58 protein-coding genes (2 of these 58 only partly in view) are annotated in these 55,408 nt (G+C 64.6%); 37 read left to right on the top strand and 21 right to left on the bottom strand.

The window, feature by feature from the left end; genetic code table 11:
* The 8 genes in view from ABD687_RS11010 to ABD687_RS10975 are tightly spaced (at most 36 nt apart) and all read right to left on the bottom strand, a layout consistent with a single transcriptional unit that may run on beyond the window.
* On the bottom strand, positions 1–956 hold the 5' portion of the coding sequence (locus tag ABD687_RS11010; protein ID WP_310291231.1) for a cryptochrome/photolyase family protein. The gene continues 460 nt to the left of window position 1, outside the view; 956 of the gene's 1,416 nt are visible here — the first part of the coding sequence; the start codon lies at positions 954–956; its stop codon lies off the left edge, out of view.
* Between the two features lie 36 nt (positions 957–992).
* Positions 993–1,850, bottom strand: coding sequence for a prenyltransferase (locus ABD687_RS11005; RefSeq protein ID WP_302266408.1), 858 nt, complete (start codon positions 1,848–1,850; stop codon positions 993–995).
* Entirely contained in the window at positions 1,850–2,248 is a 399-nt protein-coding gene (locus ABD687_RS11000; protein WP_310291234.1) for a lycopene cyclase domain-containing protein, read from the bottom strand. The genes ABD687_RS11005 and ABD687_RS11000 overlap by 1 nt, the downstream gene beginning before the upstream one ends.
* Entirely contained in the window at positions 2,245–2,616 is a 372-nt protein-coding gene (locus ABD687_RS10995; RefSeq protein WP_302264251.1) for a lycopene cyclase domain-containing protein, read from the bottom strand. Before ABD687_RS10995 ends, ABD687_RS11000 begins: the two co-directional genes overlap by 4 nt.
* Positions 2,613–4,259: a phytoene desaturase family protein gene (gene crtI / locus ABD687_RS10990; protein WP_344760988.1), complete on the bottom strand. Its 1,647-nt coding sequence runs from the start codon at positions 4,257–4,259 to the stop codon at positions 2,613–2,615. Before crtI ends, ABD687_RS10995 begins: the two co-directional genes overlap by 4 nt.
* 11 nt (positions 4,260–4,270) lie before the next feature.
* Positions 4,271–5,215 carry a phytoene/squalene synthase family protein gene (locus tag ABD687_RS10985; protein WP_310291240.1) on the bottom strand — a complete coding sequence of 315 codons (945 nt, stop codon included), beginning with the start codon at positions 5,213–5,215 and terminating at the stop codon, positions 4,271–4,273.
* A gap of 3 nt (positions 5,216–5,218) precedes the next feature.
* On the bottom strand, positions 5,219–6,337 hold the full coding sequence (locus tag ABD687_RS10980) for a polyprenyl synthetase family protein (protein WP_310291245.1): 1,119 nt from the start codon (positions 6,335–6,337) through the stop codon (positions 5,219–5,221).
* A complete protein-coding gene (locus ABD687_RS10975) occupies positions 6,334–6,834 on the bottom strand; it encodes a MarR family winged helix-turn-helix transcriptional regulator (protein WP_302264255.1) in 501 nt (166 codons plus the stop codon). Before ABD687_RS10975 ends, ABD687_RS10980 begins: the two co-directional genes overlap by 4 nt.
* 121 nt (positions 6,835–6,955) lie before the next feature.
* Here ABD687_RS10975 and ABD687_RS10970 point away from each other — a divergent pair, with 121 nt between their 5' ends.
* Together ABD687_RS10970 and ABD687_RS10965 are read left to right on the top strand one after the other, a co-directional pair.
* The gene (locus ABD687_RS10970; RefSeq protein ID WP_302264256.1) at positions 6,956–7,774 is read left to right on the top strand and encodes a tryptophan-rich sensory protein; all 819 of its coding nucleotides are present in this window, start codon (positions 6,956–6,958) and stop codon (positions 7,772–7,774) included.
* Positions 7,771–9,243, top strand: coding sequence for an SDR family oxidoreductase (locus ABD687_RS10965; RefSeq protein ID WP_310291248.1), 1,473 nt, complete (start codon positions 7,771–7,773; stop codon positions 9,241–9,243). Before ABD687_RS10970 ends, ABD687_RS10965 begins: the two co-directional genes overlap by 4 nt.
* On the opposite strand, the gene ABD687_RS10960 is transcribed toward ABD687_RS10965, so the two are convergent.
* Entirely contained in the window at positions 9,240–9,806 is a 567-nt protein-coding gene (locus ABD687_RS10960; protein WP_310291251.1) for a MarR family winged helix-turn-helix transcriptional regulator, read from the bottom strand. The genes ABD687_RS10965 and ABD687_RS10960 overlap by 4 nt on opposite strands.
* Positions 9,807–10,135: 329 nt before the next feature.
* Between ABD687_RS10960 and rlmN the strand changes: the two genes are divergently transcribed.
* The 12 genes from rlmN (at position 10,136) to ABD687_RS10900 (ending at position 19,926) form a co-directional block, all read left to right on the top strand.
* Entirely contained in the window at positions 10,136–11,341 is a 1,206-nt protein-coding gene (gene rlmN, locus ABD687_RS10955; protein WP_264268917.1) for a dual-specificity RNA methyltransferase RlmN, read from the top strand.
* A gap of 53 nt (positions 11,342–11,394) precedes the next feature.
* Positions 11,395–11,862, top strand: coding sequence for a carboxymuconolactone decarboxylase family protein (locus ABD687_RS10950; RefSeq protein ID WP_372342867.1), 468 nt, complete (start codon positions 11,395–11,397; stop codon positions 11,860–11,862).
* A 7-nt stretch (positions 11,863–11,869) separates the two neighbouring features.
* A complete protein-coding gene (locus tag ABD687_RS10945; RefSeq protein ID WP_310291255.1) occupies positions 11,870–12,691 on the top strand; it encodes an oxygenase MpaB family protein in 822 nt (273 codons plus the stop codon).
* A 243-nt stretch (positions 12,692–12,934) separates the two neighbouring features.
* Positions 12,935–13,510 carry a SipW-dependent-type signal peptide-containing protein gene (locus ABD687_RS10940; protein WP_310291256.1) on the top strand — a complete coding sequence of 192 codons (576 nt, stop codon included), beginning with the start codon at positions 12,935–12,937 and terminating at the stop codon, positions 13,508–13,510.
* 12 nt (positions 13,511–13,522) lie between these two features.
* Positions 13,523–14,125: a SipW-dependent-type signal peptide-containing protein gene (locus ABD687_RS10935; protein ID WP_310291259.1), complete on the top strand. Its 603-nt coding sequence runs from the start codon at positions 13,523–13,525 to the stop codon at positions 14,123–14,125.
* An 11-nt stretch (positions 14,126–14,136) separates the two neighbouring features.
* Positions 14,137–15,333 carry a signal peptidase I gene (locus tag ABD687_RS10930; RefSeq protein WP_310291261.1) on the top strand — a complete coding sequence of 399 codons (1,197 nt, stop codon included), beginning with the start codon at positions 14,137–14,139 and terminating at the stop codon, positions 15,331–15,333.
* Positions 15,330–15,902, top strand: a complete 573-nt coding sequence (locus ABD687_RS10925) for a hypothetical protein (protein WP_310291262.1) — start codon at positions 15,330–15,332, stop codon at positions 15,900–15,902. Before ABD687_RS10930 ends, ABD687_RS10925 begins: the two co-directional genes overlap by 4 nt.
* A gap of 351 nt (positions 15,903–16,253) precedes the next feature.
* Positions 16,254–16,619 (top strand): thioredoxin, encoded by a 366-nt coding sequence (gene trxA, locus ABD687_RS10920; protein WP_264271873.1) that lies wholly within the window; start codon positions 16,254–16,256, stop codon positions 16,617–16,619.
* Positions 16,620–16,716: 97 nt separating this feature from the next.
* A complete protein-coding gene (locus ABD687_RS10915; RefSeq protein ID WP_310291266.1) occupies positions 16,717–17,190 on the top strand; it encodes a helix-turn-helix domain-containing protein in 474 nt (157 codons plus the stop codon).
* An 11-nt stretch (positions 17,191–17,201) separates the two neighbouring features.
* A complete protein-coding gene (locus ABD687_RS10910; protein WP_310291268.1) occupies positions 17,202–18,041 on the top strand; it encodes an IS3 family transposase in 840 nt (279 codons plus the stop codon).
* A 133-nt stretch (positions 18,042–18,174) separates the two neighbouring features.
* On the top strand, positions 18,175–19,371 hold the full coding sequence (locus tag ABD687_RS10905) for a pyridoxal phosphate-dependent aminotransferase (protein ID WP_264269652.1): 1,197 nt from the start codon (positions 18,175–18,177) through the stop codon (positions 19,369–19,371).
* Between the two features lie 144 nt (positions 19,372–19,515).
* Complete coding sequence (locus ABD687_RS10900; protein WP_264269645.1) at positions 19,516–19,926, top strand: DUF2695 domain-containing protein; 411 nt, start codon at positions 19,516–19,518, stop codon at positions 19,924–19,926.
* A gap of 74 nt (positions 19,927–20,000) precedes the next feature.
* Here the strand turns inward: ABD687_RS10900 and ABD687_RS10895 are convergent, their stop codons facing one another.
* Both ABD687_RS10895 and ABD687_RS10890 read right to left on the bottom strand, forming a co-directional pair.
* The gene (locus ABD687_RS10895) at positions 20,001–20,438 is read right to left on the bottom strand and encodes an acyl-CoA thioesterase (protein WP_264269644.1); all 438 of its coding nucleotides are present in this window, start codon (positions 20,436–20,438) and stop codon (positions 20,001–20,003) included.
* A 98-nt stretch (positions 20,439–20,536) separates the two neighbouring features.
* A complete protein-coding gene (locus tag ABD687_RS10890; RefSeq protein ID WP_264269643.1) occupies positions 20,537–21,052 on the bottom strand; it encodes a MarR family winged helix-turn-helix transcriptional regulator in 516 nt (171 codons plus the stop codon).
* A 91-nt stretch (positions 21,053–21,143) separates the two neighbouring features.
* Here ABD687_RS10890 and ABD687_RS10885 point away from each other — a divergent pair, with 91 nt between their 5' ends.
* Both ABD687_RS10885 and ABD687_RS10880 read left to right on the top strand, forming a co-directional pair.
* Positions 21,144–21,815, top strand: coding sequence for an NADPH-dependent F420 reductase (locus ABD687_RS10885; protein WP_310291271.1), 672 nt, complete (start codon positions 21,144–21,146; stop codon positions 21,813–21,815).
* Positions 21,816–21,853: 38 nt separating this feature from the next.
* On the top strand, positions 21,854–22,897 hold the full coding sequence (locus tag ABD687_RS10880) for an LLM class flavin-dependent oxidoreductase (RefSeq protein ID WP_310291274.1): 1,044 nt from the start codon (positions 21,854–21,856) through the stop codon (positions 22,895–22,897).
* Positions 22,898–23,351: 454 nt separating this feature from the next.
* Here ABD687_RS10880 and ABD687_RS10875 read toward each other — a convergent pair whose 3' ends face one another.
* Together ABD687_RS10875 and ABD687_RS10870 are read right to left on the bottom strand one after the other, a co-directional pair.
* Positions 23,352–24,248, bottom strand: coding sequence for a hypothetical protein (locus tag ABD687_RS10875; RefSeq protein WP_310291277.1), 897 nt, complete (start codon positions 24,246–24,248; stop codon positions 23,352–23,354).
* 215 nt (positions 24,249–24,463) lie between these two features.
* Entirely contained in the window at positions 24,464–25,009 is a 546-nt protein-coding gene (locus ABD687_RS10870) for a YceI family protein (protein WP_264269638.1), read from the bottom strand.
* Between the two features lie 490 nt (positions 25,010–25,499).
* Between ABD687_RS10870 and ABD687_RS10865 the strand changes: the two genes are divergently transcribed.
* The 3 genes from ABD687_RS10865 to ABD687_RS10855 all read left to right on the top strand — a co-directional run bounded on the left by ABD687_RS10865 (position 25,500) and on the right by ABD687_RS10855 (position 28,860).
* On the top strand, positions 25,500–25,775 hold the full coding sequence (locus ABD687_RS10865; RefSeq protein WP_264269637.1) for a hypothetical protein: 276 nt from the start codon (positions 25,500–25,502) through the stop codon (positions 25,773–25,775).
* Between the two features lie 165 nt (positions 25,776–25,940).
* Positions 25,941–27,038 (top strand): pyridoxal-phosphate-dependent aminotransferase family protein, encoded by a 1,098-nt coding sequence (locus ABD687_RS10860; protein WP_310291282.1) that lies wholly within the window; start codon positions 25,941–25,943, stop codon positions 27,036–27,038.
* 367 nt (positions 27,039–27,405) lie between these two features.
* Entirely contained in the window at positions 27,406–28,860 is a 1,455-nt protein-coding gene (locus tag ABD687_RS10855; RefSeq protein ID WP_310291285.1) for an APC family permease, read from the top strand.
* Between the two features lie 67 nt (positions 28,861–28,927).
* Here the strand turns inward: ABD687_RS10855 and ABD687_RS10850 are convergent, their stop codons facing one another.
* Entirely contained in the window at positions 28,928–30,217 is a 1,290-nt protein-coding gene (locus ABD687_RS10850; RefSeq protein ID WP_310291287.1) for a benzoate/H(+) symporter BenE family transporter, read from the bottom strand.
* A gap of 168 nt (positions 30,218–30,385) precedes the next feature.
* Between ABD687_RS10850 and ABD687_RS10845 the strand changes: the two genes are divergently transcribed.
* The 16 genes from ABD687_RS10845 to ABD687_RS10770 all read left to right on the top strand — a co-directional run bounded on the left by ABD687_RS10845 (position 30,386) and on the right by ABD687_RS10770 (position 43,498).
* On the top strand, positions 30,386–31,156 hold the full coding sequence (locus ABD687_RS10845; RefSeq protein ID WP_302264283.1) for an SDR family oxidoreductase: 771 nt from the start codon (positions 30,386–30,388) through the stop codon (positions 31,154–31,156).
* Between the two features lie 53 nt (positions 31,157–31,209).
* On the top strand, positions 31,210–32,127 hold the full coding sequence (locus ABD687_RS10840) for a helix-turn-helix transcriptional regulator (protein ID WP_310291290.1): 918 nt from the start codon (positions 31,210–31,212) through the stop codon (positions 32,125–32,127).
* A 210-nt stretch (positions 32,128–32,337) separates the two neighbouring features.
* Positions 32,338–32,688, top strand: a complete 351-nt coding sequence (locus ABD687_RS10835) for an ArsR/SmtB family transcription factor (RefSeq protein WP_310291292.1) — start codon at positions 32,338–32,340, stop codon at positions 32,686–32,688.
* The gene (locus ABD687_RS10830) at positions 32,685–33,182 is read left to right on the top strand and encodes an SRPBCC family protein (protein WP_310291294.1); all 498 of its coding nucleotides are present in this window, start codon (positions 32,685–32,687) and stop codon (positions 33,180–33,182) included. Before ABD687_RS10835 ends, ABD687_RS10830 begins: the two co-directional genes overlap by 4 nt.
* A gap of 159 nt (positions 33,183–33,341) precedes the next feature.
* A complete protein-coding gene (locus ABD687_RS10825; RefSeq protein ID WP_310291296.1) occupies positions 33,342–33,818 on the top strand; it encodes a DUF2975 domain-containing protein in 477 nt (158 codons plus the stop codon).
* Positions 33,818–34,054, top strand: a complete 237-nt coding sequence (locus ABD687_RS10820; RefSeq protein ID WP_302264289.1) for a helix-turn-helix domain-containing protein — start codon at positions 33,818–33,820, stop codon at positions 34,052–34,054. The genes ABD687_RS10825 and ABD687_RS10820 overlap by 1 nt, the downstream gene beginning before the upstream one ends.
* A 104-nt stretch (positions 34,055–34,158) precedes the next feature.
* Positions 34,159–35,349: a LolA family protein gene (locus tag ABD687_RS10815; RefSeq protein WP_310291301.1), complete on the top strand. Its 1,191-nt coding sequence runs from the start codon at positions 34,159–34,161 to the stop codon at positions 35,347–35,349.
* Positions 35,346–36,317, top strand: coding sequence for an ABC transporter ATP-binding protein (locus ABD687_RS10810; RefSeq protein WP_310291303.1), 972 nt, complete (start codon positions 35,346–35,348; stop codon positions 36,315–36,317). Before ABD687_RS10815 ends, ABD687_RS10810 begins: the two co-directional genes overlap by 4 nt.
* Positions 36,307–37,122 carry an ABC transporter permease gene (locus tag ABD687_RS10805; protein WP_264269610.1) on the top strand — a complete coding sequence of 272 codons (816 nt, stop codon included), beginning with the start codon at positions 36,307–36,309 and terminating at the stop codon, positions 37,120–37,122. Before ABD687_RS10810 ends, ABD687_RS10805 begins: the two co-directional genes overlap by 11 nt.
* Positions 37,123–37,160: 38 nt before the next feature.
* On the top strand, positions 37,161–38,096 hold the full coding sequence (locus tag ABD687_RS10800; RefSeq protein ID WP_310291305.1) for a hypothetical protein: 936 nt from the start codon (positions 37,161–37,163) through the stop codon (positions 38,094–38,096).
* Positions 38,097–38,432: 336 nt separating this feature from the next.
* Complete coding sequence (locus tag ABD687_RS10795; RefSeq protein ID WP_310291307.1) at positions 38,433–39,158, top strand: excalibur calcium-binding domain-containing protein; 726 nt, start codon at positions 38,433–38,435, stop codon at positions 39,156–39,158.
* Between the two features lie 88 nt (positions 39,159–39,246).
* The gene (locus ABD687_RS10790) at positions 39,247–40,092 is read left to right on the top strand and encodes an HNH endonuclease family protein (protein WP_310291309.1); all 846 of its coding nucleotides are present in this window, start codon (positions 39,247–39,249) and stop codon (positions 40,090–40,092) included.
* Positions 40,093–40,549: 457 nt separating this feature from the next.
* Entirely contained in the window at positions 40,550–41,512 is a 963-nt protein-coding gene (locus ABD687_RS10785; RefSeq protein WP_377700297.1) for an iron-containing redox enzyme family protein, read from the top strand.
* Entirely contained in the window at positions 41,509–41,952 is a 444-nt protein-coding gene (locus tag ABD687_RS10780; RefSeq protein WP_264269605.1) for a CDGSH iron-sulfur domain-containing protein, read from the top strand. Before ABD687_RS10785 ends, ABD687_RS10780 begins: the two co-directional genes overlap by 4 nt.
* Positions 41,953–42,156: 204 nt before the next feature.
* Positions 42,157–43,239, top strand: a complete 1,083-nt coding sequence (locus tag ABD687_RS10775) for a carboxylate-amine ligase (RefSeq protein ID WP_264269604.1) — start codon at positions 42,157–42,159, stop codon at positions 43,237–43,239.
* A gap of 91 nt (positions 43,240–43,330) precedes the next feature.
* On the top strand, positions 43,331–43,498 hold the full coding sequence (locus tag ABD687_RS10770) for a hypothetical protein (protein ID WP_302264304.1): 168 nt from the start codon (positions 43,331–43,333) through the stop codon (positions 43,496–43,498).
* Positions 43,499–43,703: 205 nt separating this feature from the next.
* Here ABD687_RS10770 and ABD687_RS10765 read toward each other — a convergent pair whose 3' ends face one another.
* The 4 genes from ABD687_RS10765 to ABD687_RS10750 form a co-directional block, all read right to left on the bottom strand.
* The gene (locus ABD687_RS10765; RefSeq protein WP_310291315.1) at positions 43,704–45,257 is read right to left on the bottom strand and encodes a GMC family oxidoreductase; all 1,554 of its coding nucleotides are present in this window, start codon (positions 45,255–45,257) and stop codon (positions 43,704–43,706) included.
* Positions 45,258–45,275: 18 nt separating this feature from the next.
* Positions 45,276–46,703 carry an aldehyde dehydrogenase family protein gene (locus ABD687_RS10760; RefSeq protein ID WP_310291318.1) on the bottom strand — a complete coding sequence of 476 codons (1,428 nt, stop codon included), beginning with the start codon at positions 46,701–46,703 and terminating at the stop codon, positions 45,276–45,278.
* A 94-nt stretch (positions 46,704–46,797) separates the two neighbouring features.
* Positions 46,798–47,739, bottom strand: coding sequence for an AraC-like ligand-binding domain-containing protein (locus ABD687_RS10755; protein ID WP_310293458.1), 942 nt, complete (start codon positions 47,737–47,739; stop codon positions 46,798–46,800).
* A 93-nt stretch (positions 47,740–47,832) separates the two neighbouring features.
* The gene (locus ABD687_RS10750) at positions 47,833–48,975 is read right to left on the bottom strand and encodes an ROK family transcriptional regulator (protein ID WP_310291322.1); all 1,143 of its coding nucleotides are present in this window, start codon (positions 48,973–48,975) and stop codon (positions 47,833–47,835) included.
* Positions 48,976–49,182: 207 nt separating this feature from the next.
* On the opposite strand from ABD687_RS10750, the gene ABD687_RS10745 reads away from it, so the two are divergent.
* Complete coding sequence (locus ABD687_RS10745; protein ID WP_310291324.1) at positions 49,183–50,613, top strand: sugar porter family MFS transporter; 1,431 nt, start codon at positions 49,183–49,185, stop codon at positions 50,611–50,613.
* A 123-nt stretch (positions 50,614–50,736) separates the two neighbouring features.
* On the opposite strand, the gene ABD687_RS10740 is transcribed toward ABD687_RS10745, so the two are convergent.
* From ABD687_RS10740 to ABD687_RS10730, 3 genes are read right to left on the bottom strand one after another with little or no spacing between them, the layout of a single operon-like run.
* On the bottom strand, positions 50,737–51,750 hold the full coding sequence (locus tag ABD687_RS10740) for a TAXI family TRAP transporter solute-binding subunit (RefSeq protein ID WP_310291327.1): 1,014 nt from the start codon (positions 51,748–51,750) through the stop codon (positions 50,737–50,739).
* Positions 51,747–53,180 carry a sensor histidine kinase gene (locus ABD687_RS10735; protein ID WP_310291330.1) on the bottom strand — a complete coding sequence of 478 codons (1,434 nt, stop codon included), beginning with the start codon at positions 53,178–53,180 and terminating at the stop codon, positions 51,747–51,749. Before ABD687_RS10735 ends, ABD687_RS10740 begins: the two co-directional genes overlap by 4 nt.
* Positions 53,177–53,845: a response regulator transcription factor gene (locus tag ABD687_RS10730; RefSeq protein WP_310291333.1), complete on the bottom strand. Its 669-nt coding sequence runs from the start codon at positions 53,843–53,845 to the stop codon at positions 53,177–53,179. The genes ABD687_RS10735 and ABD687_RS10730 overlap by 4 nt, the downstream gene beginning before the upstream one ends.
* 262 nt (positions 53,846–54,107) lie before the next feature.
* Here ABD687_RS10730 and ABD687_RS10725 point away from each other — a divergent pair, with 262 nt between their 5' ends.
* Positions 54,108–55,408, top strand: the 5' portion of a protein-coding gene (locus ABD687_RS10725; RefSeq protein WP_310291336.1) for an MFS transporter. Its footprint extends 160 nt past the window's final position; 1,301 of the gene's 1,461 nt are visible here — the first part of the coding sequence; the start codon lies at positions 54,108–54,110; the stop codon falls past the right edge of the window.

Below are 55,408 nucleotides of genomic sequence, written 5' to 3'. Positions count from 1 at the left end.
CTGTTTACGCTGGAGCCGGGCCAGGCCCAGTCAAACGCGTCGAACTCGCTGCGCAGGTTGCGGGTAGCCAAATCCGGGTAGTGGTAGAGCAGGTTCCAGCAAAAGTCGCGCCACACCAGTTGACGCATCAAGGCCCGCGTGCCCTCGGCTCGCTCGGGATGGACGCGCAACATGCGGCTGAGGGTCTCCCAGACCTCGACGGGACCCAGATGCCCCCAACGCAGGGCCGCCGACAAACGCGAGGTGCCGTCGGTGTCGGGCCTGTCGCGGGACGTGGCGTAGTCGCCGGCGATTTCCTCCAACACCACGCCCAGGCGGTCCCGGGCCGCGGCCTCGCCCGGAACCCAGGCGGCGGCCAGTCCGTGCGACCAGTCGGGAGCCGAGGGCAACAGGCCCCAGTCATCCAATTTTTCCGAGGTCAATTCGGTGGTCACGGGTTCCTGCGCTTCGGGCCTGTCCAGCACCGGGCGCATCGGCAGCCGCTGCAGCGCGTTGAAGAAGGGCGTGAAGACCTTGAAGTTCCTTGAATCCTGGGTCAGCACGGTCCACGGTTCGTGCAAGAGCGTTCCGGCATGGCTGTGGGCCTCAAGCCCGGCGTCGGTCGCCAACTTCTTGGCCGCTGCGTCGACGGCGCGTTCGGCTCCGCCGTAGCGACGGTTCCAATGCATCGTGGAGATGCCGTCGGCGGCGAGGAGCCCCCGAAGGACCTCGGCCGCGGCACCGCGGCGCAAAAGCAATGGCACGCCGAGTCCTGCCAATGATTCACGAAGCTCGTTTAATGCGTGATGCAGCCACCACTTGGCAGCGCCGCCCAACGGACGCACGCCGGGGGACTGCTCGTCAAGGATGAACAGGGCGGTTGTCGGCCCCGAAGCCATGGCGGCACAGAGCGCCGGATTGTCGGCCACGCGCAGGTCGTCGCGGAACCACACGATGGTGGATGATGCCTGGTTCATGTTCGTGCTCTTTCGTGCGGACGGTGGTTTTTGGGACTAGCGGGACAGGGCGTACCAAATCAGCAGCATGGTGACGAGGAACCCCGTGGCATAGTTCAGCCAGAGGAAGCGCACCCATCCGGCATGGGCGCGGGCGGAATCCTCGTCGTCCAGCCGGGCATGGGGCAGCACATTGGCCAGGTAGGGCAGGGCCAGCAGGCCCGCCAACGGGCCCGGCCAGTCGGTGAACAGGAGCAATGCGCCGGCGGCGAGGTAGGCTGCGGCGGCGAACCTGACGGTCCGTTTCGCCCCCAGCACCGTGCCGATGGAACCCAGCGATGCTGCGCGGTCGGGGACGATATCCTGCACCGCGCCGAACGCGTGTGAGGCCACGCCCCAGAGAAAGAACGCCAGCAGGATCGCCACGAGCGCCGCGTCGAAACCGGCCCCCGCCAAGGCCAGTCCGTAGAGCGCGGGGGAGACGAAGTGGGTGCTGGAGGTCAGCGAGTCCAGGAAGGGACGCTCCTTGAAGCGCAGGTGCGGAGCGCTATAGGCGTAGAGCGCCGCCATCGATACCAACAGCACCAGGTTCGCCTGCCAGGAACCAACGATTCCCAGCACCACCAGGAATGGCAGGCAGGCAACCGCGCAGGCCGCTAGGATCCCGCGGTGCCGGCTGCGGTCCACCACCGCGCCTTCGGCCCCGCCCTTGCGGGGATTCAACAGGTCCGATTCGTAGTCGAAGACATCGTTGATCCCGTACATGGCCAGGTTGTAGGGAACGAGGAAGAAGAATGTTCCGACCACCCAGATCCAGTCGATTCTCCCGGCTGCCAACAGGTATGCCGCGGCAAAGGGGTAGGCGGTGTTGACCCAGGAAACGGGGCGGGAAGTCATGAGCAGTTCGCGCAGCATCATGGTGTTTCCTTCCCGGTCCGGATCACTGGCGCCGGGCCCGATGGGGCCTGGGCAATACCGCTTCCCTTCACCGAAGCTCCGATTCCCATAGGTGTCTTGCCCCCTGCGATCCACCACAGGGCAGGGACGAAGAACACCGCGCAGACCGGGTAGCTGAAGTCCTCCACCGGGGCCAGCCCGATGCGGAGGCCCAGCAACGTTTGGCTCCCGTAGCCAAAAAGCCCGGAGCCGATCATCACGTTGTCGAACACCGCGGTCAGCACCCAGAGCACGAGCAGGGCGAGCCCCATCGGCGGAAGCACCGTGCGCAAGCTGATCCGGCGCAGGCGCACCGCCAAGAGGAAGAGCAACAGCGAACCGAGCATGAAGCACAAGGACAGCAGGGCGAAGTTCATGCTGTCTCCTTCGAATCCGGTAGTGGCGTGGCGGTGGAATGGCGGTCGGTGCCGGCGGCTTTCCGCCGTGCCCGCCAGGCCATGGCGCCGGTGAACAGGACCATCGTGTTGTAGCAGAGGAACAGCAGGAAGAAGGCTTCCTCCAGCGGCAACTGCTCGCCCAGCATCACCCCGGTCATAAGCGCCGAATCACGGTGCAGGAAGATCCCCAGGTCGATGGCGATGACGTCCCAGAGCAGGAACATCGCGGTTCCACCGGCCAGCGCGAGCAGCGCGGGAAGCGGTTGGGCAAAGACGAACAGCCGGTACCTGGCATCCAGCACCGCCATGCAGGCAATGAGTGCCAGCAGGATGAGCAGGTAGGTCATGGTGTCGCCGCCCGGGTGGGTTCGGTCTTGGGCTGTGTCCCTGGCGACAGCCGGCAAGGGACCATGGGTCCCTTGTCCTTGATCCCGTTGACTGCCTTCGCGATAATTTCGGCACTGATCAGGCACATCGGAACTCCGATGCCCGGGCGCACCGAGCTGCCGGCATAGTGCAGGCCGCGAATCTTCGAGCTGTGGTTCGAGGGCCGGAAGAAGGCCGACTGGCTCAGCGTGTGGGCCAGCCCCAGGGCACCGCCCTGCCAGGCATTGACGTTTTCCTCGAAGTCGCCGGGGCCAAGGCTTTGGCGCACCACGACCCTCTCGCGCAGGTCAGCAATGCCCGCCCAAGCGGCCAACTGGTCCAGCGCGGCATCCGCAACCGCCTCCACCGGCGGTGATCCGGTTCCGTCCGGGCCGCCCTTGCCCCACGCGGGCAGGGCGGGGGAAGGCACGAGGATGAACAGGTTTTCATGTCCGTCCGGTGCCACGGAGGGATCCGTGGCGCTGGGCATGCAGACATACAGGCTGGTTTCCTCCGATAGGTCCTCTCCACGGTGGATGCGCCCGAAATTGTCGTCCCAGTCGGTGGTGAACAACAGGTTGTGGTGGCTGAGCTTGGGGAGCTTGCCCCGGATGCCCAGACAGAGCAGTACGGCACTGGGCCCGGGATCGCGCCGCTTCCAACTGGCTTCGGAGGAGGAGCGAAGTCTCGCCGGGAGCAATTCGGTCTCCAGGTGGTGCAGGTCTGCGGCACCCACCACCACGTCGGCTTTCAGGCGTTGCTCCGGACCCGTTATGTGGCCGGGGTCGCCCGCCTCGACCCAGCGCACCGCCTCGACCCGGGGTGTGCCCGCGGCGGTGTCAGCGTCGATGCCCGTGACCCGGGCGCCGGTGATGATCGTGACGCCGGCGGCCCGGCAGAGTCCTGCCATCACGTCGACCAGGTGTGCAAAGCCGCCCATCGGGTATTTCACGCCTTGGGTCAGGTCCAGGTGGCTCATCAGGTGGTAGAGCGCCGGGGTGCGCTTGGGGCTCGAGCCCAGGAACACCGCGGGGTAACCCAGGATCTGGCGCAGGCGCGGATCGCTGAAGCGGCTGGCCACGAGGGAATCCAGGGAGCCGGCCAGCAGCGGTGCAAGCCGTGGCAGCAGCGCCACCACCCGCGGGTCCAGGAAGCTGGCAGGAGAGGAGAAATCCGCATAGAGAAAATGCTTCAGCGCCAGGTCGTAGCTCTCGGCGGACTGTTCCAGGTATTTATCCAGCGCGGCACCGGCACCAGGCTGGAGGGATTCGAAGGCTTCGCGGGCCCCGGAGCCGGATGGCATGTCCAATGGGGTGTAGTCGCCCTGGAACCAGGTCCGGTAGCCGATCCCGAGGTCCACGAGATCCAGCTCGGTGTCCGTGGAAGTGCCCATGAGCTCAAACCAGTGCTCGATGACTTCGGGCATCAGGTACCAGGAGGGGCCGGTGTCAAAGCTGAAGCCCTCGCGTTGCAGGCGTCCGGCGCGGCCACCGAGCACCGTCTGTTTCTCCAGCAGCGTGACCCGGTGGCCGGAGGCGGCCAGCAGTCCCGCGGTGGCCAAACCGGAGAAACCGCCGCCGATGACGACCACCTCTTGTGCGGCAGTGTGGGCAAGGTTCTTCATGGGTTTCGCTTTCATGCCGCATTCACCGTGGCTGACTTGGGACGCCGGCCCATGGTGGTGCGCAGCGCGATGTATGCCTTGCGGCGGGCGGGAACGGAGATCCGTCGGGTCATGAGCTCGGCGGCGTCGGTGTGTTCGAGGCGGCGGTTCAGTTCGCTGAACAACCCGTGGGCCATGGACACTGCCTGTGCGGCTCGCGGCGCCAGGTGGGGGATGCCGCGGGCCGCGGCGTCCAGGTCCGCCCGGATCTCGTGGACCAATGCGTTCTTGTGCGCGTCGGTGAATGCCGCCGGGTCCAAACCCGGGAAGTAGCTGCGTCCCAGTGAGGAGGTGTCCTCCGCCAGGTCGCGCAGGAAGTTGACCTTCTGGAAGGCTGCGCCCAGTCGTCGGGCGGCGGCCTCGGTTTCCGCCTCGTGTCCGGTGGGGGCGTGGGGCATGGAACGGAAGACCCGCAGGCACATCAATCCCACGACCTCCGCCGACCCGTAGATGTAGCCCTGAAGAGTCGTGGCGTCGTGGGTGGACACCTCCAGGTCGCTGCGCATTGAGGCGAAGAACGGGCGGGTCAGCGCGGTGTCGATGCCTTGGGAACGGGCGGTGCAGGCGAAGGCGTGCACGATCATGTTGGTGCTGTAGCCGCTGGCCAGCGCCGCCTCGGTTTCCTCCTCGAGCCGTTGCAGAGCGGCAGCGACGGCAGGCGCGTCCAGCCCGGCCTCGCGGGCGACCCCGTCGACGACCTCGTCGGCCAGGCGCACCAGGGCATAGATATTGGAGATGTGTTCGCGCGCGGGGCGCCCCAGCATGCGGCAGGCCAGCGAGAACGAGGTGGAGTATCGGGCGATGACGACCCGGGCGCTGCTGCTGGCCGTGGCCGAGTAGCGTTGCAGGGCGGTGGGCCGGCCGCTTGCGTGGCCGGCGGCCGGTGCCCCGGTTTTGACTGCGGTGTCGTGTTTCACGGACTAGGCCCCCCGGTTCAGGATCAGGCCGGCGAAGCCCTCGAGCTCGGTGGATACATGGGCAGGCAGCCCCAAGGCGCGTGAGGCGGAGGTGGCACTGGCGCACAGGTCCTGGGCCAATTGCCGGGCAAAGCGCTCGGCGCCGGTCGATTCCAGCGCGGAGCGCATGGCCTGCACGTCCGTTCCCCGGTCACGGAAGCGCTGCAGGTCCTCGGTGAACCCGGGAGTGGAGGCAGCCATGGCGGTGAGGATGGTGCTTTTGCCCTCGCGCAGGTCGGACTCGATGGATTTTCCGGTTCGTGCCGGATCCCCGAAAGTCCCCAGCACGTCGTCGATGAGTTGGTAGGCAACGCCCAGCTGGCTGCCGATGTTGGCCAGGGCGGCGGCCCCGGTGGCATCTGCGCCTGCCAGCAGGGCACCGGTGTGCAGCGGCACCTGGAAGGAATAGGCGGCGGTCTTCAGTTTTTCCATGCGCAACACCTCCTGCACCTGGGCGGGCGCTGGATCCAGGGAAAAGAGCAGGTCTTCCAGCTCCCCGGCACCCGCGTGGTGGATTGCCTGGTGGAAGGAGTTCTCGATGATGGCTGCCTGGGGCAGTGAATCGGCGGCCCGCAGGGCGAGCTTGATGGCCGCGGCAAGCAACAGGTCGCCGGCGATGATGGCTGCCGCGTGGCCCGCATGCTCGGCGTTCTCCGCCGACTTGCCGCGCGCCAGCGCATCGTCGCGGTACAGCGCCGAGAGGGTGGGGCGCCCGCGCCGGGTGAAGTCGCGGTCGATCACGTCATCGTGCATCAGGAGCGACCCATGGAGCAGTTCGAAGGCGCAGCCCAGCAGAACGACGCGTTCGGAAACTTCGCCGAATTCAGCGTTGTCCACCGAGGCTGGAGCGAATGCCTCGTGGCCCAGCATGACCAGGCGCGGCCGGGTGAGCTTGCCACCTTCCAGTGCCTGTCCAATGCGGGACCACAGCATTTGGGTGGCCTTGGAGTATTCCCCGGACGCGCGCCGATGTTCCTCGATGACAGAGGACAACAGCTGGCGGACCCGCGACTGGAGCACTTCCGTTTTCCCGGGTGCGGCGGACCCGCAAGTCTGCGCGGGACTTTGGGTTGGCAGGCTCATGATCGTTCGTTCCGTTTCTGGGTGGTGGCGGGAGGGGCCAGGGTGTCGATCTGGGTGTGCATGGCCGTGAGGATGCCCTCGAGGTACCTCACCACGGCGCGTTGTTCATCGGGGTCCAGCTCCTGGATGCCAAGTTCCGCATCGTTGAACAGCGGACGCAGTGCGGTCATGGTCAGGTTCACTGCCCGGGTGCTTGGATGGACGCGGATACTGCGTCGGTCAGTGGGATGGGCCGCCCGCGACACGTAGCCGCGATCGCTCATCCGGTCGATGAGCGCTGTGGTCGCCGCGCTGGAAATATTTAGTTTTCCGGCCAGTTCACCCGGAGTCATGGGGCGGTCAAGCATCAGATGCTGCAGGGCCTGGAAGTCGGTCTCGTTGATGCCAAGATGGCGACACACCGCGTGTTCAAGGACATCATTGAGCATGAGGACCTCGTGCAACAGCTTCGATGCCGCGTGCGGACCGGACGTCTCGCCCGTGGAAACCTTGATCATCTATACCTCGAACGGTTGATTACTAGCTTAGCTATATACATCATGGGTTAACAAGTTAGTGTTTGTCGAGTAGGACTGACGCATTCAGTGAAAATTTCCCCCGAGCCAAGGAGATCTCCCCATGCATTCCCCACCAAAGGCCTCCTGGACCATCCGGATAGTCTGTGCCGCAGCGGTTTTTGCCGCGATCGCCGGCGCCTTCATCGGCAGCGGAGCGATGGGCGGCACCCCAATTGCCGAGGCTGCGGACGGCAGCCTGGGCGCAGATTCGACCTTGCTGGCTCCCGGCACCGGCGCCTTTTCCATCTGGAGCCTCGTGTATCTGGGTCTGGTCGTCTACGCGATCTGGCAACTGACGCCCCGCGCCGCACGGAGCGACACCCAGCGGCGGATCCGTCCGTTGGCGGCAGGCTCCGCGGTCCTCAACGCCCTGTGGATCGGCGTGGTGCAAGTTGGCTGGTTGGGTGCAAGCGTCGTGGTGATGCTGCTCCTGCTCGCGGTTCTGGCGAGGATCTTCATGCTGATGCGGCCGCACATCGAACATCCCGCCGAACGCTGGATCATGGCACTGACCTTCGGCCCGTACCTGGGCTGGGTCAGCGTGGCGACGGTGGCAAACATCGCCGCGTGGCTGGCGGCCCGGGGCGTGGGTGACGGAGCTGAATGGGCCACGCCCCTGGCCTGCGTTCTGGCGGTGGTCGCGGCCTTGATCGGTGCCATGACCGTGGTGTATTCCGGTGGCAGAATCGCGGCGGCCCTCGCCATGGTGTGGGGTATTGCCTGGATCGGGGTGGGGCGCGGCGACGGCGGCCTGGAATCCATGCCCGTCTCCGTCACGGCGTATTCTGCGGCTACGGCCCTGCTGCTCTTCGCCCTCGTCGCTGCGGCAAGGCGCCGGGTTTATCCGGCCGCGACGTCCGCATCCGAGGTCGCGGCATGAGCGTCATCGCCGTCACCGGAGCCACCGGCTACATTGGCGGGCGGTTGGTCCCGTTGCTGCTGGAGCAGGGACACAGCGTGCGGGTGCTCACCCGTCGAAGCAACGCCCTGCGCGATGTTCCCTGGGGGACACGGGTGCAGATTGTGGAGGGGGATCTCACCGATCCGGATGCCGCCGCGGAACTGTGTGAGGGAGCCGAGGTCCTCTACTACCTGGTCCACTCCATGGGCGGCACCAGCAATTTCGCCCCCGTTGAGGAACGTTGTGCCAACACGATTGTGGAAGCGGCACGGGCCGCGGGCATCGGGCGTCTGGTCTATCTCTCGGGTTTGCATCCCGAGGGCGAGCTGAGTCGCCACCTGGCCTCCCGGGTCAAGGTCGGGCGCATTCTGGAATCCAGCGGCATTCCCACCATTACGTTGCAGGCGGGGCTGATCATCGGCTCCGGGTCCGCAAGCTTTGAGATGGTCCGCCACCTTACTGACGTGCTTCCCGTGATGCCTGCCCCGCGCTGGGTGCTGAACCGGGTGCAGCCCATCGCCGTGCGCGATGCCCTGCACTACCTCAGTCAATGCGCACTTCTTCCCTCGGAGGTGTCCGGCACCTACGACATCGGCGGACCCGAGGCACACAGCTACGGGGACATGATGCGCCTCTATGCCGATGCCGCGGGCATCCGCCGCCCGGTCATCCTGGCGCTCCCGGTGCTGACCCCGTGGCTGGCGGCCCAGTGGGTCAACCTGGTCACCCCGATCCCGCGCGCGCTGGCCATTCCGCTGGTCGAGTCCCTGCAACACGACTGCGTGATGCGAAACCGCGACATCGATGCGGTCATCGACCGCCCTGCAGAGGGGCTGACCGGGTACCGGAGCTCCGTTGAATTGGCACTGGCCAAGATGCGTGATGACACGGTGGAAACGACATGGGCCACCGCCCATGCCCTGGAGGCACCCGCCGAGCCGCTGCCCTCGGATCCGCAATGGGCCGGGCACACCGTCTTCACCGATGTTCGGGAGCGAGATACCAGTGCGAGTCCCGCTGCGTTGTTCCGGGTCATCGCGTCGCTGGGCGGGGAAACCGGCTACTACTCGCTGCCCGGTGCCTGGGCGCTGCGCGGGATCCTGGACAAGCTCGCCGGGGGAGTGGGCCTGCGCCGCGGGCGGCGCAACCGCACCTCCCTCGCGTTGGGGGACGCGGTGGACTGGTGGCGCGTGGAGGAGCTGGTGCCGGATCGCCTGCTGCGCCTGCGCGCGGAAATGCGGGTCCCCGGGCGGGCCTGGCTGGAGCTCTCGGTGGAACCGACCGAAACTGGAAGCCACTACCGACAGCGTGCGGTGTTCTTCCCCGAGGGCCTGGCGGGCCGGCTGTACTGGCTGGCGATCGTGCCCTTCCACGGGGTGATCTTCTCCTCCATGGCCCGTCGCATCACCACTGCCGCCGAGGCGCTCGAGGCCACGGACGCGGCCTAGCCTTGGGAGGGCTTGCGCTCGCCGACCGATCCGATGCTGTCCTCAAGGTCCATGGCCGTTTCGGCGAGGAAACGGATGACCACCTCGCGTTCGGCGGGGCTCAGCCGCGCGGCCGCGCCGAAGCGCGCGGCGTGGTGCCGACCGACCTGCTGGCGGGCGGCAAGGTGGGTCTCGGGGGTCACGGTGATGCACAGGGACCGGCGGTCGGTGGGGTGTGCCGCGCGCACCACGTGTCCCGCCTTCTCCAGCCGGTCCACCATCTTGGTCACCGAAGCGGTGGTGATCCCTAGGTGCTTGGCAAGCATGCCCGGAGTCGCCGCGGTGTCGGTGTTCTTGGCCGAGATCAGGAACCTGATGGCCCGCATGTCAGTCTCGTTCAGGTTCATGTAGCTTTGCGAGGCACGGGAGATCTTGCGTTCAACGGCCCGCAACCTGCCCATTTCGGCCATGATCCGATCGATCTGCTTCAGCGTTTCCTCGCTGAGCTTCGACCTGTCGATCAATTCGCTGCGCGGGTCGCTCGAGGCAAGGTTGAAGATCGTGGGAAGTTCCTCGCGGTCCACTGGATTCCACTCCCTTCCCTTGCGCAGGCTGATAAGTTCGACGTCCCCATGATACGACCCGGTCAGGCCACGGCCGGTATCGCCCGGGTTCTGCGACCGGGAAACCTCGCACGGCCGTCCTGCTCGCCCCCCTGTTCGCCGCGGGTCCCGCGCGGCGGCCCCGGGTGGTGCCCAATCTCACCGCCCACACTCTGGACATGCATGGGAGAATGGAAACGATGACTTCCCCCGAAAAAACCCCAGTGACCGTGCCTGCCACTACTGCGCCCGCCGCAGAGGACGCCGCGGCCCGTCGCGCCGCCCAGGCCGCGGCCCAGGGTGCCCAGCAAATGCGCATCTCCGAATCCCGTGCCAAGGCCGAGGGCCGCGCACAGGTGCGCCCCACCGCCGAGGGGTGGAAGCAGGCCATGGGCGAGGACGGCCGCCCGCAGCTCCAGTTCACCGCCAAGGCCCGCGTCAGCCAGCCGCCGATGCACCTTGCCGACCTCACGCTGGCCGAACGAGCCGCCAAGCTCAAGGAGATCGGCCTGCCGGCCTTCCGCGCCAAGCAGCTCTCGGTGCACTACTTCCAGCACTACACCACCGATCCCGAGCTGATGAGCGACCTTCCCAAGGACCGCCGCGCCGAGATCGCCGAGGTCATGTTCCCGAAGCTGCTGACCGAGGTGAAGCGACTGGCCACCGACGATGGCCGGACCATCAAGTTCCTGTGGCGCCTCTTCGATGGCTCGCTGGTCGAGTCGGTGCTGATGCGCTACTCCAATCGCATCACCCTGTGCATCTCCTCGCAGTGCGGCTGCGGCATGAACTGCCCGTTCTGCGCCACCGGCCAGGCCGGTCTGACCCGCAACATGTCCACCGCCGAAATCCTGGACCAGATCGTCCAGGCCAACCGCGTGATTGCCGAGGGCGGACTGGGCGGCCAGAAGCACCCCGAGGAGCGCGTGGGCAACATCGTGTTCATGGGCATGGGCGAACCCCTGGCCAACTACAAGCGCGTCATGAACGCCGTGCACCGCATGGTGGCCGAGGCCCCCGAGGGCCTGGGCATGAGCGCCCGCGGCATTACGGTCTCAACCGTGGGCCTGGTCCCGGCCATCAACAAGCTTGCCGAAGAGGGCGTCCCGGTCACCTTCGCGCTGTCGCTGCACGCGCCGGATGACGAACTGCGCGATGAGATGATCCCGGTGAATTCGAAGTGGAAGGTCGACGAGGCCCTGGATGCCGCGTTCAACTACTACGTGAAGACCGGTCGTCGCGTCTCCATCGAGTACGCGCTGATCAAGGACATGAACGACCACGGCTGGCGCGCGGACCTGTTGGCCCGAAAGCTCAACGCCCGCGGCCGCGGCTGGGTCCACGTGAACCCGATCCCGCTGAACCCGACCCCGGGATCGGTCTGGACCTCCTCGGAGCCGGACGTCACCGCCGAGTTCATCGACCGCCTGGAGTCCGCCGGCGTGCCCACCACGCTGCGCGACACCCGCGGCAAGGAAATCGACGGCGCGTGCGGCCAGCTCGCCGCGGCTGAGTAGGCTGTAACCACCACGTTGGGGCGCGATGCGCCATTGATGAGATGAGTCGACAAGTGTCACTGGCAGCACCGTTTTTCCTGGACAAGTCCGACACCGCCAGCTGGAAGGCCCTGAACGGCCTTTCGCTCAAGGTCAAGGAAGCCGCGGATGCCGCCGGGCTGGGCACACGCCTCATCGAGCTGCTCAATGTGCGCATTTCCCAGATCAACGGCTGCTCGTACTGCCTGGACATGCACGGCCGGATGGCCCTGGAAGCAGGCGAGACCTCCCAGCGACTGGCGGTGCTCTCCACCTGGCGTGAGACCGAGTTGTTCGACGACCTGGAGTCGGCCGCGCTCTCGGTCGCCGAGGCCGCCACCTCCCTGCCTGACTCGGAAGCACGGATTGCCGAGCTGGCAGCCTCGCGCCTGGTACTCGACGACGCGCAGTTCTCCGCCGTCCAGTGGGCAGCCATTGCCATGAATGCCTTCAACCGCGTCTCCATCCTGTCCCAGCACCCGGTGCGCCCGAGCAAGAAGTAGCGGGGCCATGGCAGCGGGCACGACCGATTCCCGGGGCGCGGAGACGCGACCCGAATCCGTGCTCTCGCGCTTCGCCCCGGAAGCCGTCTACCTGCTGGGCGGGGGACGCGCCATCCTGCTGCAGCTCGCGATGCCCGGGGTTGGCCACGGTGTGGCCAGGCATTCGAATTTTGCCGTCAATCCGTTGGGCCGCCTCAACGGCACCTTGACGTATATCTATGCTCTGAGCAACGGTACCGACGAGCAACGGGCCAAGGTCCGGTCGATAGTTCACGAGGCTCATGCCCCGGTCAAGGCGCCGGCCGCCCAGGATGGATCGCACCCTGCCTACTCTGCGCGTGACCCGAAGCTGCAATTGTGGGTTGCCGCCACGCTCTATGACTCGGCTATGCAGATCCAGCGTGCGGTGTTCCCGCCGCTCGACGATGACACAGCCGAGGCCCTGTACCGCGATTATGCGCAGCTGGGAACCGAACTGGGGATGCCCGCTCACCTCTGGCCTGCGACCCGGGCTGACTTCGCGGAGTACTGGGCCGAGACGCTTGGGCAATTAAGGGTCGATGCGCCGGTACGTGCGGTCGCACATGAACTCCTGGCCGCCAAGCAGGCACCGCCGTGGATCCGTGCTGCGATGCCACTGGTCCGGCTGATGACCATCGGGCTGCTGCCCGAGCCGGTGCGCACCATGTTTGGCTTCTCATTTGGCCCACGCCAACAGCGCCGAATGGACCTGGTGCTATGCTCCGCACGCATATCGACGCGAATCCTGCCTCGGGTCTTTCGGCACTTTCCGATGCATTTTTACCTCCGTCGTCTGGATAGGCGATAACTACCCGCAAATTATCGTGAATAAGGAACCCGCGACTAGCCGCTTGACTAGTCTGTTAGCGACAACTGGATAGGGTTCCCCGGTAAATGGCCACGACTTGGCAAAAAACCTATTATCGTGCTCATTAGAGACGTTTTCCTGTTAGATTCTTAGGTAGTTGATACATCAACTAATGGCGTTCGCGTAGTACCGATTCAGCTGGGGCTGACGGTCGCGCCGGAGAATATTAGCAAGGGGGAGCTCATGTCTCAGAAGGAAAAGAACCGCAAGATCCGGGCGATATTGGCCGGTGGAATGGTCCTTGGGGTCGGTGCAGCGGTGACGCTTGCCGCCTGGAGCGATTCCGAGTTTGCGGAAGGCATTTTCGGCACTGGTGCGTTCGATCTAGAAGGTAGCGCTACCGGAATCGGATATAGCAGCCACACGGAAGGCAATGCCGTCGACTTGTCCTTCCCGCTTGACGCCTCAGAGATTTCGGCAGACCAGACGATTCAAGCACCGTTTGCCGTTCGGTTGAGCGAAGCAACAACCGAGAATGCGAACGTGACAATGGCCGCGGAATTTGTGGGAAGCATTAATGGGCTGAGCTACGAGGTTTACAAGACGGAGAGTTTTGGCTGCGTTGGTCTGACTACTCCCTTTGCATCGGGGGCATTCGATGGAATTCCCACCAGCGAAGTACAAGCGTTTACTCTCGACCAAGGCACCACTTCTGCGGGCCCCGAGCAAAACCTTTGCTTCGTTGTAAAAGCAGATGCCAGCCTGCAACAGGGCGCGAATTCAACGGTCATTTGGCAATTTGAAGCCAGACAGCAGTAGTAGGACTAGTTCATGACTACGATGCGGGCCAACACATGGCGCAAAATCGCCGCTGTGCTGGCAGGCGGCCTGGTGCTCGGCGTCGGCACCACGGCAACGCTTGCCGCATGGACCGATGAAGAAAACGCCACCGAAACCTTCAAAGCCGGCACCTTCTCGATCGTCGGCAGCACGAACGGAGCCGATTTCAGCGACCACCCCACTTCACCCGGTGCCGCCCTTGATTTCACGGTCACTCCGACTGCCTTGGTCCCCGGAACGACGTCGTACGCGTTGTATTCGGTGAAAACGGCAGCAGGGAGCGTATCCGGCTCCGTGCAGCTGACCGCGGATCCGGACAACGATACCGGGCTCGGAAAGTACCTGCACTACGGTGTCAGAACCCTCACGGATCCGATCTGCGATGCTGATACCTTTACGGATGCCACTTCGGTCGACATTGTCGGCTCAGGGAGTGAACTAACGGTTGGATCCAACCAGAAGCTCGATTTGGAACCCAACGGGGCCTCCGCCATCAACTACTGTTTCGCCGTCAGCTTGCCCACGACCGCACTCAACGAAGCCCAAGGCACCACGCTCACCGGACGCTGGGTCTTTGCGGCGACGGCCGAATAGCAGGGTTGGCCATGGATAGACGCATGCGGGGAGCGGGGAAGATCCTGGGCGATGCCGTGTTGAGCCTGGCGGCGTTCGGCGGATTCGTCTGTGTGCTGCTGGTCATTGCCGCCTTCGCGTTCAACGTTTCCTTGATCATGTTCAAGACCGGATCCATGAGCCCTACGATTCCGGCTGGTTCTCTGTCTTTGGTACAGGAGATCCCGGCGACCGAAATCAAAGTCGGGGATGTCGTGACAGTGGACCGGCCGGCGGCCCTGCCCATCACTCACCGGGTGACTTCCGTGGCCGACGGCCCGTCACATGCCGAGCGGATCATCACCATGAAGGGCGATGCTAATGAGGCCGAGGATCCGTTCCCATACACCGTGGACACCGTTCGGATTGTTCTCGCCTCCGCACCCAATCTGGCATACGGCATCGTCTGGCTTTCGAATCCATGGGTGATGGCGGTTCTCACTCTGGGCGCATCTGGGTTGGTCACTTGGGCGTTCTGGCCGCGGGATCTGCCGAGCCAAGACTCCGATGAGCAGGAAGACCCACTGCCCCTGCCGGAGCAATCAAGCAGCGGATCTCAGTCCGGGCTGGGAATGCTCGTCACACCATTGGCTCTTGGTCTCGCGTTGGGGAGCCCTGTCCAGGCAGTGGCAGAGGAGGTCATAACGAGCGACCACCTGACATTGACAAGCATCGGCAACCGCGAAGCAATGTCTCAACTCGCTCCCGGTGAACCCGTGCAATGGCAGGTGGGCGTTACCGCTGCGGAGTCGGAGCCCGGCGAAGTCCGGGTCGAACTTGTAGGCAACGGGAACCCCGGTCTAAGGCTGCATTCCACCATTCGGTCCTGTGACCGGCGATGGGTGGAGGGAACCTGCGCCGGTGAAACGTACCAGCTACTGGTCCCGGGTCCTGTTGCCGTCGACGGAACGATTCGCAGGCTGATATCCATGCCAGTGGCCGAGGAGCGATGGCTGCTCTTTGATCTCTGGCTGCCCGAGGACCCCGTCCCCGCAGCCGGAGGATCCGTTCAATTGGAGGTGCATGCCTCCGGTTCGGGCGATGAAATCGCGGTCTCACCCGGGCCGGTCGGCCCCCTTGCCGCGACCGGAAGCAATCCACTCCTGCCGCTGTTCGCCGCCTTCGGGTCCGTCGCTCTAGGCCTCGCGCTGGCCGGAGTGGCTAGAGCGCGACGAAGGCGGAGTCGGTGAATCCTGCTGTGTCCCTGAACCGAAATGCACGGCGCCAACGCCCAAACCGCCTGCGCCTTTGTGCAGCCATCGTTATGTGTGCCGGACTCCTGCTTTCATCGGTCTCGCCAGCGGCAACGACGGCTGCTTGGAAGAATGCCGAACACTCGTCGGCCGACTTCTCAGCGCTAGTGGTGCCGGCGCCGATCATCGACAGCTGCACGGCAGAGATTGGCATCGCCGGCGTGAATCTCAAACCCCGCATCACTCTCATCTGGCACTATCCGTCGACCGAATACGCGCTCAACGATGCTCAATATTGGTATGGAGATGTTCCTGCGATCGGATCCCTACCTGTTCTGGGCCCCTTGCTCTACGGGGAGGAGGTTTCGACAACGGGGACGGATCCCGGTCCCTACACGAGCACCTTTGAGGGCGGGCTGCTGACCGACCTCCTCGGGGGAACTACCGACGTCGGAGTATCTGCGACTCACGAGTCAGGCTGGTCTTCCAAGGTATCCACTGCTCGTGCGACCTTCCCCTTGCTGTTGCTGGGTGAGAAAGAGTGCGACTTCACTAACGCATCCTGACATCAATCCGGCCCCTTGGATGTCGAATGTGATCCAGCGAAACGCGTGCTTGCCATTGCTTATGCAATGGTGACGGAACGAGACTGCTTTCGTACGAGCTGGCCTGCTAGGCGCAGTTGCAGCGATCAGCAACGGCGACGTCGCCGAGCGCATCCTCGATGTGCTCGCCGCATCCAGCCCAAGTCGGCTTGGCGCAGCTGTCGCAGGTGACCTTCTTGCACATGGGGTGACTCCTTTGGAAGATTTTTGAACGAACTCTCTAGGAATATTACCGTTGAGCGTGTGGTTGACCTATTTGCGGATACGCTCGTGATCCGCGGCAATCAAACCTCCCGAAGGGATGAAGCACGTATGGCTTCCGTTGAACTAAACTCCGCAAATTTTGAATCCACCATTACCGAACCAGGCACCGTATTCGTGGACTTCTGGGCCGCATGGTGCGGCCCGTGCCGCAACTTCGCACCCGTGTTTGAGGCAGCCAGCGAGAAGTACCCGGACATCACCTTCGGCAAGATCGACACCGAGGCCGAGCAGCAGCTGGCAGCTGCCGCGAACATCACCTCGATCCCCACGCTGATGGCGTTCCGTGACGGAATCCTCGTCTTCTCGCAGCCCGGCGCATTGCCGGCAGAGGCGCTGGAAGACTTGATCGGACAGGTCCAGGGACTAGACATGGATGCCATCAAGAAGGACATCGCTGCTGGATCCCAGGCATAAGACACCTGCTCGTTAGCGATTAGAAGGCCCCGCAACCTGAACTGCTCCCCGAAAGTTGGACTGAATAATTCAGATCCTTACTTTCGGGGAGTTTTTCATGCGTCAAAATAGTTCATTGACCGCCGAGCAGCGGCTGGCTGCCGTCGATCTTTTCGAGCAGGGAATCGGGCATAAGGCGGTATCCTCAAGACTGAACGCCGGTGAACACGCCGTTCGTGGGCTCGAGAAACGGTTCAGGATTTGGGGTAGGGCAGCGTTGGAAAGCAAACCGACCAATCAGGTGTATTCCTTCGAGTTCAAGCTCGCGGTCGTCCGCCAGTTCCTCGACGGCGAGGCGACGCTGATGGAGCTTGCCCAACGACACCGGCTCAGCTCCCCGAACCTTCTCAGGACCTGGGTCAGGACCTACCGGGAACAGGGCGAGGACGGGCTGCGTCCCAAGACCGCTTCCGGCGCCGAAGCGGGTGGACCCACCGAACTCGAGAAGCTGCGCCGCGAGAACCAGCGGCTGCAGGCGGAGAATGCATACCTAAAAAAAGTTCGGGCCTTGAGGAACCAACCACCGCGCTGAAAATCAGCGCGGTGATCGCCCTCAAGGCCTCCCACCCCTTGCCCCTGCTCCTGGCCGCTGCCGGGCTTCCCCGCTCCACGTTCTTCCACCGCCAGGCCGCGCTCAAGGCACCGGACCGGCACGCGGAGCTCCGCGCACGGATCCACGAGATCTTCACCAAGGCCATGGGCCGGTACGGGCACCGCCGCATCCACGCCGAATTGCTCGGCGGCGGGTGGCAGGTGGCGAAGAAGACCGTGCTGAAGCTGATGCGCGCCGAGGGCCTGGTCTGCAAGGTCCGCAGCAAGCGAAGGTATGCCTCCTACAAGGGCACTGTCGGCAAGGTCGCCGAAAACCTGCTGAAGCGCCAGTTCGACACCGAGGCACCGAACCTGAAGTGGGTGACCGACGTGACCGAATTCAAGATTGCCGACAGGAAGGTCTATCTTTCGCCGGTGCTGGACCTGTTCGACCGCTCGATCGTTTCCTACTCGGTGTCGCAGTCCCCGACCGTGGCCTTCGCCAACCAATCGCTTAGCGAGGCCATCGGGACCCTGGCCGCGGGCGAGGCGCCGATGGTGCACTCGGACCAGGGATTCCAGTACCAGCACGCCAGCTGGCAGAGGCTGCTGGCCGACGCCGGCATGACCCAATCCATGTCGCGCAAGGACAACTGCCTGGACAACGCCGTGATGGAAAACTTCTTCGGGCACCTGAAGGAAGAGATGTTCCACCACCACGAACACACCAGCGTCGAGGCGTTCACCGCCGAGCTCGACGACTACATCCACTGGTACAACTATGACCGCATCTCGTTAACGCTCGAGTGCCTGAGCCCGATGAAATACCGGGCCCAGGCACTGGCTGCGTAGACTTTTACTTACCGAGTCCAACTTTCGGGGACCAGTTCAACCGGTGGGGCCTTCGCGCGTCTGCCCACCGGCATGTGACAGGCTTGGTGAAGTCGTCAATGCGGCACAAGGTACCGGAGGAAAAGTGCAGAGCATGTTAAAGGTCGCGGACCGGGCGAAGGTTCCGGCGTTTGAGGTCATGAACATCCTGGATCGGGTCGCCCAGTTGCGTGCCACGGGCCGGAATGTCATTTCCCTGTGCGCGGGCGAGCCCAGCGACGGTGCCCCCTCCGAGGTTTCACGGCGGGCGGCCGAGATCCATGCCGCGGGCACGCCGTTTACCTACACGCCCGCGCTGGGCATCCGGGAACTGCGGGAAGCCATCGCTGGACACTACAAGCGTTGGTACAACATGGAGGTTTCGGCGGACAACGTCGCTGTAACCACCGGGAGTTCCGGCGCGTTCATGCTGACCTTCCTAACCGCCTTCAATGCCGGAGACAAGGTGGCATTGGCGCGGCCCGGATATCCGGCCTACGCCAATATCCTGCGCACTCTGGGAATCGATGTTATTGAGCTGGATGCCGGACAGGAATCCCGCTACCAGCCCACCGTGCAGCTGCTGGAAGCAGCCTGGCGGGAACACGGACGGCTCGACGGACTGATGCTGGCCTCCCCGGCAAACCCCACCGGCACCATGGTCTCCGGCAGTGAGCTCGAGGAGCTCGCAGGGTGGTGCAAGGAACGCGGCGTCAGGCTGATCAGCGACGAGATCTACCACGGCATCGACTACCCGGAACCGGGGTCGGAAGTCCGCCGTTCGGTCAGTGCCTGGGAATTGGACACCGACACCGTGGTGATCTCCAGCTTCTCCAAATACTGGGGCATGACCGGCTGGCGCTTGGGTTGGGCACTGGTTCCCGACGACATGCTGTCCACCGTGGACGCGCTGGCCGGCAACGTGGCGCTGTGCCCGCCGGCCCCAGCGCAATATGCCGCGCTGGCCGCATTCACCGAGGACTCCTACGCCGAGGCCGAAGCGCGGGTTGCCGAATTCGCGCGGACCCGCGCCGCGGTGCTGGGCTCCATGGGTCGCCTTGGCTGGGGCGAGAGCGCGCCTGCCGACGGCGCCTTCTACTTGTATGCGGATCTGGGCGACCAGCTCGGCCCCCATGTAAATGCCGCCGCCTACTGTGCCGCACTACTCGAAGCTGAGGGCGTGGCCATTGTTCCCGGCAACGACTTCGACCACGTCAACGGACAGCACCATGTTCGCCTCAGTTTTGCCGCCGGATTCGATGCGGTGACCGAGGCCATCGAACGGATCGTGCGGTTCCAGGGCAACATCTGATTTCCCGCACGGTAAGAAAGCCTCCCCACACAGCTACGAGCGCCGGGCGGTTAACTTTACCTGCCCACAGTCCCGACGCCTTGAAGGGCCGGACGTCGGGTATTGATCGCATGCTGAAGACTCCACCGATTCAAGGAGTTCGCCATGGACCAATACACCGTCTCGGAACTTGAGGATGCGCTCAAGGTCGTTAAGTTGCTGCTGCCGCCACGCTACGAATGCTTGGCTTGTTACGTCAACCGGATGCTCGAGCATGGGTGTAGCGGGTTGAAGTGGTGCACCACCTACCGTGATCTGCGTGCACCGCGGGCAACCTCGTTGGAGCGGAAATTCCCCGAACTCGGAGGCTATTGCGATTGCGAGGTCATGGCCAACGTGTTCAGGATCAACGACGAGCTCTGGACTCGCGGCGAAGACGGAGAACTCGACGAAAGCTATGTTCCGCCATGCCACAAGGTCCGGCTGGGAACCATTCGGCCATGTGAATTGTGGCTGATGCGCAGCGGTGTCCAGTGGGGCGGGGGAGTCTTTCGCCCCGTGAAGGATGCGTCGTAACCGGGAATTCAGGTGGGTTCCGCAAAACCCGCCGGAGCACGCCCGATTTCGGGGCAATCAACCGGACGCTGCGGCTACAGCTCCTCGGGCTGTTTGATCTTCAGGTGCTCGCCGGGAATGCGGTCGCGGTCGTAGGTGATCTCCGAGTAGCCGTGCGGGGCTGGGATACCGTCCGGGCCCATGTTCACGAACACGATCTTCTCTATGGTCAAGATGGACTGCCGGGTGATCATGTTGCGGACCTCGGCGCGCATGGTCAGTGAGGTGCGGCCGAAGTGGGTGGCGGTCAGGCCCATCTCGATGAGGTCGCCCTGTTGCGCCGAGGAAACGAAATTGATCTCCGACATGTACTTCGTAACGGCGAATCCGTTTCCGAGCTGGACGATCGCGTAGATCGCGGCTTCCTCGTCGATCCAGCGCAGCAGGCTTCCTCCAAAGAGCGTGCCATTGGCGTTGAGGTCTTCGGGGCGGACCCATTTGCGGGTGTGGAAGGTGATGTCGCCAGTATTCATGTCACGAGTCTATGGTGTTGGCGACTGTTGGATCACAGTTGGTGACCGGAACCGTTCGCCCGGGGCAGGTCGGAGGTCCGTGCCCGCCGGCTCGGTGGCTAGCCCAGGTGGTCCATGGCCTCGCAGGGATTGGCGCCGGGCTGCGCTCGATGGATCGCCATGGAGAGCTTGGAAACCAGGTGCGCGAGCTGCTCGCTTTCACCGGCGTCAAGTTCGGTGAGCAGGGTCTGTTCGGCAGCGGCTACGCGTGCCTCCATCCTTTTCAGCAATGCCTCGCCCTGGTTCGTGGCAACGATCTTCCGCGCTCGTCGATCCGTGGGAGCAGGCACGCGTTCAACCAGGCCGGCAGTCACGAGGTCGTCGATGAGGTAGGTCAACACCGTGCGGTCGATGCCCAGGTGAGCACCCAAAGCCTGCTGGTTTGCGGGGTCATGGTGAACCACGGTGGAAAGCATCTGGAAGCCGCGCACCGAACATGGCATCTCCGCGACAGCCTCTGCGAAGTGCGTTTGGTGTCCGCGCAGGATCATTCCCAGGTGCCAAGCGAGATCGCCGGGAAGGAATCCCGGCAACGACTTGTCGAAGACGAGGGGCGGGTGCGAAGTGGAAGCCATGACATCCATCATACCGGAGATTGCGGTGTTGCGCAGATGATCTGTTCGGAATATAGTCTGTATTACAACATAAATTTTCGGAAGGCAGGACATGGATATCGGCGCACAAGAAAACGTGGCTTCCCGGGGGACGATCGGCATCCTGGGTGCCGGGCGCGTAGGTACGGCTATTGCCCGGTTGGCGGTTGCCGCCGGTTACCGCGTCAAGGTCGCGACTTCGAAGCCAGCAGCCGACAACGCGCTGATCATCGAAATCGTCACCCCTGGCGCGGTGGCCGTCGACGCGGCCGAGGCCGCGGCCTCGGACCTCGTGGTGGTCGCCATCCCGCTACACAAGTACAAGTCCCTGAATGCGGAAGCCCTTGGCGGCAGGATCGTCATCGATGCCATGAACTACTGGGCTGCCACCGACGGCGACATTGCCGATTTCGAGAACACACACCTGTCCTCCAGCGAGGTCGTGTCCGCATACCTGGCCGGGTCTCGGGTAGTGAAGACCTTCAACCACATCGGTTACCACGAGATGGAACCGGATGCCGCCGCGCCGGGGACGCAGAACCGCCGCGCACTGGTGGTCGCCGGGGACGACGAGAGCGCCAAGGCACTGGTGTCCACGTTCATCGACACCTTGGGCTTCGACTCCCTTGATGCCGGCGAACTCGCGGCGGGCAGATCCTTTGAACCCGGCACCGAGATCTTCAACGGCCGCTTCAACGCCGCCGAACTGGCGCAGGAGCTGCAGCGCAGCCTTGCCGCCGCTTGAACCGCCACACGCTTACCCAACGAATGAGGATTGACCACATGGAAATCGGTGCCTACAGCTTCGGCGACACCCAGCGCAATATCGACGGATCACTGCGATCAACCGGAGAATCCATCCAAAACCTGTTCGCGGCGATCAAGCACGCGGATGAGGCAGGCCTGGACTACTTCGGCGTGGGTGAACACCACACCACCAGCATGCCTGCGTCCTCGCCCGGCACCCTGATCGCCGCCGCGGCGGCCACCACGGACCGGATCAAATTGGGAAGTGCAGCGAGCATCATCAGCACCGACGACCCTGTGCGCGTCTTCCAGCAATTCGCCACGGCCGATGCCATCTCCGGGGGAGGACGCATCGAAATCACCGCCGGACGCGGCTCCTCCGTGGAGACGTTCCCGCTCTTTGGCTACGACCTGGGCGAGTACGACGAGCTCTACGCCGAAAAACTGGACCTGCTCATGGCAATCAACAACGCCGACACCCAGAACGTCACCTGGTCCGGCACGAAGCGTCCGGCGATTGCGGACCTGGCAGTGGTGCCTCGTCCGCTCGGTGGCAAGCTCCCGGTGTGGGTGGCCACCGGCGGCAATGCAAGTTCCTCCGCCCGGGCCGGGCAGATGGGCCTGCCGGTGTCCTACGGCATCATTGGCGGGGAGCCACACCGCTTCGCCCCGCTGGCCGAGCTGTACCGGCGCGCCGGGGCCCAGGCCGGGCATTCGGAGGACTCGCTCAAGGTCTCGGTGGCGGCGCTGGGTCTGGTGGCCCCGACCAAGAAGGAAGCGCTCGAGCGCTTCTACCCGGGTTGGTACAACCTCAACGTGGAAATGGGTGAACTGCGTGGCTGGCCGGCGCCGGACAAGCGCGCCTACGACGCGCAGGCCGAGGCCCCGGGCGCCTACTACGTTGGTTCGCCTGACGAGGTGGCCGAGCGCATCGTCCATCTGCATGGCTACATGGGACATATGCGCCACTTCCTCCAAATGGATATCGGAGGCCTCCCGCAGGAACACCTGCTGGAGTCGATCACGTTGCTGGCCACCGAGGTCAAGCCGCGCGTGCAGCGACTGCTGGCCCAAAAGTAGCTTCACAGCAACCTGTCCAGGCGTGGTTTCACAGTTGGGACCCAGCTGGGTGGACCCAGTCAGGTCGACCCAAGTGAGGGTAGAGCCGGGGAACCACTCTTTGTTTGGATAAGTCCTGTGGTTGTGAACCAAACGGGTATATCGGCTTTGAAAGCGTGGGGTGGAATTTTGGGGGAAAGCCGAACTGCTGATGGTGAAGCGGTTCTTCCCGGCGCCTTCAAGCGTTTGCATACTCGTTGGGTTCCGTACCACCTGCGTTTTTGGCGGGGGGATCGGGGCGCATCGAACACTTCGGCACCAGTACTCTGGGCCGGACCTTTCAGGGTAGGACCTGGGAGGATGTCGATGTGGACCGTTGCCGATAACGACCAATGTCGCAGCTGGAGTGGGGGCGCCGGGCTGCTTGGGGCAGCCGGCCTCCGCTCCTAAATCTCCCGGTCGGGCAAATCCGAACCTACGGCTTTCGCCTCTGGCCCATGGCGGTCTCCGCTGCTTGCTCGATGGTAAGCCCATCGCCGGGATCGACCAAGGCCAGAAAGAGCGAAAGTGCTGCGGTTCCCAGCAGCGAAGTCCGCTTCTCATGATCGAGCAGTCGTTCTCCCACCCCGGAAATCAAGCGCAGCCCAAGACCCTCCGCCATGGCCTGCAGCAAGATGTTGAAGTCTTCCATGGTCACGTTTGGCCTGAACGTGAGCCCATAGTGTTCAAATACGTTGGTGTAGAGCGTGATCCACACCTGTGAAAGATTCGTATACATGCGAGCCAGGGCTTGCGCGGATGCGGTATCCGCCTGTGCCGTGGCCACTGCCAACAGTTGGAACCGGAAGGCCGGCAGCTCCAGCACGAGCTTGAGGTCTTCATAGGCGACTCGATGGACCGCACTGGGGAAATTATCATCCGAGGTCAGAAGGTCCTTGGCGTGTTGCGAGAGCGCGACCTGAAGGCTCCAGTGCTTGTCGGCCAGGGCATAGGAAACGAAGTCGGCCAGAAAATCTCCGTGTGTGCTCCAGCGGTGGCGCATCATGTTCTCACTGAGGGGGTAGTCGTCGCCGCAATTCTGCCTGGCCTTGGCCAGGACTTTGCGGCGGGACAGATACGACATGACCGGACGAGCGTCCTCCTCGTCGGTATCAAGCAGCTGTTCGGAGAGCGCCGGGCTGAACAGTTCGGTGGTGAGGTCCAACGCAGCATCAAGAAAGGCTCGGGTCTCGCGGCCGTTGGCCAGGCGTTTGCGGGTCATCGCGGTGCGGCCGGAAATGTTCGTGACGATCTTGGATTCGTAGAGATCCTGATCGGAACCCGGGTGTACCTCGGCGAGTGGATGCAGCTCGTCCTTCTTTGGTGTCACCATTAGTTGCGTCCCCTATGCGAGTTTAGTGAAATGCAGATCCCCCGTTTCCAAGGTACCGCACTGCTCCCGTGTAGAGGAGGGCTGGTGAGGTGCGCATTCAGCGCGGGCGGGCTTAATGCGCAGGCGAATCGCAGGCAAGACCCGGATGCCAGCATTAACGGGCTCGGGGTGCCCTCCACCACGGTGGACGGCACCCCGACTGGGGCCGAAAGGGCCTAGTTCTGTCCCGCGAGCACGAATGCGGAGTCGATGTTGATGGTGACCTTGTCGCCAACCAGTACGCCGCCGGCTTCGAGGGCAGCATTCCAGGTAATGCCAAACTCCTTGCGGGAGATCTGGGTGGTGGCCGAGAAGCCGGCGCGGGTGGCACCGAACGGATCAACCGCAACGCCGCCAAATTCAACCTTGAAGGTCACCGGCTTGGTGGTGTCCTTGATCGTCAATTCACCCAGGAGTTCGAACTCTTCCGGGGAGCCTGCAACGCCGGTGGACACGAAGGTCATTTCCGGGAACTGCTCGACGTTGAAGAAATCCGCGCCCTTGACGTGGGCATCGCGGTTGTTGTCGTTCGAGTCGAAGGACTCGGTCTTGACGATGGCCTCGACCTTCGAGGAGGAAACCGATTCGCCTACGGTCAGGGTGCCGGTGACATCGGTGAATGCGCCGCGGACCTTGGAGATACCCGCGTGGCGGACGGTGAAGCCAACTTCGCTGTGCGAGGTGTCGAGGGTCCAGGTGCCGGGGGTGATTTCAATGCTCATGGGAGAACTCCTTCGTGTTGGAAGCCGGTCGGGTCAACCGGTTTGCATGCTTATGCATATAAATATGCCACAACTATGTTGACGTGTCAACCACTTTTACTTGAGCTGCAACACTACTTAACCTGCCATCGTTTTCCCCCGGCTTTGCGGAGTTGCCATTAATGCCGGATGAACGTTTGGCGGGGGCAATGACTGCGGGCGGCCAGTGCGTGACGGCGGAAGGCAGGTCGGCGGGCCGGGGCCATCCGCCGGGACCCCGTGAAGCGACGCCCGAATAGCGCGGGATTTTCCTCGGTGGCCACGGCCGATTCGACCTCCCGCCCCGGACTTTCGTATCGCGGACATGGCGCTCGCCCATGTTGCGCGGGGTTTCGCGCCTGAGTTTCGCGATTCTGCTTCGCCCTCATATGGAGGCTAGGCTGGCCATGAGAAGAAGGTGGTGATACGCGTCACGAAGATGTGGGGGCGGAGACCAAATGGAAGGCAGGATATGAACGACGTTATCGCAGAGGCACTGAACGTACTCAGTATTACGGATCCCGAAGACGCGAGCCCAGAGGCCCGCGGACGCCGGGCACATGCCCGGGTCCTGGCCATGATCGAGGTGGCACGTGAGAGCAGCAAGAGCCGCAGGGAACAGCGGATCGCGAACTTGTTGCTATTGGCGCAGCTGGACAAGAAGGACGCATCCGAGGCATTGCGGGAAGCCCGTCGGTTGATGTCGCTTGACGACGTTTCGACAGACAGGGCACTAAAGGCAGCGTAATTGCGGGGACTTGGGTGCGTTTTCCCTGCGGCACTGGTGCCCGAGCAGAAGCGGAGCATCGTGAACTCGCCTCCGTGCCGGGTACCGGACATGACTTCATGAAACTGCGCGAGGAATAGGCTGGCTCTGCGCACGCCAGAGTTTGCCATGAGAAAGAGAGACCACATGACACATATCGTTCCGGTTCGCCACCTCTTCGGCCCCGGCCCATGCAACCCGTACCCCGAAGCCACCGCCGCACTTGGACTGCCGCTGTTGGGTCATCTTGATCCGTTGTTCATTGCCCGGATGGATCGCACGGCCGAGGGGCTGCGCACCCTGTGGGGAACCAAGAACACGCGCACGCTGCCATTGAGCGCGACCGGTTCGGCGGGCATGGAAGCCGCCTTCGTCAATACGGTGAAAGCCGGGGACGTGGCGGTCGTCGCGGTCAACGGCCTCTTTGGCGAACGCATGTGCGAGGTCGCCTCGCGCGCCGGGGCCGAAGTGGTGCGCGTGGACCACGAATACGGAACCCCGGTCGACGCCCAGCGCGTGGCCGACGCGCACCCGAACCCCACGGTCATTGCCGCAGTGCACGCCGAAACCAGCACTGGCGTCGTTTCGGACATCGCGGCACTCGGCGCCATCAAGAAGGACGCGTTGCTGATCGTTGATGCCGTCACCTCGATCGGCGGCATGCCGGTGCTCGCCGATGAATGGGGGATCGATGTCGGTTACGCCGGAACGCAAAAGTGCATCGGTGTGGCCCCGGGTCTCGCACCGTTCACGATCTCTGACCGTGCCTTCGATCGCCGCGTTGAAAAGCCGCAATCCTGGTATCTGGATCTTGGCCTGCTTGGCGGATACGCCACGGGGGGCTCCGGAGGGGGACGCACCTACCACCACACCGCGCCGGTGGGAATGGTGGCATCGCTGGAAGCGGGCATCGACCGCATCCTGGCCGAAGGGCTGGACGCTGTCACCGTACGCCACCAGGCTGCCGGAAAAGCGCTGCAGGACGGCCTGGAGGAAATGGGCCTGAAGCTGTTCGCCGCAGAAGGACACCGCCTGCCCCAGCTGACCACGGTGTACGTTCCCGAGGGAATGGATTCGGCCAAGGTCCGCGCTTACCTGCTGGAACGCTTCAACATCGAGATTGGCGGGGGCGTGGGCAAGTACGCGAGCACCGTGTGGCGCATCGGGCTGATGGGCCCAAATGCGAACCCGACTTCGGTTGCGCTGATTCTCTCGGCGCTGAAGGAAGCCATCGCCAAGGCCTAACGACGCCTCGCGAAGCCGGTCAAGACCGGCGGAACCGCCCGCTCCGCCGATCCGGGGCGGGCCGTTCTGTCTCCGGCAACCGTCAGGCCCGCCCTGCGCCTTCGAGGATTCGGCCGCGCCCGGGACGCATGGGAGTAACGTCCCGCCGTCATGGTTCCAAGGCGGTGGGCAACTTCGTGTCGAAAAACGACCCCCCGTGCGTGCCTGAAGACGCTTCGTGACGGCCCGCAGCGTCCCGCGGTATCGAGACTGGGGTCATCGTTGGACTTTGAAGGAAATAGGCGGACATGTGGTCGCTGGGAGCCGCAAGGTGATCCTAGCGTGGTTCCGATTCCCAATTCGTGAACGTCCGTTCGGAGAACACAGCATGTCCCAGCAACAGATTCTCGTTTCCCCGCCGGCGCCCGCTGCCGGCGCCGATACCTCGCCGCCAAGGACGCGGTTGCGCGGAAACCTCGGCGTTGCCTCCATCGTTTTCATCGTGGTTGCCGCTGCCTCGCCGCTGGGAGTCATCGGCGGCCCGGTTCCACTGGGAATCGCCTTCGGCAACGGTGCGGGCTTCCCGTTCTCATTTGTCATCGCCACCGTCGTGCTGCTGCTCTTTTCCGTGGGGTTCACCCAGATGACCCGCTACGTGCCAACCGCCGGTGCCTTTTATTCATACGTCAGCAAGGGGCTGGGCCGCGGGTTCGGCTTGGGTGCGGCCTTCGTCGCGCTGCTGGCGTACCTGGCACTCGAGGCAGGGGTCTTCGGGCTCTTCGGCCCCGGACTGGCCGAACTCGTGCAATCCTACGGTGGGCCCGACCTGCCGTGGTGGGTGTGGGCGGCGGTCGGCTTCGTCGCCGTGACGGCGCTGGGCTACAGGAATATCGCGCTCTCCGGGAAGCTCTTGGCGGTGTTGCTCATTGCAGAAGTTGCCATCGTGCTCGTGCTTGACGCGGTCGTCATCTTCTCCGGAGGCGGCCCGGAAGGCTTTGCCACCGGCCTTGTCACGCCTTCCGAAATTGTCTCGGGTGCACCTGGCATGGGAATCCTCTTCGCCATACTCAGCTTCGTCGGCTTCGAGGCCACTGCGGTCTTCCGCGACGAGGCCAAGGATCCGGATAGGACCATTCCCCGGGCTACCTACATTTCGCTGATTTCCATCGGCGTCTTCTATACGGTCTCCAGCTGGGTGCTGATCAGCGCCAACGGCGAGAGCGGCATCGTCGCCAACGCCACGGATAATCCCGGCACCATTTTGCAGACCACCACCCAGGCCTACCTGGGTGCGGCCGGCGGCCACATCGTCCAGCTGTTGTTTGTGACCAGCCTGTTCGCCTGCATCCTCTCCTTCCACAACATTGCTTCCCGGTACCTGTTCCAGCTCGGTGCCCGCGGCGTGCTGTCCGCGCGCCTGGGCAAAGCCCATCCGGTCTTGGGAGCTCCCTCAGCCGCCTCGGTGGCTGCCTCGGCAGCCGTGGCCGTGCTCATTGTCGCCGCGGCGGCGTTGCGGTTGGATCCGATCGGCCAGTTCTACACATGGCTTGGCGGAATTTCCTCGGTGGGGATCGTCCTACTGCTGACGCTGACCTCGATTGCCGTCCTGGTCTTTTTTGCGCGGCGGGAACGCGGCGGCTCGCTGTGGTCCCGCCGCGTCGCCCCCGCGCTGGGGCTGGCAGGACTTCTGGCCTTCTTCGCCATCATCCTGCTGAACCTGCCGGCCTTGGTCGGCGAGAGCAGCTATGGGCCGTTCTCCTGCGGCGTGCTGGTTCTACTGGCTGCGGCGCTGGTGGCGGGTCCCGCTGTTGCCCGGCGTCGACGAACCGTCGTTCTGGACTAGACCGTCCCCTCCCGGTCAGCGCCGCTTCGTGCACGGCCGGCGGAACCGGCCGCGGCGACGGGCCGGCTCACGGGACCTGCGTGGAGGCGGCATGGTCGGGCCGCTCCAACAGTCGGGATACGGCGTAACCGATGACGATGCCCCAGAACGCTGCGTGGATGTTGAACAGGTCCAGGCCCGAGATCGTGACGACGAAGGTCACCAGTGCACCGAGGGTGAACTTTGTGGAGAATGCGCTGACGAAGGCCTGCTGGAGGGCCTTGAGCATGGCAATGCCGCCCAGGGCCAGAACGAAGGCCTCCGGGGTGGCGAGCATGTAGCGGGTCAGGGTCGGGGCCAGCAGTGCACAGACAAGTGACAACAGGCCGTAAACCACGGCACCGGTGTACTGCCGGTGCTTTTCCCCCGAAGAAGTCAGCAGGGCGTTGGTTGGACCGGTCACGCAGGCGGAGACGGCGCCGAACCCGGCGTTGAGCAAGGAGAAGGCGCCGGAGGCGATGGCGAAGGCATTGACCGGCGGGTGGTGGCCCGCCGCACGCAGCACGACCACGCCTTGACCGTTCTGGACGATCAGCACGGTGATCGCCAGCGGCACCACCAGTTCAAGTTGCGAGGCCCAGGTGAAAACAGGTGCGGTGAACACCGGGGTGGCGAAGATCGGTCCGGCCGCGGAGTCCAGGGCAAACTGCCCGCTGGCCGCCACCGCGATGATGCCGACCACCAGGGTGCCCAACACCGGCGGGAGGTACCTGCCTAGGACGGGCACTGCGGACAGGACGAGGAACGCGAGCACCATGGGCCCGGCCACCACCGGGTTGGCCTGGGAAGAAGCGACGATGTCGGTGCCGAAGCGCAGGAACACCGCCGCCACCATGGCCATGACGATGGGCATGGGAATGGCAGCCATGATCCGCCGCACCAGGCCGGTGGACCCGAGCGCCAGGATGAGCAGGCCGGAGACGAAGAAGGTCCCCACCACTTCCGGGAACGAAAGATGCGCCAGGGACGGGCCCAACAGCACGGTTCCGGGGATTGACCAGGCGAATCCGAGTGGCTGGCGATAGAGCATGGACATCACCAGCGTTGCCAGGCCCGCGGAGAGGAAGATGCCAAAGACCCAGGATGCCAATTCGGCCTGGCTCAGGCCACCGGCGGCACCCACGGCAAGGGTTACCGCGATGGGCCCGGACGCGGAGAAAACCAGCCCGATCACCCCGTTGCTCGCATAGTGCGGGGCGATGTCGCGCAGGAAATCGCGCACCCCGGCGGGCTTGAGCGCCGGGCGTTCGAACAGCGGTGAACGGCCGGGAGCCATGGCGGGGTCCAATGTGCTCTTCTCGGGGATCGGGCTGGGCATGGTTGCTCCTGGCTTGACGATGATGATGCTCCTACAAGTCCATCACGCCTGCCGGCACATGGGGGGCCACGGTCGGGGCCCACTTTATCCGGGGTATGGCATACCCCGGATAAAGTGGGCCCGGCTGGAGCCCCTGGCCTGGGGCCGGGGGCTGGTGAAATGGAACCCATGAACACCATAGCGAATCAGTCCACCAAGTTCAGCGGCCGCCGTGCCGTCGTCACCGGCGCGAGCTCCGGCATCGGTGCAGCCACCGCCCGCCATCTGGTGGCCGCAGGGTTCTCGGTGCTGGCCGTAGCCCGCCGCCGGGACCGCCTCGAGGCCCTGGCGGCGGAGATCGGCTGCGATGTGTTGGCCGCCGACATTACTTCCGATGACGACGTGGCGCGCATCGTGGAAGCCGCCGGAGATGTCCAGGTGCTGGTCAACAACGCCGGCGGTGCGCGCGGCACCGAGACCGTCGCCGACGCGGACCTGGAAAAGTGGTCCTGGATGTACGAGGTCAACGTGCTGGGCACCCTCAGGCTGACCAAGGCACTGCTGCCGGCACTGCGGGCGTCGGGACGCGGCGACATCGTGGTCGTTTCCTCGGTGGCGGGCCAGGACACCTATGAGGGCGGCGGCGGTTACGCCGCCGCGAAACACGCGGAGCGGGTCATCGCCCGGACCCTGCGGCTGGAACTGAACGGCGAACCGATCCGGGTCATCGAGATCGTGCCGGGATTGGTGCACACCGAGGAGTTTTCCCTGCGCCGTCTCGGCGGGAACCAGTCGGCAGCCGATGCCGTATATGCCGGGGTCTCCGAGCCGCTCTCGGCCGACGATGTCGCCGAATGCATCGCCTGGACCCTGAATCGACCCCACCACGTGAACATCGATGAACTGGTCGTCAAGCCGCTGGCCCAAGCGGCAATCCACAAGTTGCACCGCACGCCGTAATGCCCCGCATCCCTGGAAGTGGGATCATGGACAGTGGCGAAAGGAGCCCGGAGATGACAGCTGGCACCGAGCTCGGTGAGTTCCTCAAGGTCCGCCGCGCCCTGGTCTCACCTGCTGGTGACGGAGGTCCGAGACGACGCGTACCGGGACTGCGGCGGGAGGAAGTCGCCGCGCTGGCCAAGGTCAGCACCGACTACTACACCCGCCTGGAACAAGGGCGGCACAAGCGTCCGTCCGAGGCCGTGTTGGATGCCTTGGCCCATGCCCTGCAGCTCGATGACCTGGCAACCCGTCACCTGTTCGATCTTGCCCGTGCCGTGGCATCCCCGCGCCGTACCGAGTCGCAGAGCGCCGTCCAGCACGTGCGCCCTTCCTTGCATCTGCTGCTGGCCTCCTTCACCGAGCACCCGGCATTCATCCGCGGGCGACGCACCGAAGTGCTGGCCATGAACCCGTTGGCCGCCTTTCTGCTGGCGAACTTTCCCGCAAAGCCGGTACGCCAACGCAGCCTCATCCGTTGGACCTTCCTGGAGGAGGAAGCAAGAACCCGCTACGTGGACTGGGAGAAGACAGCCTCCTCGATGGTGGGTACGTTGCGTCTGGATGCCGGTCGCCACCCGGACGATCCGCTCCTGGCCCAGCTCGTGGGGGAACTGGCGGTGAACAGTGCCGAGTTCCGCACATGGTGGGCCGACCATCGCGTGGTCGAGCGCCGTGACGGGATCAAGCGGCTCAACCACCCCTTGGTGGGCCGCCTCGACATCCGTTACGAGGCCCTGACGGTCACCGGGGAGCCGGACCAGACGATGTTCATCTACACCACGGATCCCGGTTCCGAATCGGAATCCAAGCTGCGCACCCTCGCCAGCTGGGTATACGGCGACACGACGGCACGAGACCTTATCGAAACCGCCGCGGAACACCCGGGCTCGCAAGATCCCCAGCCGAAAGACGATCCGGGCGCACGCTGATTGTCGGTGGCGGACGATTCGGTACATTCGGTTGGCGCACCCGCGATGCAAAGCCCCAAACATCGCGGAGTCGATGCCGGACGGCAACGTCGATGCTGACTGGTCGTTAAACCCATGTCGACGCGAGCCGCCGGCCCCAAGCCCGCGCAGCCCAAATTGTCCCCAACAACCCCTTGTGCAGGACCTCGCGGCGCGCTAATGTACAACCAAATGGTTGTACATCTATTGAGTGAACTCGAGATCGACCGCATCTTCCAGGCCATGGCAGATGCAACCCGGCGCGACATCATCAAGCAGGCGATGCTTCGGGAACAGTCGGTCTCCGATTTGGCGAAGCGCTATGAGATGAGCTTCGCAGCCGTGCAAAAGCACGTGGCGGTGCTCGAGAAAGCATCGCTGATCACCAAGGAGCGACGCGGAAGGGAGCAGATTGTGCACGGGAACCTGGAATCCTTGCGCCGTGCCGCCCGGCTGCTGGAAGCCTACGAGGGCATTTGGCGGCAACGCGTCGGCATGATCGGAGACATTCTCTCCGGCGAACATGAAGGAGTAAGACCATGAGCGTCATCAGCGTTCAAACCGACCCGGAAAACCTCACCCTCACGCTCGTTGCCGAATTTGAGGCAAGGAAGGAACGCGTCTGGCAGGTCTGGGAAGATCCCCGGCAGCTCGAGCGGTGGTGGGGCCCGCCGACGTGGCCCGCAACCTTCGTTCGGCACGAGTTTTCCGAGGGTGGGGAATGCAGGTACTACATGACTGGACCGGACGGTGAGAAGGCCCGTGGCTGGTGGAAGATCTTGTCGGTAGATGCGCCGAACGGCTTTGAATTCCAGGACGGATTCGCCGGGGACGACGGGGAGCCAAGCGGCTTTCTCGGCACCACGCGTTGCGTGGTCAGCCTGGAGGAACAAGACGGGAAAACCCGGATGACCTCGGTGTCCTCATTTGAAAGCGCCGAGCAGCTCGAGGAAATGACCAAGATGGGCATGGACGAGGGCATGCGCGAGGCAGCGGGACAGATCGACGCGATTCTTGCCGAGACTCCTGTCAGATAGCCGTTTCCGCGGGGAATTGCATGGGGATAGAGGGGGCGGGCCGCTTTGGTTCGTCCCCTTTTTCGTTCCCAATGAGGTCCTCTGCGCGCTGTAGCAGGATGGCTAAACTTATCGTTTAACGATAGATTAGAGTCGTTACTCGATATTAGGAGCCCCTCAATGGGAAAAATTACTGTCCTCGCGTTGCGCATTGTCCTTGCGCTGGGCCTTGCCGGATCGTTGTTCGTGCAGGCGGTGATGGTCCCGCTGCTGGCCATCGACCTGAATGAGGCGGGCCCCGACGTCATTGCCGTGCGGACCCCCGTGATCGTGATTGTGTTGCTGGGTATCGTTACCGTCCAGGTTTCCATGGTCTGCGTGTGGCGGTTGTTGAGCATGGTGCGCAGGGGAACGGTATTCTCCCGCGGTGCCTTCCGCTACGTGGACATCGTGATTGGTGCCGTCGCCGCGGCAGCCTTGCTCACCTTCGCCATGGCCGTGGTGCTGGCGCCCGGCGAGGCAGTCGCCCCGGGAATAGTCCTTTTGCTCTGCGGCGGGGCACTGTTGGTCGGCGGGGTGGCGCTCATCGTCATTGTGCTGCGCATGCTGCTGGCCCAGGCTCTGGGAATGCGTGCCGAACTCGACGAGGTTATTTGATGCCGATCATCGTGGATATCGACATCATGCTGGCCAGGCGCAAGATGCAGGTTGGAGTGCTCGCCGAACGCATCGGCATCACGCCGGCCAACCTGGCCGTTCTCAAGAACGGACGGGCCAAGGCAGTTCGCTTCGCGACGCTCGAGGCATTGTGCGACGTGCTCGAATGCCAACCCGGGGACCTGCTGCGGTGGGAACCCGGACCGTCGGCCGATGCCGGTGCCTCGGAAGCCTGACTGTTCCTGCCGGCCTTCCGGGAGCCCTCCTTGCTCGGCATCGCCAACGCCGCCGCACCGGCGTACGGTGGAGATACCAAGTCGCTTGATGGGGATTGATGGCCGTGAAACCCGCTGTACTCAAAAAATGGATACCCGCCGCGCTGGCGCCCGCCGTCATTGCCGCCTTCGCGATGGGAGCCTCGATCTCCGCGAACGCCCAGGTGCAGCTCGAACCCAAGACCCCGCAACAGGTCCTGCAGATGATCGCGGGATCCCACGTCACCGACTTCTCCGGAACCGCCCGCACGACGCTCGACCTGGGGATCCCGCAGCTGCCGGATGCGGAAAGCACTGGCATGGCGCAGCCGGGCCCCTCGGAGGCAGGGGTCGACTCTCCTTCCTCGGATGATCCCGAATCCGCCGGCGCCGACATGCTGGGGATGCTCTCGGCGCTCTCGGGAACCCACGAGGCAAGGGTGTACGTGGACGAACCGGACAAGGCGCGGATCCAGGTCATGGAAGAGATGAACGAGCAGAACATCATCCGAAATGGTTCCTCGCTGTGGCACTACGACTCCGCCGAGAACACCGCCGTTCATGTGGAGCTTCCCGAATCCCACCGCCAGGCCGGTCCGCCACGACACACGATGCAGCCGCCAACTCCCGAGGTGGTCGCTGACCGCTTCCTCGATGCGATGGGGGCAAACACCGACATCAGCGTGCAGGCGGACACTCGCGTGGCCGGCCGGGACGCCTACACCCTTGAATTGGACCCGCGCAGCGAGAACTCGCTGATAGCAAAGGTGAGCATCGGCGTCGACGCCGCCACCGGGGCACCACTGGAGGTCGTCGTGGATGCGGTCGGGCAGGAAGATCCGGCCATGGCCGTTGGATTCACCACGTTCACCCCGGAGACACCTGCGGCAGATCTCTTCGAATTCACGCCACCGCCGGGGGCAGAGGTGAGGGAACGGGAAATCCCGAAGGATCACCTTGGCCGCAAAAACCCCGAGCGGTTCCCGGACCACAAACCCGGTGCCAAGGATGAAACCGTCGAACCAGATTCCAAGGACCTTGCCGATCCCCCCGGCGCGATCAACGGCACCGGCTGGGACACCGTCATGGTGGTTCCCGCCAGCCAGGTCCCCGAGGACCTGGCTGCGAACGAACTGCTGAACCAGCTGGCCACCCCGGTCGAAGGCGGAAAACTGCTCCACACCTCGCTGCTCAATGTCTTGGTCACCGATGACGGGCGCATGGTCTTCGGCGCCGTGACGGTGGCCAGGCTACAGGCCGCGGCCAACGACCAGTGACCGCGGTGCCGGAACTCGAGGACCTGGCCATCCGCACGACGGGGTTGGGCAAGAGCTTTGGAAAACGCCGTGCGGTCAATGACCTGGACCTTGCCGTGCCGCGCGGTTCGATCTTCGGATTCCTGGGACCGAACGGCTCGGGCAAGACCACCACCATCCGGATGCTGTTGGGCCTGGCAACCCCCGATGCCGGCAGCATCTCGCTACTCGCCGAACCCATGCCCGCCGCAGCAGCCCGGGTACTGCCCCGGGTGGGTTCCCTGATCGAAGGTCCCGCGTTCTACCCGTTCCTTTCCGGTCGGGCCAACCTCGTTCGCCTGGATTCCGCTGACCGCACCTCCAACGCGTCCACCCGCCATCGCCGCGTGGACGCAGCCCTGGACAAGGTCGGGTTGGGCAAGGCCGCGCGGCTGGCAGTGCACGCCTATTCGCTGGGCATGAAGCAGCGCCTGGGAATTGCCCATGCGCTGATGGCCGAACGCGAGCTGCTGGTGCTCGACGAACCAACCAACGGGCTGGACCCGCAGGGAACCCGCGAGGTCAGACACCTGATCCGGGTGCTCGCCACTGAGGGGACCACGGTCTTTGTCTCCAGCCACCTGCTCAGTGAGATCGAACAGACGTGCAGCCACGTGGCGGTGATGAGCAACGGAAACCTGGTGGCCCAGGGCACGCTGGAGGAATTGCGGGCCGATGGGAGGCCCCTGGTCTCCCTGCGCACCCCGGACACCGGCGTTGCCCTGGCGGTGCTGGAACGGCTGGGCCTCGACGCGCGTGTCGACCCGGTGCCCGCCGGCGACGACGGGGTCCTTGATGCGGTGCTCGGCTCCGAGGCGCCCGAGCCCGAAAGGCTGGTGGAGGAACTGGTCGCCGCAGGCGTGCGCGTGCGCGGCTTCACGGTTCAGGCCGCCAGCCTCGAAGAGAGATTCGTGGCGCTGACGGGGGAGGGGTTCGACCTTGTCCAGTAGCGGATTACTGGCCAACGAGGTGGCGTTGCTTTTTCGGCGCCGCCGCACCTGGGCGATGCTCCTGGCGTTGGGCGCGGTGCCGGTGCTCATTGCCGTCGCGGTGCGCCTGACGTCGGGTCCGCCCAGCGGGCGGGGGCCGGCGTTCCTTGACCGCGTGGCGGGAAACGGCTTGTTTGTCGCAATCACCGGTCTGCTGGTGTGCATCCCGCTGTTCCTGCCGCTGACGGTCGCCGTGGTTTCCGGGGACACCATCGCCGGCGAGGCAGGGACCGGGACGCTGCGCTACCTGCTCACCGCACCTGCCTCCCGCCCGCGCCTGCTGCTGGTCAAGTTCATCGTGGCGGCGCTCTTCTGCCTGGCCGCGGCGGCCATGGTGGCGGTATGCGGACTGGGCATCGGGGCGCTGCTGTTCCCCACCGGGCCGGTGACGCTGCTGTCGGGAACCACCATTTCCGCACCCGCGGCAGTGTTGCGGGTGGGCTTGGTGGCGCTTTACGTGGCGGTGTCGCTGCTGGGGCTCACCATGCTGGGCCTGTTCATCTCCACGCTGACCGACGTGCCCGTTGGCGCCATGGCCGCCATCGCCGTACTGGCCGTGACCGCGCAGATCCTTGGCCAGTTACCGCAACTGGATTGGCTGCATCCATGGCTGTTCACCCATCATTGGCTGGGCTTCGCCGATCTGCTGCGAGACCCCATCCGCTGGAGCGAATTCGGGCAGAACGCGCTGTTGCAGGGAGGGTACCTGCTGGTGTTCGGCGCCCTGGCCTATGGCCGGTTCGCCAGCAAGGATGTTCTCTCCTGACCCTGGAACCATGCCCCGCGGAGGACAACAATGGGGGAATGGACACTGTGGCTTGGTTGCTCGACTCCGACCCCTCGCTCCGTTGGCAGGTGCTGCGCGATCTGCTCGACGCCCCCGAAACCGAGGTGGCCAAGGAACGATCCCGTGTAGTCGTTGAGGGTTTCGGGGCTCAGCTGTTGGCACTGCAGGATCCCCGCGGATACTGGAACAACGACGAATACGGGGAGGACCACAACCGGAAGTCCGTGTTCTGGTCGCTGGCGCTGCTGCGCCGGCTCGGTGCCGACCCGAACGATCCGCCCGTGCGCGCGGCGGTGGGCAGGGTGCGCGATTCGGTGACCTGGAAGTACTGGGAGAACCTGCCCTACTTCCATGGAGAGGTCGAACCTTGCATCAATGGCGGTGTCCTTTCCCAAGGTGCCTACTTCGGACAGCTCGGCGAGGGCAGCGAGCGGATCATCTCGCGGCTGTTCACCGAGCAACTGCCCGACGGCGGCTGGAACTGCGAGGCCCCCGATTCATCCAAGGTCTCGTCCTTTGACAGCACCCTCGGCGTACTCGAGGGACTGCTCGAACTCGAGCGCGCCGTGGGGGAGGCACCGGCGGCGCTCGCCGACGCCCGGTCCCGCGGCGAGGAATACCTGCTGAAGCGCTCGGGGTTCAAGCGGCTGAGCACCGGGGAAGTGGCCGAAGGCCGCTACCTGAATTTCTCCTTCCCGCCGTATTGGTTTTACGACGTGCTGCGTTCCTTGGACTACTTCCGGGCGGCGCGAAGCTCGTTTGATCCGCGGTTGGACCCGGCGGTTGAGGCGCTGATCGGCAAACGCCGCGGGGACGGCCGCTGGTCTTCCGGGGTTCCCTGGCCCGGGGAGACCTATCTGGACGTCGATGCAGCGGAGGGTGAGCCGAGCCGCTGGAACACCCTGCGCGCGCTGCGGGTGCTGCGCTGGGCCGGGGTCGGGTCCGAGGCCTGACTTCTCGGGGGACCCCGCCCCACCAGTACGATCCGACATGGAATGCGTTGCGTGCCGGACGGCTCGACCCGTGGGGTCACATTCGATTTCCGCATGTGCGCATACTTCGCTGTCATCCCGAGTTTTCATGTTCCCCGTTGCCATGCAACTAAGTAAGAAATGACTAGTCGTCGCGGTTTTGGCTATGGTTTGATCCGTTGATCGAAATATTTGAAGACTTGGGGAATTATGGGCACGGACAAGGGTTTCTTTTGCATGCGGCGGCGCGTCATGGGTTTGGACGGGCAGTCGAGTGGGGTCGCGGCGCGTGATGCCCGGGACGGCAACGGTAAACGAATGTCGAGGGGCATCGTTGGAAAGAGCATCGCCGGTGTCGTGCTTGCCCTGACGCTGGTCGGTTGCTCGATGGCCACGGCCGACCCCGGAAACGGGGATACGCTGCTCGAGGAAGCCGCGGTGGCCGAGACCCTTCCGGCTGATCTCGCGAGCCACGTCGGCCAGTCCTGCGAATTCGATTATCAGGTCATGACCCAGGGCGCCGCGAACAACTACTGCGACGCGGATTCAACGGGTGCGCTGGTCTGGGTCGACCAGGATGCCCACGATCGGGCCGAGGCCGATCTGGCATCGGCCCGCGAAGCCGAGGCCCAGAACGTTGCCGAAGCGAAGAAGAAAGCGAACGAAGCCGCTGCAGCCACAGCGAAGGCAGCAGCCGACGCCAAGAAGAAGAAAGCGGCAGCCGCTGAAAAGGCAGCCGCCGAGACCAAGAAGAAGGCAGCGGCGGCGAAGGCGGAGGCAACGGCCAAGGCAAAAGCCACCCGGAAGGCAGCGGATGCGCAAGCGGCCAAGGTCCGTGAACAAGAAGCGAAATCCGCCCGTGCCGCAGAAAAGGCTCGCGAGAAGAAAGAGTCTGCCAAGCCCAAGGCGCCAAAGGTCACCGCCAACACCTACTACAAGAACTGCACAGCGGTAAGAAACGCCGGAGCAGACCCGATCTACAAGGGCGATCCCGGCTACAGCAGAAAACTTGATAGGGACGGCGACGGTGTCGCCTGTGAGTGACGGCGATCGTGCGGGCTCGGGTGGAGTTCGGGCGCGGAAGAGAACCAATCCCGGAAAGAGCCTAGGCACTGCAGGGCCGCTTTCTGCCATGGTGCTTGTTCTCGGACTGGTCCTGACATCCTGCGCTGGTTCCGACGCGTCGGCCGTTGCAGCTCCGGTCATCTGGTCGGAAGCTCCTGTCGGTGAACCCCTGGTGGTTTGGTCGGAGGCTCCGGCTCCAACAGCTTCCGAACACGTGCCCGAACCCGAGGTGGCGGCAAGGCCCGCTCCGACCGTAGCGTCGAATTCAGCCGCAGCCAGCTCGAAGGCGGCTTCCGCGCCCTCGAGCACCGAAAACGCCTCGAAGGCCAAGGCGGGCACAACGCTGCATCAGCTTGCCGGCATCCCCATCAAGGGCAGGGCTCCGAAGACGGGCTACGAACGTAGCCTCTTCGGTAGCGGCTGGAAGGACCCGGACCGAAACGGCTGCGATGCCCGCAACGACATGCTGCGTCGGGACCTGACCGGCATCGCGGCGAAGCCCGGAACCAACGGCTGCGTCGTCACCAGCGGAGTGCTCTCCGATCCGTTCACCGGAAAACGCATCGATTTTGTGCGCGGCCAAGGGACCAGCACCAAGGTCCAGATCGACCACGTCGTCGCGCTGTCCGACGCCTGGCAAAAGGGTGCGCAAAAGATGACCGAGGAACAGCGAGTTAAATTTGCCAACGATCCGCTGAACCTCCTGGCCGTGGACGGTCCATCGAATGCTTCCAAGGGCGATTCCGATGCTTCCAGTTGGCTGCCATCGAACAAGTCGTTCCGCTGCTCCTACGTGGCACGCCAGACCGCGGTCAAGACCAAGCATGGACTGTGGATGACCAAGGCCGAACATGCCGGCATCAAGCGGATCATCACCAGCCAGTGTCCTCAGCAGCAGGTTCCCGAGGGTTAGCGGACAGGAGGTATCACTCGGTTCGCGTGATCGCCGACTCACTGCGAGAGCCCTCGCCACGGTGTGAATGGCAAGTGTCTGACCGTCGCACGGTGCAGGGTCGAACCATCGCACGGAAGAACGCTTCAAGGGCGTTCTGCGAATGCTCGGCGAGGCGGGCGGGTGTTCCTTGGTGATCCGGCGGAACGGATGGCCGCCCTCTTGATTTCCGTCCGGCACCAAACCTGATTGTCCGCTATCAGCTGAGGCGAGTGTCAAAATTCTTGTCGTTCCAGTGAAGGCAACTTACGGTAATTTCAAGATTAATTTCGGATTCCAGGAAGCTCCATGACGACACATGGGTGTTCTTGGAGCCGCCCCCGGGGTTCCCCTTCACGAACGGAGCATCATGCGAGACCTCCCTACTGGACGTGGGCCGCTCAGTTCCGCACTTATCGCGGCTCTGGTGCGCAATGACATGCCAGATGACCTGGACCAACTCGGGGAAACGGCAGCAGAAGCCTTCCGCGTCGATACAGATATCCTCTTCAACGAGGATCTGCAGCTCACCTTGTTTGTCCTCTATGAACTCCACTACTCGGGCTTCGACTCCATCGACGATGGCTGGGAATGGCATCCGCCGCTGTTGGCCCTGCGCAAACGGCTCGAGGAGCGGTTCGAGAACCGCTTGAACGACACCATAGGAGAACTTCCGCAACCGGCCCCGACCGCGCAATCAGTGGCCGAGGCACTCTTCGACATGACCAAAGCAGCGACCGGGCCATCGGTATCCTCCTTTGTTGCGCGCAATGCGACCCTGGAACAGGCCCGTGAATTCCTGGTCCACAAGTCCATTTACCAGTTGAAGGAAGCCGATCCCCACACCTGGGCGATTCCGCGACTCACCGGCCGTGCCAAATCGGCGCTGGTGGAGATCCAAGCCGACGAATACGGCGGTGGGGTTCCCGGCCAAACGCACGCCGAACTATTTGCCCGGACCATGCAGGGGCTGGGGCTCGAGAACGACTTCGGGAGCTACATCGATGCCATCCCTGCCATCACCCTGGCTTCAGTGAATGTCATTTCACTCTTCGGCCTGCACCGCAGGCACCGGGGCGCTGCCTGCGGCCACTTGGCGATCTACGAGATGACCTCATCCATACCGAATGCGAAGTATGCCCGGGGATTCCGACGACTCGGATTTAGCTCGCCGGTCACTGACTATTTCGATGAACACGTGGAGGCCGACGCCGTTCATGAACAGATTGCCGGACGGGACCTTGCCGGCGGACTCATTGAGGCAGACCCCCGATTGATGAACGACGTGTTCTTCGGTGCTGCGACTGTCATCCTGCTCGACACGCTGGCCGGCCAATGGCAGATGAACGCCTGGCAATCCGACCGCAGCTCGTTGCGCGCCGAACTCCGGGCTGCAGCATGAGCAACTCCGGGCCCGCCAGCATCACCGTTTGTCCCCGTGGTCCGCTGATCGTCAGGGGCAGCTTCGACATCGTGGACGGCGACAACCAGCCGGTCGATCCGAGGCGCGGAACCGTGGCGCTTTGCCGGTGCGGCGGGTCGAAGATCAAGCCGTTTTGCGATGGCACCCATAAATTGCTTCGTTTTGATGAGCCGCAGTTGCAGAACGCCAATGAGGACGACAATCCTCCCCTGAATTTTTCCCACAAAAATACAAAGGAGAAGAACACCATGAATGAATCCCAGGAATCCACCACGGACGCTGCCGAGAAGAAAGAGCAGGCCAAGCGGGAGGACCACGTATCGGACCCTGCGCTGTCCACCGAGACGGGCCATGACTGGACGGACGAGGGCGGGGCCATCAAGAGCGGCCCGGCGACCAGTAACGACAACAGCGAGTAGGGCTTCGGCTCCGAGTCGTTGCTTCGTGGTCCCTGTCGTCGAAAGACGTCAGGGACCACGTTGGGAGTTGGCACCCTTCCCCGGGAGGGTAGATGTTGGCATTCACCTGCCGATGCGAATGGAGTGAAATTCCAAGTCGCCACGGACGATCCCCTTGTCCACGCATTATTGCCTCGTCTTAGCATCTCTAACGGAAGGATCCCCATGAGCACCTTCGGCATCGAGGAAGAGTTCTTCCTGCTTCACCCGGAAACCGGTTTGCCTGCCGACCCGGATGCTGCCACGTCGGCCATCATCATGGGCATCAAGGCAGGGGGGAATTCCACTCAGACCGAACTCTTGGCCTGCCAGGTAGAGACCGCCACGCCGATCTGCAGTGACGGAACCACTGCGCTGGCGTCGCTGCGCGAGTACCGCAAGGAACTCGCTCGCACCGTTCAGGGCCTGAATCTACTGCCCGTGGGTCTGGGTGCGGCACCGTTGGTTCGCGCCGGCGCCGCCGCTATCGCCTACGATGACCGTTACCGCGCAATGCACGAGTTTCTGCCCGGAATCAGTGGGGAGCAGTATGTCTCAGGGCTTCACGTCCATGTCTCGATACCTGACGCGGATGCCGGGGTGGTGGCCTTGAATGCCCTGCGGCCTTGGTTGCCGCTGGTGCTGGCGATTGGTTCGAATTCCCCGTTTTGGCGCGGTGCGGATTCAGGGTTCGCTTCATGGCGCAGCATCCACTACCGCCGGTGGTCGATACAGGGCATCCAGCCGCATTTTGCCGACGCACGGGAATATCGGACCCGGATGGACACGCTTCTGGCATCCGACGTCGTATTGGACCAGGGCCATATTGGCTGGGCAGCGCGCCTATCGAACCGGTATCCCACCATCGAGGTCAGGATCGCGGACGCCCAGCTACGCGCCGAGGACTCGGTGTTGCTGGCGCTCATTGTGCGCGCACTGGTAGACACCAGCCTGCGTGCCCCGGCCGCGACCGAACCGCTGTTGTCCGAAGTCCTGGACCTCGCCTTCTGGCAAGCAGCCAAGCACGGCTTAACGGGGAACCAGGTGGATCCTGTCACCGGGCGGGCAATCAGCACCAAGCAGCTACTGGTTGCGTTGCTGCAGCTCATCGGCGAGGCCCTGGCCGTGAACGGCGACACTGATTTCGTCCAGACGGGTCTGGAACGACTGGCCAGGGACGGAAACGGCGCCCAACGCCAGCGCGCCAGCCTCCGCCGCGGAGGTCTCGGACAGGTCATCAGTGATGCCGGCGAGGAGCTGACGGCCTGAGCCCTCGGCCGCCGCTCAACGACTGTTGCCAAGAACCGGAAGCAGTGCCACGGTTGAGGTATCCACACCCTTTTTTCGCGGGAGGCAGGCCATGGGCAACAACCATCACGAGGACGAGCGCTACAAGAAGTTTTACGACCGCCCGCCGCACGGCGAGGTGCCCAAGGACCCACGGGTCAAGGAAGCCAGGGAAGGTGGATCCGAGCCGGTCGAGGACGGCTCGGTGCCCGTCCAGGATCCCGGCCCGCCCCGGGACTAGCCGGATCCCGGGCACTGAGCCAAGGCTGCGGCGCTTCACTGTGGTGTTGGTCAGGCGAACCACTCGACATTGACGCAAGCAAGAATCGTCCCGGCACCCAGTATCGGGGTGCCGGGACGATTCGTCTGGAGGTTTGAAGCTGTCGGCCCTCGTTCACCTGGGTAAAGTCCCTACGGTGCGGTGGGCCGACGATTCCAAGGGTCCGCTAGCCGACGACAGATTCCCGGGCCAAGGGGGCTCGCTCGGAGATAAGCATCGCCGCAGCTCGCTCGCCGATCATCACCGAGGGTGCATTGGTATTGCCGGTGGGCACCAGAGGCATGATCGAGGCATCGGCAATGCGCAAACCCTCCAGGCCGTGGACCTTCAGCGATGCGGGGTCCACGACGGCCAGTTCGTCCACGCCCATCTTGCAGGTGCCGACCTGGTGGTGATAGGTGACCACCGAGTCGCGCACATACTGTTCCAGGTCCTCGTCCTTGATCCCCGGGCCCGGGTGGATCTCCGTCGGTTCCCATCCTGCCAGCGACTGGCTCCGCCCGATCTCCCGGCATTGGCGCACCGAGGCCACCAGCGCGTCGACATCCGCCTGTTCGCGCAGGGCGCCGAGGTCGATCAAGAGCGGGTCGTCCTCGCCGGGGCCGGAGAGCGTGAGTTCCCCGCGGCTTTGCGGGCGGACCAGGCCACCGAGCATGGAGAAGCCGTTTTCCGGTCCGGTCATCTCCCCGGGGGCGTAGTCCTGTGAGTACATCGGCACGGAGAAGAAGAGCGGCTGGGTGTCCGCCACGGGAAGGTCGGGCCGGCTCTTGGCGAAGAAGTGGACCTCGGCCGGGGCAACTGCCCCCTGGGGCACCGGACGGGTCCCGGTGGTGAGGATGACGGGGGAGAGCAGGTGGTCCTGCAGGTTCTTGCCGACCCCGGGCAGATCGCGCACCGGTTCGATGCCGAGGGCGCGCAATTCGTCGGCCGGGCCGATGCCCGAGCGCAGCAGGATCTCCGGGGAATTCAGCGCACCTGCGGCCAGCACGGTCTCGGTGGCGCGCAGGGTCTTGCGCTCGCCCTCGTGGTCGAACTCCAGGCCCGCCACGCGCCCGTCCTCGACGACCAGCCGGCGCACGTGCGCGCCGGTGAGCAGCGTGAGGTTCGGGTTCTCCGCCACGGGCTTGAGGTACGCGTGCCAGGTATTGAACCGCTTTCCATCGCGCACCGTGAGCTGCATGCGCGAGACGCCCTGGACGTCCCCGGAGTTGTAGTCATCATTGAACGGGATGCCGGTCTCCACGGCACCAGCGAGCATGTCTTCCTGGATCGGATTGCGCTCGAAGTCCCCAACGACGTCCAGCGGTCCGGAGTCCCCGCGGGTTTCCGAGGCTCCGCCGTCAAAGTTCTCGATGTGCTTGAAGACGGGCAGGACATCGTCCCAGCCCCAGCCGGCGCAGCCTTCCTTTTCCCAGGTGTCGTAGTCCCACCTGTCCCCGCGCACCCAGATGGCCGCGTTCAGGGCGTGGGAGCCTCCCATGACCTTGCCGCGCGGAAGGTGCAGGCGCCGATTGGAGGCACCTTTCTGCTCGGTGGTGTAGTAGTCCCAGTCCTGCTCGCTGTGCCACAGGTGGCCCAGGGTGTTGAGCGTGGCGATGTTCGGGTTGGTGTCGAAATCGCCGGCCTCGAGTAGGGCTACGCGCTTGCCTGCATCGAGCAGCCGGCGGGCGATGACGTTGCCGGCCGAGCCGGCGCCGACGATGATGTAGTCGAGTTCCATGGTGGTCTCTTCCGTCCCCTAGTAGCTGATGACCTGTGGCTGGCCCAGGTGCTTGAGGCCCGCGACGCCGAATTCCAGGCCGTAGCCGGAGGCCTTGGCCCCGCCGAAGGGTACCCGCGGATCCACCGCACCGTGCTTGTTGATCCACACCGTGCCGGCCTGGATGCGGGCTGCAACCTCGCGGGCAGCCTCCTTGTCGGAAGACCAGACCGAGGCGCCCAGGCCCACGTCCAGCCCATTGGCCATCGCCACGGCCTCGTCGACGGACGAGTACTTGATGATCGGCAGCGCCGGGCCGAACTGCTCCTCGGCGACCAACGGGTTGTCGTTGTCGATGTCGGCGATCAGCGTGGTCGGATAGAAGTAGCCCGGCTGGCCGGACTCGGGGTTGGCGCCGGCGAGCACCCGGGCCCCGGAGTCGGTGGCGGCCTTGACCAGGTCCGCGACGATGTCGAACTGGGCCTTGTTCTGCAGCGGGCCCAGCACATTGGCCTCGTCCAACCCCACGCCCATGGGCATCTGGGCGGCGACTTCGGTGAGCGCGGTGCAGACCTCTTCGTAGATGTCCTCGTGCACGTAGAGGCGCTTGAGCGCGGCGCAGGTCTGGCCGGTGTTGATGAAGGCGCCCCAGAACAGGTCCGCGGCGATCGCCTTCGGATCGGCGTCGGGCAGCACGATGCCGGCGTCGTTTCCGCCCAGCTCCATGGTCAGGCGCTTCACGGTGTCGGCGGAGGAGCGGATGATGGCCTTGCCGGTGGCGGTGGAGCCGGTGAACATGAGCTTGTCGACGTTCTTGTGCGCGGAGAGCGCCTCGCCGACCTCGCGTCCGCCGGAAACCACGTGGAGCACGTCGGCCGGGAGCACCCCGTTGATGACCTCGACCAGGGCCAGGACCGAGAGCGGGGTGTACTCGGAAGGCTTGAGCACCACGGTGTTGCCCATGCGCAGCGCCGGGGCCAGCTGCCAGACGCTGATCATCATCGGCCAGTTCCATGGCCCGATGGCGCCCACCACGCCCAGCGGGCGGTAGTGCATTTCCGCGCGGCCGCCCTCGTCGTCGACCAGCACCTCGGGTTCGAGCTCGAACCCGGCGGTGGCGCGCAGCCAGGCGGCGCAGGCGCCGACCTCGAATCGGGCGTTGGGTCCGTTCAGCGGCTTGCCCTGCTCGCGGGAGAGCAGCACCGCCAGCGCCTCGGCGTTGGCCTCAACGGCATCGGCGGCGCGATTCAGTGCGGCACTGCGTTCGGCGTGGGTCAGTGCCGCCCAGGCCGGTTGCGCCGCGCGGGCGGCGGAAACCGCACGTTCAAGGTCGGCAACAGTGTGCTCGGGTGCCCTGCCCACGAGCTCGCCGGTGGCGGGGTCGTGGATGTCCCGGCCGCCGGAGGACGGCTGGATCGCGGCCAACAGGTCGGCGTCGGTGGCAAAGCTTGTGGTGGCGGTGGGCATGTTGCACTCCTAGGTACGCGGGAATCACTTCTGTACCCAGTGTGTCCCGCGACACATGCCCCATGCTTGGCTTTGCCCGTACGCTTCTTGTTCCCTAGCGCACGGGCGCCGGGTTGGAGCGGTATTGGCTGGGGGATTGGCCGAAGGAGGCGCGGAAGATGCGGCTGAAGTGCGCGGCATCGACCAGCCCCCAGCGGGCGCCGATCTCGCCAATGGGAACGTGCGCGCAGAGCGGGTCGGCCAGGTCGCGTCTGCAGGACTCTAGCCTGCGCACGCGGATCCACCCGGCAACCGTCAGGGAGGAGGCGGAGAAGATCTTGTGCAGCGTGCGCGTGGCAATGTGGTGGGCGGCGGCGATCGCCTCGGGCCCCAGCGTCGGATCCGCCAGGTTCGCCTCGATGTGGTACTGGATGCGCCGCAGCACCTTGGCATGGTTGTCGGTGCTGGACTCGGGGCGCGAATAGATCTCGTCGGCCAACAGCGTGGAAAGCAAGTCGACGATATTCATCGCCAGCCGGTGCCCGATGGGGCTCTTGAGTTCCGGCAGCTGGGAGGCGATGGACGCCACGAACGGGGCAACTGCCTCGGCCAGTCGGTTGCCCTTGCCCATGGAAACCGCGGTGAGTTCTGCGACGTCGTCGGCGGCAAGGCCCAGCAGATGCTGCGGGAACATGAGCACCAGGGTCTGAAAGGAGTCATCGAAGTTCAGTGTGTAGGGGCGCTGGGTGTCATAAATGGCCACATCCCCGGGGGAGAGTAGTGCTTCCCGGCCGTCCTGCAGCAGCAGTCCGTGGCCGGAGAGCTGCAGGCTCAACTTGTAGTGGCCGATGCCGCCGCGGGAAATCAGGGCCGGCGAACGAAACACCGTCTGCGCGTCGGCATCAAGGCGCATGATCCCGACGTCGTGTAACTGGCGCCCGCCGATGCGTCCGGTGAACGGGCCGGGGCGTACCTGTTCCGCCTCGAGCGGCACGAAGGTCGAGGAGATCAGCCGCCGCCAGGCGGCAAAGGAATCCGCTTCCTCGATCTGGTACATGGACACGCCCCTCCCCGGTAATTTCCCTGGGTGTAGCCTACGCCACGTCCTTGGCGAGCCGGGCGGCGGCGTCGGTGGGACGGGTTCTGGGTATCAGGAGCGGTAGCTGCTCCAGAAGTGGGCTTCGGCCATGTCCCGTGCGGCCAGGCTGGCCCCGATCAGGGGGGCATCCTCGCCCAGGGCGCTGGCCAACACCTCGAGGTCTGCATCAAGCAGCAGCGGCTGCAGGGCCTCGAGGAACATTTGTGTGAAGGTGGAGCCTTCGGCGATCGGGCCGCTAAGCACCAGTGCCTGTGGATCGGTGATGGCCGCAATGTTGCCGATTTGCTGGGCAATGGCCTCGACAAAAAGCCGGGCGTTATCCGCGGCCGGGGTGGTTGCAAAAAGCGACAAGCATGCGGGGACGTCGAGCCGGTCGCTTCCGGGAGCCGCACGTGAGTGTTCCAGCAGCTGGCTGATCAGCGTTCGTCCGCCCGAGCGCAGGTAACTCAGTTCGCCGACCATGCCGTGTCGGCCGCGCTGGACGGTTCCTGACATGACCAGTCCGGCGCCTATGCCCGGTCCCAGGTAAACCAGGAGTAGCTCATCGATCCCGCGGGCGACACCTATGCGCTGTTCGGCCAGGGTTGCCCAGTTGACGTCGTTGTCCAGGCGCACCGGTCCACTGCACACCTCGCGAAGGAGCGCGCTCACGTCAACGCGCCCTTCCGGGAATGCGGAAGCCGGCAGGACCACCGGACGCTGGGTGGCCGGATCCACGGGGTTGCCCTGTGATGCGGTTGCCGCCAGGCAGGGGGAACCGGTGGCATCGACCGCGGCGGTGACAAGGTCGCGCAGGGTCCTCTCCAGCTCGCCCCGGGTCATGGAATCGGGCAGGTCCAGGGCGGCGTCATACAGCAATGTGCCACGAAGGTCGTGGGTTTGAACCCGGGTCCGCCCTGCTGCCGCCGTGAGCGAGAGTGTGTGGCCGTAGGCGGGATCCAGGTCGTAGATCTCCGGTATTCGACCTCGCTTCTTGGCCGGGGGAGTCTCGATGGTTCTCAGTAGACCGGTCTCCGACAAGCGCGTGGCGGCCTCCGAGGCGGTGGGTCGCGAGAGTCCGGTGGAAGCGGCGATGGCAGTGCGTGAGCTGGGGCCATGCTCGAGCAGGTGTTGCAGGAAGCGTCGGTCGGTGGCGGTTGCCAGCGTCTGCGGCAGGGGCCTGGCGGAGGTTCCGGAGGCGGCTGCTGTGATCATGGAATCGATCCTTTGGTTAGGCAGTCTTTCCAAATCCTACCGCAGTGCCTTATGCTGGACATCACAATCTTTAGGCTCCTTTACTAATTGAGTCTTACCAATTAATCAAGGGAGATTACATCGTGGACCAAAGCCATGGGCTGCCACAGGTCAAGCACGGCCTGCCGGGTGACTTCAAGACCGGGCGCTCTGCGAAGGCCGGACTCGATGTCTGAGGCAAAGCGGGTTATCACGCCGAACAGGAATGACGGGCGAGTCACGACCAGGCTCGTCGCCATGGCCGCTGTTGCCGCCTTAGGTGGCTTCCTCTTTGGCTACGACAGCGCGATCATCAACGGAACCGTTGATGCGGTGCGCGAGCAGTTCGGACTCGGCTCCGGCCTGCTGGGCTTCACCGTGTCCTGCGCCCTGCTGGGCGCGGCACTGGGTGCCTGGTATGCAGGAGTTTGCTCGCAACGCTTTGGCCGGATCCGCACGATGCTCGTTGCCAGTGCGTTGCTTTCGATCAGCGCACTGGGCTGCGGGTTCGCCTTTGGCGTGTGGGACTTGATCTGGTGGCGCTTCGTCGGCGGCATCGGCGTGGGCTTTGCCTCGGTGATCGCCCCGGCGTACATTGCCGAAATTGCACCCTCGAAGGCGCGTGGCCGACTGGCCACGCTGCAGCAGCTCTCACTGGTCAGCGGAATTTTCCTGGCGTTTCTGCTCTCGGCCATGATCGCGTGGCTGGCCGGGGGCGCCGCCCAGAGCGCGTGGCTGGGCCTGGAGGCCTGGCGCTGGATGTTCCTCACCCTGCTGGTGCCGGCCCTCGTCTACGGGATCCTTGCCTCTCGGTTGCCCGAGTCTCCGCGCTACCTCGTGGAAAAAGGCGACGACGAGGGCGCTCGACGGGTGCTCATCGACGTGGTGGGCATGGAAGCCGGAGAGGCGACGGAGAACAAGATCGCCGAGATCAAGGCGACCGTGAACGTGGAACGACGCCAACGCTTCGCGGACCTGTTTGGCGGCAAGTTCGGGTTCAAGACACTGGTCTGGATCGGCATCCTGCTCTCGGTCTTCCAGCAGCTCGTGGGAATCAACGTGATCTTCTACTACTCGACCACGATGTGGAGGTCCGTCGGGTTCCAGGAATCCGACTCGTTCATGATCTCCGTGATCACCTCGGTCACCAACATCGTGGCAACCATCGTGGCGATCTCGCTGGTGGATGTGGTGGGACGCAAGCTGCTGCTGCTGGTCGGCTCGGCCATGATGACCCTGTCGCTGGGCACCATGGCCGTGGCCTTCGCCCAGGCTGTCACCGTCAACGGGGAGCTCAGCCTCCCGGGTTCCTGGGGCATGATCGCGCTGGTGGCAGCAAACCTGTTCGTCGTGGGCTTCGGCGCCAGCTGGGGACCGGTGGTGTGGGTGCTGCTGGGGGAGATGTTCCCCAACAACATCCGGGCGCTGGCCCTGGGACTTGGTGCCGCCGCCCAGTGGATCGCGAACTTCGTGGTCAGCACGACCTTCCCGACCCTCGCGGAGGCGGGCCTGCAGCTTGCCTACGGCATCTACGCAGGCTTCGCGCTGCTCTCGTTCCTCTTTGTCTGGCGCCTGGTGCGCGAGACCAACGGGCGCCAGTTGGAGCACATGACGCTCTGATCCCCAGACGCGTCGCGGGAAAGAAGAACATCCGCTCATCGCTCCGCGCAGGTTTGCCCCCACCGGGGCAGGCCTGCACGGAGCGATTTCGCTTTCCGGACGGAAGCTGCCGGCCGTGCAGTGCTACCCGTGAAGCTCCCGGTAGGCCTGGGCGGCTGCAGGGTGCAGCGGCACGTCGGCGGTGTTGATCAGCGAATCGGGGCTCAGGAACTGTACCCCGACGCTCGAGCGCGGAATCAGCTCATCGGCATGCCCCACCAGCAGGTCCACGGTTTGCCGCACCGTCTCGGCGTCCAGGTCCGTGCGGCAGAGCAGCAGGTTGGCCACCCCGACCGTCCACACCGCGTCGATGCCCGGATAGCTGTCGCCGGGGATCAGCACCTTGTCGTAGAAGGCCCCATACCTCTCCCGCAGTCCGGGGAGCAGGGAGGAGAGGTCAAGCAGGGCGAACGCGGATCCGGTGTGGGCCTGGGCGATGGCGGCGGTGGGCACCCCGCCGGACCAGAAGAGCGCGTCGACCTCTCCGGCGGCCAGGGCGGCGACCCCGTCGTTGAGTCCCAGGGCCTTCACGATGACGTCCCGGCCCGCGGCCGATGTCCCGGCGGGGGCGGATTTCAGGCCGGCGACCTCGAAGAGGCGCGGGGTGATCAAGGAGGTGCCGGAGCCCGGCATGCCCACCGCCACGGTGCGCCCGGCCAGGTCATCGAGCGAGGTGATGGATCCGTCCCGGCGCACCACGGCGTGGACGTAGTTCTGGTAGACCTTGCCCAGCGCCGCGATCTGCCCGGGGTGCTTGCCTTGCGGGCCACCCTCGAGCGAGGCGGCGTCGGCCAGCGCGACGGCCAGGGTCGCCTCGCCGGAGAGCAGCTGCGCGACGTTGTCCAGGCTGCCGCCGGTGGGGTTGACCGTGGCGGTGCGGGCCACCTGGTGCCGTTGCAGGGAGGCCGCCAGCAGCGTGGCGAATTCCAGGTAGAAGCCGCCGGGTTCCCCGCCGGCGACGACTATGGTTTCGCGGCGCGGTCCGGAGACGCAGGAGGCGAGTGCCGGGGCCAGCAGGGAGATCGACCCGGCCGTGAAGGCCGCGCGCAGCACGCTGCGCCGCGACGGATGGAGGCCGCTAGCGGGGTTTGCGTTCATGAGGCTTCCCCCTGCCCGGGGAGGGTGGGTGCCGCGTCGAATTCGATGCGGGCGCGCAGGCCGTTCGGTTCGTTGGGCGCCAGCACCAGGCGACCGCCGTTTGCGGTGGCCAGCCTGTCAACGATGGTCATGCCCATGCCGGTGCCGCGGATCGAGGAGTGTTCGGGGGCGCGCCAGAAGCGGGTGGTGGCGGCGGCCAGCTGTTCGGGCTCCAGGCCCGGGCCCGTATCGGCGATCTCGATGAGCGTGGCCGAACCCCGGGTCCGCACCGAGGCGGTGATCTGCGCCCCAGGCGCGTACTTGATGGCGTTGTTCAGCAGCTCGCCGAGCATCTGCGCCAGTTCGATCCGGCTGCAGGCGAGCTCCGCGCCGGGATCCTCCTGAGTGGTCAGTACCAGGTCGGATCCCGCCGCCAGGGCGGCGGGCCGGGCGCGGTCCACTTCTTCGGCCAGCACCACGAAGGCGTTGACGCTCCCGGAGCCGGGGCCCTCGGAGACCTCGGGGGAGGCGCCGGCCGAATCCTCGATCACCCGGTGTTCGGCCACCGCCAGCCTGAGCACCGAATCCAGGATTTCCTCGACCCGTTCGAGCTCCGCCAGCACCCCGGCCCCGGCGGCACGCTCCTTTTCATTCCGCAATTCCAGCAGCAGCAAGTCCACGCGCAGGCGCAGCGCCCCGATCGGGTTGCGCAGGTGGTGGGAGGTGTCGGCAATGAGTTGGCGCTGGGAATCGATGAGCTCACCCAGTGTCGTGGCCATGTCGGTGAAGGACCGGGAGAGCTCGCGCAGCTCCGGGGGGCCGGCCTCGGGCAGTGGCGGCGTGTGGCCGGTGTCCTTGAATTCACGCACCGCGGCGCCGAGGCGCTGCACGGGGCGCAACACCCAGCCGGTGACCCTGCCCGCCAGCAGCAGCAACACCGCTGCCAGCGCGATGGCGGCAATGGCGGTGACCAGCCAGCGGTAGCGCAGCTTATCCCGGGCGGCATCGAGGTTGACCTCCATGACTACCTCGCCCAGGACCTGGCTGGCGCTGCCGAAGGACCGGGAGATGACCTCGTTGCCGGTGCCGAAGGGCCTGACGGGGTCCAGCGTGGTGTCGGCGAGGTTCAGCGAGGCCCGCCCCAGGGCCTCGCGCACGTCCGGGCGCTCGGGGTCCAGCCCTCCGGAGGCCAGCGTGCCGGTTTGCAGGCGCACCACCAGGCCCTCGGAGTAGAGGCCGGAGTAGGTTTCCATGTCCCGCCGCAGCACCGTGCTGTCCCCGTCGTTGGCCGCATCGTAGGCGAGCTGGGCGATCCGGTTCAGCGAGGCAGCACGGTTGATTTGCAGCTGTTGGGTCACCTCGCGTCCCGCGGAGGAGAGGATCACGTTGGACACGAGCAGTACCAGCAGCAGCACCAGCACGCTCAGGATGCCCAGGACGCGCAGCTTCACTGCGGGTCGGCCTCGATCCGGTAGCCGACGCCGCGGACGTTGACGATGAATCCGGGCAGCGAAAGCTTGGAGCGCAGTCCGGTCAGGTGCACATCCAGCGAGCGTGAGGAAGCCAGGAAGGCATCTCCCCACAGGGAATCGAGGATCTGTTCGCGGGTGACCACCGACCCGGCATTGCGGGCCAGCAGTGACAGCAAATCGAACTCGGTGGGCGTCAGAGACAGTTCGATGCCTTTGACCTCGGCCACGCGGCGGTCGAGGTCGATGGCTAGCTCCCCAATCTGGATGCTGGGGTTCCTGCGTCCGCCGGCGGGCATGGTGCGCCGGGTGACTGCCTCGATGCGGGCGAGCAGTTCCACGAGCTTGACCGGTTTGATCAGGTAGTCGTCAGCGCCAGAGCGCAACCCGAGCACCACCGAGCGTTCGTCGTCGCGGGCCGTGAGGATCAGGATGGGGGACTGGGTGACCTGACGCAGCTTGCGCAGCACCTCGAGACCGTCCATGTCCGGCAACCCCAGATCCAGCAGGATCACGTCGAATTCGCGGTGCTTGAGCAACGCGTCGGTGCCGCGGGCGACCCTAGTGGCGCCGTGTCCGGTGGACTTCACCGCGGCGGTGAGTGCCGCGCCCATGGAGTCGTCATCCTCTACGATGAGTACGTCCATGGAAGGGTCCCTTGATTCGTGGATTGTGTCGTAAGAAATCGTGGTTCACGGCCCGCTAATGCATCTTGCGCCCGTCTTGGAGAGTATCATTTCTTCGCGTTTCCCGTCCCGCCCGCTTCCCCATCGTGGCCGCTCCGGAACCCCTGACGGACTCCTAAGGAAGTGTTAGGAATCCGCTCTCACGTTGGTTGTAACATGTCCCACGAATGCCTCGGTTGAGGCCCGCGGTGATTTGCGGGGCCTCAATGCAAGAGGAGGAACCATGGGACAACCTGCCGTGGACAGCAAGAACAAGGCACCGAGACCCGGTGCCGGCACCAAAGATGCAAACGAGGCGGCGGCAACCCGTAGGGCTGTCAGCAACATCCTCAAGGGCTCGGCCGGAAACCTCGGGGAGTGGTTTGACCTCTACGTCTACACGGTGTTTGCCGTGTACTTCCAGTCGCACTTCTTCAACGCCACCAACGAGCTGCAGGCCGGCCTGGAAGCCATGGCCGTCTTCGCGACCTCGTTCCTGATGCGCCCGGTGGGCGCGTGGTTCTTCGGCCGCTACGCCGACCGCCACGGACGCAAGGCGGCACTGACGCTGTCGGTGACCATGATGTCCGCCGGCTCCTTCCCCATCGCGCTGCTGCCGACGCAGCAAGCCATCGGCATGTGGGCCATGGTGCTGTTGGTCTTCGTGCGCCTGGTCCAGGGCTTCTCCGTGGGCGGCGAGTACGGCACCAGCGCCACCTACATGTCCGAGGCCGCGACCTCCAAGCGCCGCGGGTTCTTCTCTTCCTTCCAGTACGTGACCCTGATCGGCGGCCAGATGCTGGCCCTGCCGGTGCTGGTCATCCTGCAGAACACCATGAGCCATGAAACGCTCACCGAATGGGGCTGGCGCATTCCATTCGCCATCGGCGGCGTCGCGGTCCTCGTGGTCCTGTGGCTGCGCCGCACCATGGAGGAAACCGTCTCCGCCGAGCAGGTGGCCGCGGCCAACAAGCCGGGCGTTGCCGGCGAGGCCCAGCTGGGCACCATGAAGCTGCTGTTCACCCAGTATTGGAGGCCGCTGCTCATCTGCATCGGCATCACCCTGGGCGGCACCGTCGCGTTCTACACGTACACCAACTTCATCCTGAAGTTCATGAACGACACCTCGGGCATCGAAAAGACCCCGACCTCGGTCATCAACTTCTGGGCGCTGTTTATCTTCATGCTGCTTCAGCCGGTCTACGGCATCATCTCGGACAAGGTCGGACGCAAGCCGCTGCTGCTCTGGTTCGGCATCACCGGTGTCCTGTTCACCTGGCCGCTGCTCTCGATGCTGTCCAAGACCCAGAACCCGCTCTTCGCCTTCCTGCTGATGATGGGCGGGCTGGTCATTGTCGGTGGCTACACCTCGATCAACGCGCTGGTGAAGGCCGAGCTGTTCCCGGCCTCCATCCGTGCCCTGGGCGTGGGCCTGGGCAACGCGATCGCGAACTCGCTCTTCGGCGGAACCGTCCCGCTGATCGGCGCCGCGCTGCAGAAGGCCGACCGCGTTGACCTGTTCTTCACCTACGTCACCGTGGCCAT

The sequence above is a fragment of the Paeniglutamicibacter sulfureus genome (assembly GCF_039535115.1).
Classification (GTDB): Bacteria; Actinomycetota; Actinomycetes; order Actinomycetales; family Micrococcaceae; genus Paeniglutamicibacter; species Paeniglutamicibacter sulfureus.
This window is presented reverse-complemented; position numbering and strand designations above follow the sequence as displayed.

Coding starts and splice junctions, on each gene's coding strand:
- ABD687_RS10825 (WP_310291296.1), top strand. CDS start 33,342: ATGGGAAAAATTACTGTCCTCGCGTTGCGCATTGTCCTTGCGCTGGGC.
- ABD687_RS10940 (WP_310291256.1), top strand. CDS start 12,935: ATGTCTCAGAAGGAAAAGAACCGCAAGATCCGGGCGATATTGGCCGGT.
- ABD687_RS10870 (WP_264269638.1), bottom strand. CDS start 25,009: ATGAGCATTGAAATCACCCCCGGCACCTGGACCCTCGACACCTCGCAC.
- ABD687_RS10975 (WP_302264255.1), bottom strand. CDS start 6,834: ATGATCAAGGTTTCCACGGGCGAGACGTCCGGTCCGCACGCGGCATCG.
- ABD687_RS10860 (WP_310291282.1), top strand. CDS start 25,941: ATGACACATATCGTTCCGGTTCGCCACCTCTTCGGCCCCGGCCCATGC.
- ABD687_RS10845 (WP_302264283.1), top strand. CDS start 30,386: ATGAACACCATAGCGAATCAGTCCACCAAGTTCAGCGGCCGCCGTGCC.
- ABD687_RS10970 (WP_302264256.1), top strand. CDS start 6,956: ATGCATTCCCCACCAAAGGCCTCCTGGACCATCCGGATAGTCTGTGCC.
- ABD687_RS10800 (WP_310291305.1), top strand. CDS start 37,161: ATGGACACTGTGGCTTGGTTGCTCGACTCCGACCCCTCGCTCCGTTGG.
- ABD687_RS10875 (WP_310291277.1), bottom strand. CDS start 24,248: ATGGTGACACCAAAGAAGGACGAGCTGCATCCACTCGCCGAGGTACAC.
- trxA (WP_264271873.1), top strand. CDS start 16,254: ATGGCTTCCGTTGAACTAAACTCCGCAAATTTTGAATCCACCATTACC.
- ABD687_RS10855 (WP_310291285.1), top strand. CDS start 27,406: ATGTCCCAGCAACAGATTCTCGTTTCCCCGCCGGCGCCCGCTGCCGGC.
- ABD687_RS10945 (WP_310291255.1), top strand. CDS start 11,870: ATGGCAGCGGGCACGACCGATTCCCGGGGCGCGGAGACGCGACCCGAA.
- ABD687_RS10890 (WP_264269643.1), bottom strand. CDS start 21,052: ATGGCTTCCACTTCGCACCCGCCCCTCGTCTTCGACAAGTCGTTGCCG.
- ABD687_RS10895 (WP_264269644.1), bottom strand. CDS start 20,438: ATGAATACTGGCGACATCACCTTCCACACCCGCAAATGGGTCCGCCCC.
- ABD687_RS10780 (WP_264269605.1), top strand. CDS start 41,509: ATGAGCAACTCCGGGCCCGCCAGCATCACCGTTTGTCCCCGTGGTCCG.
- ABD687_RS10775 (WP_264269604.1), top strand. CDS start 42,157: ATGAGCACCTTCGGCATCGAGGAAGAGTTCTTCCTGCTTCACCCGGAA.
- ABD687_RS10935 (WP_310291259.1), top strand. CDS start 13,523: ATGACTACGATGCGGGCCAACACATGGCGCAAAATCGCCGCTGTGCTG.
- ABD687_RS11005 (WP_302266408.1), bottom strand. CDS start 1,850: ATGCTGCGCGAACTGCTCATGACTTCCCGCCCCGTTTCCTGGGTCAAC.
- ABD687_RS10965 (WP_310291248.1), top strand. CDS start 7,771: ATGAGCGTCATCGCCGTCACCGGAGCCACCGGCTACATTGGCGGGCGG.
- ABD687_RS11000 (WP_310291234.1), bottom strand. CDS start 2,248: ATGAACTTCGCCCTGCTGTCCTTGTGCTTCATGCTCGGTTCGCTGTTG.
- ABD687_RS10835 (WP_310291292.1), top strand. CDS start 32,338: ATGGTTGTACATCTATTGAGTGAACTCGAGATCGACCGCATCTTCCAG.
- ABD687_RS10790 (WP_310291309.1), top strand. CDS start 39,247: ATGGTGCTTGTTCTCGGACTGGTCCTGACATCCTGCGCTGGTTCCGAC.
- crtI (WP_344760988.1), bottom strand. CDS start 4,259: ATGAAGAACCTTGCCCACACTGCCGCACAAGAGGTGGTCGTCATCGGC.
- ABD687_RS10740 (WP_310291327.1), bottom strand. CDS start 51,750: ATGAACGCAAACCCCGCTAGCGGCCTCCATCCGTCGCGGCGCAGCGTG.
- ABD687_RS10850 (WP_310291287.1), bottom strand. CDS start 30,217: ATGCCCAGCCCGATCCCCGAGAAGAGCACATTGGACCCCGCCATGGCT.
- ABD687_RS10930 (WP_310291261.1), top strand. CDS start 14,137: ATGGATAGACGCATGCGGGGAGCGGGGAAGATCCTGGGCGATGCCGTG.
- ABD687_RS10770 (WP_302264304.1), top strand. CDS start 43,331: ATGGGCAACAACCATCACGAGGACGAGCGCTACAAGAAGTTTTACGAC.
- ABD687_RS10765 (WP_310291315.1), bottom strand. CDS start 45,257: ATGGAACTCGACTACATCATCGTCGGCGCCGGCTCGGCCGGCAACGTC.
- ABD687_RS10820 (WP_302264289.1), top strand. CDS start 33,818: ATGCCGATCATCGTGGATATCGACATCATGCTGGCCAGGCGCAAGATG.
- ABD687_RS10995 (WP_302264251.1), bottom strand. CDS start 2,616: ATGACCTACCTGCTCATCCTGCTGGCACTCATTGCCTGCATGGCGGTG.
- ABD687_RS10880 (WP_310291274.1), top strand. CDS start 21,854: ATGGAAATCGGTGCCTACAGCTTCGGCGACACCCAGCGCAATATCGAC.
- ABD687_RS10980 (WP_310291245.1), bottom strand. CDS start 6,337: ATGAGCCTGCCAACCCAAAGTCCCGCGCAGACTTGCGGGTCCGCCGCA.
- ABD687_RS10795 (WP_310291307.1), top strand. CDS start 38,433: ATGTCGAGGGGCATCGTTGGAAAGAGCATCGCCGGTGTCGTGCTTGCC.
- ABD687_RS10755 (WP_310293458.1), bottom strand. CDS start 47,739: ATGTACCAGATCGAGGAAGCGGATTCCTTTGCCGCCTGGCGGCGGCTG.
- ABD687_RS10785 (WP_377700297.1), top strand. CDS start 40,550: ATGCCAGATGACCTGGACCAACTCGGGGAAACGGCAGCAGAAGCCTTC.
- ABD687_RS10915 (WP_310291266.1), top strand. CDS start 16,717: ATGCGTCAAAATAGTTCATTGACCGCCGAGCAGCGGCTGGCTGCCGTC.
- ABD687_RS10865 (WP_264269637.1), top strand. CDS start 25,500: ATGAACGACGTTATCGCAGAGGCACTGAACGTACTCAGTATTACGGAT.
- rlmN (WP_264268917.1), top strand. CDS start 10,136: ATGCGCATCTCCGAATCCCGTGCCAAGGCCGAGGGCCGCGCACAGGTG.
- ABD687_RS10760 (WP_310291318.1), bottom strand. CDS start 46,703: ATGCCCACCGCCACCACAAGCTTTGCCACCGACGCCGACCTGTTGGCC.
- ABD687_RS10730 (WP_310291333.1), bottom strand. CDS start 53,845: ATGGACGTACTCATCGTAGAGGATGACGACTCCATGGGCGCGGCACTC.
- ABD687_RS10750 (WP_310291322.1), bottom strand. CDS start 48,975: ATGATCACAGCAGCCGCCTCCGGAACCTCCGCCAGGCCCCTGCCGCAG.
- ABD687_RS10900 (WP_264269645.1), top strand. CDS start 19,516: ATGGACCAATACACCGTCTCGGAACTTGAGGATGCGCTCAAGGTCGTT.
- ABD687_RS10840 (WP_310291290.1), top strand. CDS start 31,210: ATGACAGCTGGCACCGAGCTCGGTGAGTTCCTCAAGGTCCGCCGCGCC.
- ABD687_RS10830 (WP_310291294.1), top strand. CDS start 32,685: ATGAGCGTCATCAGCGTTCAAACCGACCCGGAAAACCTCACCCTCACG.
- ABD687_RS10745 (WP_310291324.1), top strand. CDS start 49,183: ATGTCTGAGGCAAAGCGGGTTATCACGCCGAACAGGAATGACGGGCGA.
- ABD687_RS10905 (WP_264269652.1), top strand. CDS start 18,175: ATGTTAAAGGTCGCGGACCGGGCGAAGGTTCCGGCGTTTGAGGTCATG.
- ABD687_RS10885 (WP_310291271.1), top strand. CDS start 21,144: ATGGATATCGGCGCACAAGAAAACGTGGCTTCCCGGGGGACGATCGGC.